Origin of the sequence: Paenarthrobacter aurescens (assembly GCF_025421775.1) — a bacterium.
In the GTDB taxonomy this organism is placed as follows: Bacteria; Actinomycetota; Actinomycetes; order Actinomycetales; family Micrococcaceae; genus Arthrobacter; species Arthrobacter aurescens_B.
The window spans coordinates 576372-631019 of the sequence record NZ_JAOEFX010000003.1 but is presented as its reverse complement, the minus strand read 5'-3'; the positions used below and the strand labels follow the sequence as shown (position 1 = coordinate 631019).

Annotated in this window: 54 protein-coding genes and 1 tRNA gene (1 of these 55 cut by a window edge); 18 read left to right on the top strand and 37 right to left on the bottom strand. The window is 62.4% G+C overall.

Annotation, left to right across the window (positions count from 1 at the left end; all coding sequences use genetic code 11):
• Positions 1 to 120 precede the first annotated feature (120 nt).
• The 3 genes from N7568_RS09065 to fdxA form a co-directional block, all read right to left on the bottom strand.
• Entirely contained in the window at positions 121 to 1404 is a 1284-nt protein-coding gene (locus tag N7568_RS09065) for a citrate synthase (protein WP_090818059.1), read from the bottom strand.
• Positions 1405 to 1636: 232 nt separating this feature from the next.
• Positions 1637 to 2785: a succinyldiaminopimelate transaminase gene (gene dapC / locus N7568_RS09060; protein ID WP_261609501.1), complete on the bottom strand. Its 1149-nt coding sequence runs from the start codon at positions 2783 to 2785 to the stop codon at positions 1637 to 1639.
• 14 nt (positions 2786 to 2799) lie between these two features.
• Positions 2800 to 3126, bottom strand: a complete 327-nt coding sequence (fdxA, locus tag N7568_RS09055; RefSeq protein WP_024817464.1) for a ferredoxin — start codon at positions 3124 to 3126, stop codon at positions 2800 to 2802.
• A 134-nt stretch (positions 3127 to 3260) separates the two neighbouring features.
• Here fdxA and N7568_RS28660 point away from each other — a divergent pair, with 134 nt between their 5' ends.
• A complete protein-coding gene (locus N7568_RS28660; protein ID WP_439898970.1) occupies positions 3261 to 3527 on the top strand; it encodes a putative acetyltransferase in 267 nt (88 codons plus the stop codon).
• On the opposite strand, the gene N7568_RS09050 is transcribed toward N7568_RS28660, so the two are convergent.
• Positions 3445 to 3861, bottom strand: coding sequence for a hypothetical protein (locus N7568_RS09050; RefSeq protein ID WP_261609500.1), 417 nt, complete (start codon positions 3859 to 3861; stop codon positions 3445 to 3447). The genes N7568_RS28660 and N7568_RS09050 overlap by 83 nt on opposite strands.
• Before the next feature lie 33 nt (positions 3862 to 3894).
• Entirely contained in the window at positions 3895 to 5811 is a 1917-nt protein-coding gene (gene typA / locus N7568_RS09045) for a translational GTPase TypA (protein ID WP_089595701.1), read from the bottom strand.
• Positions 5812 to 6094: 283 nt separating this feature from the next.
• Here typA and N7568_RS09040 point away from each other — a divergent pair, with 283 nt between their 5' ends.
• Positions 6095 to 6952 carry an SGNH/GDSL hydrolase family protein gene (locus N7568_RS09040; protein ID WP_261609499.1) on the top strand — a complete coding sequence of 286 codons (858 nt, stop codon included), beginning with the start codon at positions 6095 to 6097 and terminating at the stop codon, positions 6950 to 6952.
• Positions 6953 to 7051: 99 nt separating this feature from the next.
• Here the strand turns inward: N7568_RS09040 and N7568_RS09035 are convergent, their stop codons facing one another.
• The 5 genes from N7568_RS09035 to N7568_RS09015 all read right to left on the bottom strand — a co-directional run bounded on the left by N7568_RS09035 (position 7052) and on the right by N7568_RS09015 (position 13232).
• The gene (locus N7568_RS09035) at positions 7052 to 8761 is read right to left on the bottom strand and encodes an ABC transporter ATP-binding protein (RefSeq protein ID WP_261609498.1); all 1710 of its coding nucleotides are present in this window, start codon (positions 8759 to 8761) and stop codon (positions 7052 to 7054) included.
• 10 nt (positions 8762 to 8771) lie between these two features.
• Positions 8772 to 9716 carry an ABC transporter permease gene (locus N7568_RS09030; RefSeq protein WP_090818045.1) on the bottom strand — a complete coding sequence of 315 codons (945 nt, stop codon included), beginning with the start codon at positions 9714 to 9716 and terminating at the stop codon, positions 8772 to 8774.
• A complete protein-coding gene (locus N7568_RS09025; RefSeq protein ID WP_026539948.1) occupies positions 9706 to 10635 on the bottom strand; it encodes an ABC transporter permease in 930 nt (309 codons plus the stop codon). Before N7568_RS09025 ends, N7568_RS09030 begins: the two co-directional genes overlap by 11 nt.
• Before the next feature lie 124 nt (positions 10636 to 10759).
• Complete coding sequence (locus N7568_RS09020) at positions 10760 to 12442, bottom strand: peptide ABC transporter substrate-binding protein (protein ID WP_261609497.1); 1683 nt, start codon at positions 12440 to 12442, stop codon at positions 10760 to 10762.
• Positions 12443 to 12764: 322 nt separating this feature from the next.
• Positions 12765 to 13232: an SRPBCC domain-containing protein gene (locus tag N7568_RS09015; protein WP_261609496.1), complete on the bottom strand. Its 468-nt coding sequence runs from the start codon at positions 13230 to 13232 to the stop codon at positions 12765 to 12767.
• 63 nt (positions 13233 to 13295) lie between these two features.
• Here N7568_RS09015 and N7568_RS09010 point away from each other — a divergent pair, with 63 nt between their 5' ends.
• Positions 13296 to 13421, top strand: a complete 126-nt coding sequence (locus tag N7568_RS09010; protein ID WP_261609495.1) for a hypothetical protein — start codon at positions 13296 to 13298, stop codon at positions 13419 to 13421.
• Between the two features lie 120 nt (positions 13422 to 13541).
• Here the strand turns inward: N7568_RS09010 and ychF are convergent, their stop codons facing one another.
• Positions 13542 to 14627, bottom strand: coding sequence for a redox-regulated ATPase YchF (gene ychF / locus N7568_RS09005; RefSeq protein WP_261609494.1), 1086 nt, complete (start codon positions 14625 to 14627; stop codon positions 13542 to 13544).
• Positions 14628 to 14738: 111 nt separating this feature from the next.
• Between ychF and N7568_RS09000 the strand changes: the two genes are divergently transcribed.
• Entirely contained in the window at positions 14739 to 16028 is a 1290-nt protein-coding gene (locus tag N7568_RS09000; RefSeq protein ID WP_261609493.1) for a DNA recombination protein RmuC, read from the top strand.
• 72 nt (positions 16029 to 16100) lie between these two features.
• Here the strand turns inward: N7568_RS09000 and N7568_RS08995 are convergent, their stop codons facing one another.
• Positions 16101 to 17186, bottom strand: coding sequence for a 4-hydroxy-3-methylbut-2-enyl diphosphate reductase (locus N7568_RS08995; protein ID WP_261609492.1), 1086 nt, complete (start codon positions 17184 to 17186; stop codon positions 16101 to 16103).
• A gap of 24 nt (positions 17187 to 17210) precedes the next feature.
• Positions 17211 to 18074 carry a hypothetical protein gene (locus N7568_RS08990; protein WP_261609491.1) on the bottom strand — a complete coding sequence of 288 codons (864 nt, stop codon included), beginning with the start codon at positions 18072 to 18074 and terminating at the stop codon, positions 17211 to 17213.
• A 183-nt stretch (positions 18075 to 18257) separates the two neighbouring features.
• Here N7568_RS08990 and xseA point away from each other — a divergent pair, with 183 nt between their 5' ends.
• Together xseA and N7568_RS08980 are read left to right on the top strand one after the other, a co-directional pair.
• A complete protein-coding gene (gene xseA, locus N7568_RS08985) occupies positions 18258 to 19535 on the top strand; it encodes an exodeoxyribonuclease VII large subunit (RefSeq protein WP_261609490.1) in 1278 nt (425 codons plus the stop codon).
• A 40-nt stretch (positions 19536 to 19575) separates the two neighbouring features.
• Positions 19576 to 19833: an exodeoxyribonuclease VII small subunit gene (locus tag N7568_RS08980; protein WP_261609489.1), complete on the top strand. Its 258-nt coding sequence runs from the start codon at positions 19576 to 19578 to the stop codon at positions 19831 to 19833.
• A gap of 20 nt (positions 19834 to 19853) precedes the next feature.
• On the opposite strand, the gene N7568_RS08975 is transcribed toward N7568_RS08980, so the two are convergent.
• The 9 genes from N7568_RS08975 to N7568_RS08935 form a co-directional block, all read right to left on the bottom strand.
• A complete protein-coding gene (locus N7568_RS08975; protein ID WP_261609488.1) occupies positions 19854 to 20708 on the bottom strand; it encodes a polyphosphate kinase 2 family protein in 855 nt (284 codons plus the stop codon).
• A 54-nt stretch (positions 20709 to 20762) separates the two neighbouring features.
• Positions 20763 to 21983, bottom strand: coding sequence for a pyridoxal phosphate-dependent aminotransferase (locus tag N7568_RS08970; RefSeq protein ID WP_026546228.1), 1221 nt, complete (start codon positions 21981 to 21983; stop codon positions 20763 to 20765).
• Positions 21984 to 22103: 120 nt separating this feature from the next.
• Entirely contained in the window at positions 22104 to 23060 is a 957-nt protein-coding gene (locus N7568_RS08965; protein ID WP_261609487.1) for an ABC transporter substrate-binding protein, read from the bottom strand.
• A complete protein-coding gene (locus tag N7568_RS08960; RefSeq protein WP_261609486.1) occupies positions 23057 to 23800 on the bottom strand; it encodes an ABC transporter permease in 744 nt (247 codons plus the stop codon). Before N7568_RS08960 ends, N7568_RS08965 begins: the two co-directional genes overlap by 4 nt.
• Entirely contained in the window at positions 23797 to 24552 is a 756-nt protein-coding gene (locus N7568_RS08955) for an ABC transporter permease (protein WP_261609485.1), read from the bottom strand. Before N7568_RS08955 ends, N7568_RS08960 begins: the two co-directional genes overlap by 4 nt.
• Positions 24552 to 25646, bottom strand: coding sequence for an ABC transporter ATP-binding protein (locus tag N7568_RS08950; protein ID WP_306422703.1), 1095 nt, complete (start codon positions 25644 to 25646; stop codon positions 24552 to 24554). Before N7568_RS08950 ends, N7568_RS08955 begins: the two co-directional genes overlap by 1 nt.
• Positions 25647 to 25800: 154 nt before the next feature.
• Positions 25801 to 26970 (bottom strand): ribosome small subunit-dependent GTPase A, encoded by a 1170-nt coding sequence (gene rsgA / locus N7568_RS08945; RefSeq protein ID WP_261609483.1) that lies wholly within the window; start codon positions 26968 to 26970, stop codon positions 25801 to 25803.
• A gap of 224 nt (positions 26971 to 27194) precedes the next feature.
• The gene (locus N7568_RS08940) at positions 27195 to 27647 is read right to left on the bottom strand and encodes an NUDIX hydrolase (protein ID WP_261609482.1); all 453 of its coding nucleotides are present in this window, start codon (positions 27645 to 27647) and stop codon (positions 27195 to 27197) included.
• A 30-nt stretch (positions 27648 to 27677) separates the two neighbouring features.
• The gene (locus N7568_RS08935; protein ID WP_261609481.1) at positions 27678 to 29474 is read right to left on the bottom strand and encodes a glycoside hydrolase family 35 protein; all 1797 of its coding nucleotides are present in this window, start codon (positions 29472 to 29474) and stop codon (positions 27678 to 27680) included.
• Positions 29475 to 29524: 50 nt separating this feature from the next.
• Between N7568_RS08935 and N7568_RS08930 the strand changes: the two genes are divergently transcribed.
• Positions 29525 to 30556, top strand: coding sequence for a pirin family protein (locus tag N7568_RS08930; RefSeq protein WP_261609480.1), 1032 nt, complete (start codon positions 29525 to 29527; stop codon positions 30554 to 30556).
• Positions 30557 to 30569: 13 nt separating this feature from the next.
• Here N7568_RS08930 and N7568_RS08925 read toward each other — a convergent pair whose 3' ends face one another.
• On the bottom strand, positions 30570 to 31505 hold the full coding sequence (locus N7568_RS08925; protein ID WP_261609479.1) for an N-acetylglucosamine kinase: 936 nt from the start codon (positions 31503 to 31505) through the stop codon (positions 30570 to 30572).
• Between the two features lie 41 nt (positions 31506 to 31546).
• Here N7568_RS08925 and N7568_RS08920 point away from each other — a divergent pair, with 41 nt between their 5' ends.
• On the top strand, positions 31547 to 32590 hold the full coding sequence (locus N7568_RS08920; protein ID WP_261609478.1) for a nitronate monooxygenase: 1044 nt from the start codon (positions 31547 to 31549) through the stop codon (positions 32588 to 32590).
• On the opposite strand, the gene N7568_RS08915 is transcribed toward N7568_RS08920, so the two are convergent.
• On the bottom strand, positions 32565 to 33539 hold the full coding sequence (locus N7568_RS08915; protein WP_261609477.1) for a LysR family transcriptional regulator: 975 nt from the start codon (positions 33537 to 33539) through the stop codon (positions 32565 to 32567). The two genes, N7568_RS08920 and N7568_RS08915, sit on opposite strands and share 26 nt — an antisense overlap.
• A 173-nt stretch (positions 33540 to 33712) precedes the next feature.
• On the opposite strand from N7568_RS08915, the gene N7568_RS08910 reads away from it, so the two are divergent.
• The 3 genes from N7568_RS08910 to N7568_RS08900 are packed head-to-tail and all read left to right on the top strand — an operon-like array spanning position 33713 to position 36157.
• Positions 33713 to 34924, top strand: coding sequence for an MFS transporter (locus N7568_RS08910; RefSeq protein ID WP_261609521.1), 1212 nt, complete (start codon positions 33713 to 33715; stop codon positions 34922 to 34924).
• 30 nt (positions 34925 to 34954) lie between these two features.
• The gene (locus N7568_RS08905; RefSeq protein ID WP_261609476.1) at positions 34955 to 35596 is read left to right on the top strand and encodes a TMEM175 family protein; all 642 of its coding nucleotides are present in this window, start codon (positions 34955 to 34957) and stop codon (positions 35594 to 35596) included.
• Between the two features lie 54 nt (positions 35597 to 35650).
• Complete coding sequence (locus N7568_RS08900) at positions 35651 to 36157, top strand: Lrp/AsnC family transcriptional regulator (protein ID WP_011775479.1); 507 nt, start codon at positions 35651 to 35653, stop codon at positions 36155 to 36157.
• Positions 36158 to 36165: 8 nt separating this feature from the next.
• Here the strand turns inward: N7568_RS08900 and N7568_RS08895 are convergent, their stop codons facing one another.
• A complete protein-coding gene (locus N7568_RS08895) occupies positions 36166 to 37401 on the bottom strand; it encodes an MFS transporter (RefSeq protein WP_261609475.1) in 1236 nt (411 codons plus the stop codon).
• A gap of 172 nt (positions 37402 to 37573) precedes the next feature.
• Between N7568_RS08895 and N7568_RS08890 the strand changes: the two genes are divergently transcribed.
• From N7568_RS08890 to zapE, 4 genes are read left to right on the top strand one after another with little or no spacing between them, the layout of a single operon-like run.
• On the top strand, positions 37574 to 38089 hold the full coding sequence (locus N7568_RS08890) for an Lrp/AsnC family transcriptional regulator (protein ID WP_261609474.1): 516 nt from the start codon (positions 37574 to 37576) through the stop codon (positions 38087 to 38089).
• 19 nt (positions 38090 to 38108) lie between these two features.
• On the top strand, positions 38109 to 38534 hold the full coding sequence (locus N7568_RS08885; protein ID WP_261609473.1) for a DUF1761 domain-containing protein: 426 nt from the start codon (positions 38109 to 38111) through the stop codon (positions 38532 to 38534).
• A gap of 10 nt (positions 38535 to 38544) precedes the next feature.
• Entirely contained in the window at positions 38545 to 39540 is a 996-nt protein-coding gene (gene corA, locus N7568_RS08880; protein ID WP_261609472.1) for a magnesium/cobalt transporter CorA, read from the top strand.
• Complete coding sequence (gene zapE, locus N7568_RS08875) at positions 39537 to 40688, top strand: cell division protein ZapE (RefSeq protein ID WP_261609471.1); 1152 nt, start codon at positions 39537 to 39539, stop codon at positions 40686 to 40688. Before corA ends, zapE begins: the two co-directional genes overlap by 4 nt.
• A 58-nt stretch (positions 40689 to 40746) precedes the next feature.
• Here zapE and N7568_RS08870 read toward each other — a convergent pair whose 3' ends face one another.
• The 11 genes from N7568_RS08870 to galU all read right to left on the bottom strand — a co-directional run bounded on the left by N7568_RS08870 (position 40747) and on the right by galU (position 48798).
• Entirely contained in the window at positions 40747 to 41277 is a 531-nt protein-coding gene (locus N7568_RS08870) for a ferritin (RefSeq protein ID WP_261609470.1), read from the bottom strand.
• 65 nt (positions 41278 to 41342) lie between these two features.
• Positions 41343 to 41714, bottom strand: coding sequence for a fluoride efflux transporter CrcB (gene crcB, locus N7568_RS08865; RefSeq protein ID WP_261609469.1), 372 nt, complete (start codon positions 41712 to 41714; stop codon positions 41343 to 41345).
• Entirely contained in the window at positions 41711 to 42142 is a 432-nt protein-coding gene (locus N7568_RS08860; protein WP_261609468.1) for a fluoride efflux transporter FluC, read from the bottom strand. Before N7568_RS08860 ends, crcB begins: the two co-directional genes overlap by 4 nt.
• Complete coding sequence (locus N7568_RS08855) at positions 42129 to 42653, bottom strand: universal stress protein (protein WP_261609467.1); 525 nt, start codon at positions 42651 to 42653, stop codon at positions 42129 to 42131. The genes N7568_RS08860 and N7568_RS08855 overlap by 14 nt, the downstream gene beginning before the upstream one ends.
• A gap of 41 nt (positions 42654 to 42694) precedes the next feature.
• Positions 42695 to 44404: an ABC1 kinase family protein gene (locus N7568_RS08850; protein WP_261609466.1), complete on the bottom strand. Its 1710-nt coding sequence runs from the start codon at positions 44402 to 44404 to the stop codon at positions 42695 to 42697.
• Positions 44405 to 44409: 5 nt separating this feature from the next.
• Positions 44410 to 44946, bottom strand: coding sequence for a PadR family transcriptional regulator (locus tag N7568_RS08845; RefSeq protein WP_261609465.1), 537 nt, complete (start codon positions 44944 to 44946; stop codon positions 44410 to 44412).
• Between the two features lie 350 nt (positions 44947 to 45296).
• A tRNA-Ala gene (locus tag N7568_RS08840) sits at positions 45297 to 45369 on the bottom strand.
• A 38-nt stretch (positions 45370 to 45407) separates the two neighbouring features.
• Positions 45408 to 46208 carry an SDR family oxidoreductase gene (locus N7568_RS08835; RefSeq protein WP_261609464.1) on the bottom strand — a complete coding sequence of 267 codons (801 nt, stop codon included), beginning with the start codon at positions 46206 to 46208 and terminating at the stop codon, positions 45408 to 45410.
• Between the two features lie 6 nt (positions 46209 to 46214).
• Positions 46215 to 47099 (bottom strand): hypothetical protein, encoded by an 885-nt coding sequence (locus N7568_RS08830; RefSeq protein WP_261609520.1) that lies wholly within the window; start codon positions 47097 to 47099, stop codon positions 46215 to 46217.
• Between the two features lie 145 nt (positions 47100 to 47244).
• A complete protein-coding gene (locus tag N7568_RS08825; protein ID WP_261609463.1) occupies positions 47245 to 47856 on the bottom strand; it encodes a GNAT family N-acetyltransferase in 612 nt (203 codons plus the stop codon).
• Positions 47857 to 47862: 6 nt separating this feature from the next.
• A complete protein-coding gene (gene galU / locus N7568_RS08820; RefSeq protein ID WP_306422702.1) occupies positions 47863 to 48798 on the bottom strand; it encodes a UTP--glucose-1-phosphate uridylyltransferase GalU in 936 nt (311 codons plus the stop codon).
• Between the two features lie 71 nt (positions 48799 to 48869).
• Between galU and N7568_RS08815 the strand changes: the two genes are divergently transcribed.
• From N7568_RS08815 to cpaB, 3 genes are all read left to right on the top strand, one after another.
• Positions 48870 to 49511: a 5-formyltetrahydrofolate cyclo-ligase gene (locus tag N7568_RS08815; RefSeq protein ID WP_368736511.1), complete on the top strand. Its 642-nt coding sequence runs from the start codon at positions 48870 to 48872 to the stop codon at positions 49509 to 49511.
• A gap of 154 nt (positions 49512 to 49665) precedes the next feature.
• Positions 49666 to 49944, top strand: a complete 279-nt coding sequence (locus N7568_RS08810) for an FmdB family zinc ribbon protein (RefSeq protein ID WP_261609460.1) — start codon at positions 49666 to 49668, stop codon at positions 49942 to 49944.
• 68 nt (positions 49945 to 50012) lie between these two features.
• Positions 50013 to 50819: a Flp pilus assembly protein CpaB gene (cpaB, locus tag N7568_RS08805; RefSeq protein WP_261609459.1), complete on the top strand. Its 807-nt coding sequence runs from the start codon at positions 50013 to 50015 to the stop codon at positions 50817 to 50819.
• A gap of 26 nt (positions 50820 to 50845) precedes the next feature.
• On the opposite strand, the gene N7568_RS08800 is transcribed toward cpaB, so the two are convergent.
• A protein-coding gene (locus N7568_RS08800; protein WP_261609519.1) for a DUF4011 domain-containing protein crosses the window boundary here: on the bottom strand, positions 50846 to 54648 show its 3' portion. It continues 361 nt past the right edge of the window; the window shows 3803 of its 4164 coding nt (coding positions 362-4164); the start codon falls outside the window, past its right edge; its stop codon occupies positions 50846 to 50848.

Below are 54648 nucleotides of genomic sequence, written 5' to 3'. Positions count from 1 at the left end.
GGCTCCCCCTCTGCCTTCGCCACTCCCATCCTGTCCCGCTCCCCCCGCACATCTCGGGGCGCCCCCCCCCTCCGCGGAGCTCGGGCGGGCCCCGCCGTCGTTATTGACGCTTTTCCCGTATCAGTTGGCCGGGTAGTTCCGTTCCGGCTCCCCTGTGTAGAGCTGCCGCGGGCGGCCGATCTTGGTCTGGGGATCGTTGATCATCTCGCGCCACTGGGCAATCCATCCCGGGAGGCGTCCGATGGCGAAGAGCACGGTGAACATCTTCTCCGGGAAGCCCATGGCCTTGTAGATGAGGCCGGTGTAGAAGTCGACGTTCGGGTACAGCTTGCGCTGGATGAAGTAATCGTCAGCCAGGGCCTTCTCTTCGAGGCGCATGGCGATGTCCAGCAGTTCGTCGTTGCCGCCGAGCTTGCCGAGAACTTCGTGGGCCGTTGCCTTGATGATCTTGGCGCGGGGATCGTAGTTCTTGTAGACGCGGTGTCCGAAGCCCATGAGGCGGACGCCGTCTTCCTTGTTCTTGACCTTCTCCATGTAATCCTCGGGCTTGATGCCGTCGGCCTGGATCTGGCGGAGCATCTTCAGCACGGCCTCGTTGGCGCCACCGTGGGCGGGTCCGAAGAGTGCGTTGATGCCGGCGGACACCGACGCGAAGAGGTTCGCGTTGGAAGAACCGACCAGGCGCACGGTGGACGTGGAACAGTTCTGCTCGTGGTCAGCATGCAGGATGAGAAGGAGGTCCAGTGCCTTGACGACAACGGGATCCATTTCGTACTGCTCAGCGGGCAGGCCGAAGCTCAGGCGCAGGAAGTTCTCTACCAGGTTCATGGAGTTGTCCGGGTAGAGCATCGGCTGTCCGATGGACTTCTTGTGGGCGTAGGCCGCAATAACGGGCAGCTTGGCCATGAGGCGAATGGTGGAAACTTCAACGTGCTCCGCGTTGAAGGGATCCAGCGAGTCCTGATAGAACGTGGACAGCGCCGATACAGCCGAGGAGAGCACCGGCATGGGGTGGGCGTCACGCGGGAACCCACCGAAGAACCCCTTGAGCTCTTCGTGCAGGAGCGTGTGGCGCCGGATCTTCTGATCAAACTCTTCCAACTCCGTGGGGGTGGGAAGGTTGCCGTAGATCAGCAGGTAGGAAACTTCGAGGAAGCTCGAGTGCTGCGCGAGCTGCTCAATCGGGTAGCCGCGGTAACGCAGAATGCCTGCGTCGCCATCGATGTAGGTAATGGCCGAGGTAGTGGCCGCTGTGTTCATGAAGCCGGGGTCATAGGCAACGGCGCCCGTCTGCTTCAGCAGCTTGGAAACGTCGTAGCCTTCGTTTCCTTCTACAACCTGGATGCGCGGCAGTTCGAGTTCGCCGCCGGCATGGCGCAGTGTTGCGCTGGTGGTCTCAGTCATGGAGTCCCCTTCATGAGGCCTTTGGGCCTCTATCGAACGCTTGTCCAACCAACTTCTGGTGCCGCCGCCTTCGGCCCTACTGTTGCAGGGCTCCAACGGCCGAAGTGCTTTCTTAGTGAAGGCCACCATTGATAGTCAGTTAAAAAGCTACCGCCAGTAACCCTACGGAACTAATCCGTGCCGTCCGGTTACTGGCGGAATGACGCTAAGAGTGGCGCAAGTCACAGCATTGTTATGCGTTGGCCCCAAGTCGGTCCACAGCGGCGTCAATTCGTTCATCGCTGCCCGTGAGCGCTACACGGATGAAGCCATTACCGGCATCTCCGTAGAAAACCCCCGGGCCTACCACGATGCCCAGTTCCGCGAACCGCGCCACCGTATCCCAGGTGGCTTCGCCTGCCGTGGACCACAGGTAAAGGCCGGCCTTGGACTCGTGGATCTGCAAGCCGAACTTCTCCAGCGCTGGAACGATCCTCTCGCGGCGCCCACGGTACAGATCCTTTTGGGCCAGAACATGGCTCGCGTCACCCAAGGCCACACGCATCGCTTCCTGCACGGGGAAGGGAACAATCATGCCGGCATGCTTGCGGCTGTTGACCAGATTGGCCATGATCGCTGAGTCGCCGGCCACGAAGGCGGCACGGTATCCGGCCAGGTTGGACTGTTTGCTCAAGGAGTACACGCACAACAGGCCGTCAGTGGAGCCGCCGCTGACGCGGGGATCCAGGATGCTGGGGACAGCTTCTCCCCCTCGTTGGACGTCCCATTCGCCCCAGCCCAGCTCGGCATAGCATTCGTCCGAGGCCACCACTGCACCAAGTTCGCGGGCCTGGCCCACGATCCTGCGGAGCGATTCCACGTCCCGGACACTGCCGGTGGGATTGCCCGGCGAGTTGATCCAGACCAAGCGGACCTTCGCACGGGTGGCGGCATCCAGTTCGTCCAGGTCGTCGGCAGCAACGGCCGTAGCGCCCGCCAACGATGCGCCAATGTCATAGGTGGGGTAGGCAACGGTGGGCCTCACCACCACGTCGCCTGCACTCAAGCCGAGCAGGAACGGCAGCCAGGCCACCAGCTCCTTTGACCCCACGGTGGGCATGACATCCTTGGGGTCCAGCCCCGGGACGCCGCGGCGGCTGGCGAACCAGTCCACCACTGCCTGCCGCAGGGCCTCGGTGCCGTGAACCGTGGGATACCCATGAGCGTCGGCCGCAGCGGCGAGGGCATCACGGATCAATCCGGGCGTGGGGTCCACGGGCGTGCCGATGGAGAGATTTACTGCCCCACCGGGGTGCTTGGCGGCCGTGGCGACATAGGGTGCCATAGCCTCCCAGGGGTAGTCAGGCAGGTTCAGGCCGAAAGCCGGCGCCGCGGAAATCAACGAAGCTACCGCCCTTAGTGGTCTTGGTTCTGCGGGGGCAGTGCTGAGATGAACGGGTGATCCTTGCCCGTATTGCCGATCTTTGCGGCTCCACCCGGGGAACCGAGGTCGTCGAAGAACTCGACGTTGGCCTTGTAGTAGTCGGCCCATTCCTCCGGGGTGTCATCCTCGTAGTAAATGGCCTCAACCGGGCACACCGGTTCGCAGGCACCACAGTCGACACATTCATCGGGGTGGATATAGAGGGAACGCTCACCTTCGTAAATGCAATCGACAGGGCACTCTTCAATACATGCCTTGTCCTTGACATCCACACACGGCTGCGCGATTACGTACGTCACGTCCCAGACCTCTCCACGGTTTGTCCCGGCAATGGCCGGGTAATACTGCCGGCATCATGCCGGACACTCAACTTCCGAGCCTATTATCCAACAGTCCGCTAACGCCAACCTAGCCCGCGTCTTAGTATGAAACGGTGACTCCCCCGCATTTGCCGCCCAGACAATTCCTCCTCACTGCAGAGCCAGGCATCCGGGTGGTGGTCCGATACAGGGTCGACGACGGCCTGACGGACGCGTTGGGCTACCTGCTGGGCGCCAGCGAAAACAGCTGCACAGTACGAACCCGAAGGTCCGACGTCGAAATTCCCTTAGCCATGGTCATCGCGGCGAAAGAGGTTCCGCCGCCACCACCCCGGCGGCAGGCGGTCCGGCGCGAAGGCGGCTCGCTGCCACCAGCATGACCAGTGTCACTGCTGCGATGCCAAAGACCCACACATTGCCCACGGCGTCGCCCAGGACCAGCTGCTTGGCGGGTCCTGCACCTGACAGGACCCCGACGGCGGCGTAGCTCACCACGCCGGCTACCGCCGTCGGCAGTATCGAGCGTGACCAGGCGGCCAACCACAACTGCACGGAGGCCAACAGCAACAGTGCCGCCACAACGCCCCACGGAACCTCGACGCCGGCCATCGACAATGCTTGGCGGTGCAAGGCTGTACCTGCCGTGGCAACGAAAAGAGCCGCCAGTACGGCCGCAGCAATGCCACGAACCGTACCGGCGGCTCCTCTCTTCATTCAGCTGTTCCTGACTGTTTCAGTCAGTGCAGGCTAGGACTTGGCGCGGGCGCGGTTGGCCTTGGCGCGCTCGTTGGAGTCCAGGATGACCTTACGGATACGGATGGCATCCGGAGTTACCTCGACGCACTCGTCTTCGCGGGCGAATTCGAGGGACTCTTCGAGGGTGAGATCGCGCGGCGGCGTCAGGTTCTCGAAGGTGTCGGAGGAAGCGGCACGCATGTTGGTGAGCTTCTTTTCCTTGGTGATGTTGACGTCCATGTCGTCAGCGCGGGAGTTCTCGCCAACAATCATGCCTTCGTAAACCTCGGAGGTGGGCTTCACGAAGAAGGAACCGCGCTCCTGCAGGTTGATCATGGCGAAGGGCGTCACAACGCCGGCGCGGTCGGCAATCATCGAACCGTTGGTACGGTATTCGATCGGTCCGGCCCACGGCTCGTAGCCTTCGGAAATGGAGGCAGCGATACCGGCGCCACGGGTGTCCGTCAGGAACCGGGTACGGAAACCAATCAGGCCACGCGCAGGGACGATGAACTCCATGCGGCACCAGCCGGTGCCGTGGTTGGCCATGTTGGTCATGCGGCCCTTGCGGGCAGCCATGAGCTGCGTGACGGCGCCAAGGTATTCCTCAGGAACATCGATGGTCATGTGTTCCATCGGCTCGTGCAGCTTGCCGTCGATGGTCTTGGTGACAACCTGCGGCTTGCCCACGGTCAGCTCAAAGCCTTCGCGACGCATCTGCTCAACCAGGATGGCCAGCGCGAGCTCGCCACGGCCCTGGACTTCCCAGGCGTCGGGACGCTCGGTGGGGAGGACCTTGATGGAGACGTTACCGATCAGTTCCTTGTCCAGGCGATCCTTCACCTGGCGGGCCGTGACCTTGGCGCCCTTGACCTTGCCGGCCAGCGGCGAGGTGTTGATACCGATCGTCATGGAGATCGCGGGATCGTCCACGGTGATCAGCGGCAGCGGCTGCGGGTTCTCGGCGTCGGTCAAGGTTTCACCAATGGTGATTTCCTCGATGCCGGCCACAGCGACGATTTCGCCCGGGCCTGCGGATTCGGCAGGAACACGGGTCAGGGCCTTGGTGGCGAGCAGTTCGGTGATCTTGACGTTCTTGAGCTCACCGTTGGCGCGGGCCCAGGCAACGGTCTGGCCCTTGCGGAGGGTTCCGTTGTAGATGCGGAGCAGGGCGAGGCGGCCAAGGAACGGCGAAGCGTCCAGGTTGGTCACGTGTGCCTGCAGCACGCCGTCCGGGTTGTAGGTCGGAGCCGGGATGTGCTCAATGATGGTCTTGAAGAGGGGCTCGAGGTCCTCGTTCTCCGGAGCCGAGCCGTTGGCCGGCTGGTCCAGGGACGCGCGGCCAACCTTGGCGGCGGCGTAGACGACGGGAACTTCGAGGACCTTGTCCAGGTCCAGGTCCGGAACTTCGTCGGCGAGGTCCGAAGCGAGGCCGAGGAGGAGGTCCATGGACTCGTGGACAACCTCATCGATGCGGGCGTCGGGACGGTCGGTCTTGTTGACCAGGAGGATGACCGGCAAGTGCGCAGCAAGGGCCTTGCGGAGCACGAAGCGGGTCTGGGGCAGCGGGCCCTCGGAGGAGTCGACCAGCAGGACAACACCGTCAACCATGGACAGACCGCGCTCTACCTCGCCACCGAAGTCGGCGTGGCCAGGGGTGTCGATGACGTTGATGGTGATGGTCTCGCCGTTGGACGACGGGCCGTTGTAGGCAACCGTGGTGTTCTTCGCGAGGATGGTGATGCCCTTTTCGCGTTCCAGGTCACCGGAGTCCATGACACGGTCCTCAACCTCACCATGGGAAGCGAAGGAGTTGGTCTGCTTGAGCATGGCGTCGACCAGGGTGGTCTTGCCGTGGTCAACGTGTGCGACGATCGCGACGTTGCGCAGATCGCTCCGCGACGCAGTGTTGGTGATGGTTTCAGACATGCGTTAATGACTCGTTTCAGTGGTGAAGTCAGCTGTTTGTATCCGCGCGCATACCTGATCGACTTGATCGGAACACACAGCGAAAAGACCCCGGGACACAGGGCACCTGCATCCAGTCTAAACGCAGTTGCATTTCCCAGCCTAAAAAGCAAGCCATTCGGCATCCGAATGTGGCGCTGCTCACATGGCATCACGCTTTAGTAACCGCTACTCCAGATGCTGGATTTTCCCGGCTCCGTGCCCCATGATGGCAGCAGAACCAGTGCCACACGGAGACCAATCGATGCGACAATCTTCGGCCGCGTTCCGCCTGCTCGCACCCTTGATCGCCGTTGGCGTTCTGGCGGTAGGCTGCGGAACCAGCCCAGTAACCCCCGTTTCTGCGCCCACGCGCCCTTCCGCCCCTGTACCTGCCCAGACGGCGGCCGCTGCTACACCGCTGAGAGCTGCTCCGGCGCCCAGCACCCTGGACCTGCCCGTCGGCTCGCTCTACAAGAATCCGGCGAACAACCGCAACGAACTGGTACTCGCCGACGTCCGGCACACGGCGGTCCTGATCGGCGACTCCCAGGCGATGCCCAAGGATTCCTGGCCGCAGCAAGGCATCGCATCGTTGGGGTACAAGCTGCACGTTGTGGGCATGGGTGGCACCGGCTTCGTGGCCACCAATGGCAAGACTGGAAATTACATCGACGCGTTGCAGCGCGGAGACTGGGTCCTCCCCTACGGAGACCCGCCCCTGATCGTGGTGCAGGGTGGTGGCAACGATGCCTCGCAGAAGGCTACCGATGCGCAGATCACCAGCAACGCAGATCGCCTGCTCGCGGCCCTGAAGAAGCGTTACCCCGGCGCCTCCGTAGCCATGATTGGAACCTTGGCACGCGGTGCAAGCAACGGAGGCGGCCGCCGCACGGAGGTTGACTCGCTGCTGGCCCGGATAGCCGCCAAGCACGGAATCCCGTTCGTCAGTACGGGTGACTGGCTCACCCGTTACGACGCAATTGGGGATCTCCAGGATGGCGTGCACATGAAGCCCTCCGGGCACGCCAAGCTCGGCGCAGTGTTGGCCCGTGAGCTCATTGCCTTGGGCCTCACTGCCCGCCCGGACAGCGTGGCCCCGGTGCAGACTCCCGCTCCGTAGCGGGCCTCGCAACGGGCAGATTAAACAGCAAGAGCCGGTGGTTTCCTTTCGGGAACCACCGGCTCTTCTGCTATCCAGCGATCAAACGTTCAACGCCGGTCAGGCTACCGCGGGTGGCAGCAGCAGCGAACCGCCGGGGATAGCATCCAGGAGAGCCTGGGTGTAAGCCTCACGGGGGTTGTCGAAGACATCGTCCGTGCTGCCCGTCTCCACAAGCTTGCCCTTTTCCATGACGCAAACGTGGTCCGCGATCTGGCGGACCACCGCGAGGTCGTGCGTAATGAACAAGTACGTCAAGCCCAGGTTGTCCTGGAGGTCAGCCAGCAGGTTCAGGACCTGTGCCTGCACCAGAACATCCAGCGCTGAGACGGCCTCATCGCAAATGATGACCTCGGGGTCCAGTGCCAGAGCACGCGCGATGGCAATGCGCTGGCGTTGGCCACCCGAGAGCTCGTTGGGGTACCGCTGCATCATGGACTGCGGCAGAGCTACCTGGTCCAACAGTTCCCGGACCTTCTTTTCACGGCTGGCCGCGTTGCCGATCTTGTGCACGCGCAGCGGTTCTTCGATGGTCCTGAAGATGTTGTACATCGGGTCCAAGGAACCATAAGGATCCTGGAAGATGGGCTGAACGCGTCGACGGAACTTGAAAAGTTCCTTGCCCTTCAACCCCGCAGTATCCACGCCGTCGAAGATGATCTGGCCCTCAGTGGGCTTCTCAAGCTGGAGAACCATCTTGGCAACAGTGGACTTGCCCGAGCCGGACTCGCCCACGATCGCCGTCGTGGTCCCGCGTTTGACGCTGAAGCTGACATCGTCAACAGCAGCGAAATCGGACGTCTGCCCCAGCCCCTGACGCAGTTTGTAGATCTTGCGCAGGTTCTTGATCTGGAGGACCTCGTCCTGGGCGCGGTCCTTCGCAGCCGCCACAGGTGCCAGGAGATCTTCAGCTTCGACACCCTGCTCCTTGGCCACCTGGATACGGCGCGAAGCCAAGGAAGGTGCCGACTCAACCAGGCGACGGGTGTACGGGTGCTGGGGGTTGCGCAGCAGATCCAAGGAAGGACCTGCCTCAACAACATTGCCCTGGTACATGACGATCACTTTGTCAGCGCGTTCGGCGGCAAGGCCGAGGTCGTGGGTAATGAGCAGCACGGACGTACCGAGCTCAGTGGTCATCTTGTCCAAGTGGTCCAGGATCCTGCGCTGCACCGTGACGTCCAGTGCCGACGTTGGTTCATCGGCAATAAGGAGCTTGGGCTGGCAACTCAGGCCGATGGCGATGAGTGCACGCTGGCGCATACCACCGGAGAACTCATGCGGATACTGCTTCGCGCGCCGTGCAGCATCAGGAAGGCCGGCTTCCGCAAGGACGCGGGCAACGTCCTCCGGGCCGTCCGGTCGACCGTTGGCCTTCAGGGTTTCGCGAACTTGGTAGCCAATCTTCCACACCGGGTTCAGGTTGGACATCGGGTCTTGGGGAACCATGCCGATGTGGCTGCCACGGAGTTCGATCATGCGCTTTTCCGAGGCGTGGGCAATGTCTTCGCCGTCGAGCAGGATCTGTCCGCCCGAGACGCGACCGTTGTTGGGCAAGAGGCCGATGGCGGCCAGCGCCGTCGTCGACTTTCCTGAACCCGACTCCCCCACAATGGCGACCGTTTCGCCCGGCATGATGGACAAGTGCGCGTTCTTAACCGCTTTGACCTCACCGGATCCGGTCTTGAAGGTAATGGCCAGGTCCTTGATCTCCAGGATGGGCCGTACGGGTGCAGTGGCTTCATCAATTCTGATGTTGGCAGAAGTCATGGTCGCCTCCTTAGCGCTGACGGCTCTTGGGATCAAGAGCATCGCGGACGGCGTCGCCAAGCATGATGAAGCTCAGGACGGTGATGGACAGGGCGGCTGCCGGATAGAGCAGGATTCCGGGGTTGGTGCGGATGGACGCGTTCGCCGCGGAAATGTCGTTACCCCACGACATCACGCTGCCAGGCAGCCCGACACCGAGGAATGACAACGTCGCCTCAAGGACAATGAAGACGCCCAATTCCAAGGTGGCCAGCACAATCACGGGCGCCAGGGCGTTCGGCAAAGCGTGCTTCACCAGGGCACCGAACTTGGAAACACCCAAGGAGCGGGCCGCGGTGACGAAGTCCGCGTTGCGCACCTCAATGACGGCACCTCTGGTGATACGCGCCATTTGGGGCCAGGCGAGCAAGGATATGGTCAGGACCACGGTCCAAACGCTCCTGTTCTCGCGGAACAACGGCAACTGGGTGATAACAAGGGCGCCGAGGATGATCGGCAGCGCGAAGAAAATGTCGCCGAGACGTGCAAGGACAGAGTCCAGCCAGCCACCGTAGTAACCTGCCAGCGCACCCAGTGTGACACCAATGAGGACGACGGCCAGCACGGACAGGACACCGACAGACAAGGAAGCCTGCGTACCGTGAATCACGCGGGAATAGACGTCGCAGCCTTGCAGGGTGAAACCGAGCGGGTGGCCGGCAGTGGGCGCGCCCTCAGAGTTGGCCAACTGGCAGTCGTTATTGGGTTCCACGCTGGTGAACAGTCCCGGGAAGACTGCAACGATCACCAGGAGCAGGATCAGCAGCGAGGAGACGATGAACATGGGGCGGCGGCGAAGCTTCCGCCAAGCGTCGGCCCAAAGGCTCAGTGGCGCCTGATCTGTCTTGACAGCGTCAGTGGCCAGAAGCGGCGTTTCCTCGACGGGAGCCACAAAGTGTTCAGTATTACTGGTCATAGCGGATCCTCGGGTCAAGCCAGGCGTACAGGAGGTCAACCAAGAGGTTGGTGATGACGAAAACAAGGACCAGGACGCTCACGATCGCAACGATGGTGGGGCCCTCGCTTCGCTGGATGGCCTGGAAGAGTTTGTTGCCCACTCCGGGGACGTTGAAGATGCCCTCAGTAACGATGGCACCGCCCATAAGGCCGCCAAGGTTGGCGCCCAGGTAGGTCACCACCGGGATCAACGAGTTCCTGAGAATGTGGGCCATCACGACGCGGGGCCGGGAGAGTCCCTTTGCCGTAGCTGTACGCACATAGTCGGCGTTCATGTTCTCGCTGACAGACGCGCGGGTCAGTCGGAGGACGTAGGCGAACGAGACCAGTCCGAGTACGACGGCTGGAAGAATCAGGTTGCCCCAGTCGGCATTGGCACCAACTGTAGGTTTGGCCCATCCGAGCTGGACACCGAAGACGAGCTGGAAAACGAAGCCCAACACGAAGGTCGGGACTGCGATCACCAGGAGCGAAACAACCAGGACGGTGGAGTCGAAAAGCTTGCCCTTTTTAAGGCCAGCGAAGACACCGAAAGCGATGCCGAACACGGCCTGGATGATGAGTGCTTCGATAGCCAGCATTGCCGTGACGGGGAAAGCCCTGGCCAGGGAGTCGGCGATGGGCTGCTGGGTGAAGTCAACACCAAGGTTGAAGGTAAACAAGTTCTTGATGAAGAGGCCATATTGAACCCAGAATGGCTGGTCCAGGTTGTACTGGGCCCGCAGGGCGTCGATGACGCTCTGCGGGGGCTGGCGATCTCCGAAGAGGGCGGCAATCGGGTCGCCGGGTAGTGCGAAGACCATGTAGTAGACGAGGAGCGTGGTCCCCAGGAATACCGGGATGACCTGCAGGAGTCTACGGAAAATGAAGCGAACCACGGGTCACCCCTCTCCGGTGGTGGGGCATTGGTGTGTCATGTGTGCCTTCCTGCCAAGCAAGCAAGGGGGGCCCGGCACTTTGGCCGGACCCCCTTTGCCCTAAGGCAAGTTCAGATCCTGGAGACTACTTGGCCTCGATGTCGAAGTAGCGGACGCCGCCGTTCCAGCCGGTTTCAGCTGACACAACGTTGTTGCTCCATACGATCGGGGTCGCCCGGTACCACAGGGGCAAGCCCGGGAGTTCCTTGAACAGGATCTCCTGTGCCTCGTTGAACTTCTTGTTGGCATCTTCAGGCGTCTTGGCAGCCAGGCCTTCCTTGAGGAGCTTGTCGAACTCGGCGTTCGAGTACTTCTCGTAGTTGGACGAGGCGTTGGTAGCCCATACCGGTCCGAGGAAGTTGTAGAGCGACGGGTAGTCACCCTGCCAGCCTGCGCGGGTCAGGCCCGGGAGGGACTGCGACTTACGGAGGTCCAGAACTTCAGCGAACTTGGCGAACGGCTGGATTTCAGCCTCGATGCCGAGGTTGTTCTTGAAACCGTTGGCTACGGCGTCGATCCATTCCTTGTTACCACCGTCAGTGTTGGAGGCGATCAGGAGCGGCTTGGAACCGTCGTACGGCTTGATCTTCTCGGCCTGGGCCCAGAGATCCTTGGCCTTCTGAGCGTCGAACTTCAGGACGTCGCTGCCGGGGATGGCGTCGTTGTAGCCGTCAAGCACGGGAGCCGTGAACTCGGTGGCCGGGGTACGCGTGCCGTTGAAGATGACCTTGGTGATCTCTTCGCGGTTGATGGCGTGGGACAGTGCCTGGCGACGCAGGATACCGGCTTCACCCTGGAAGTTCGGGTTGTAGCCCGGGATGTTCAGGGTGGCGTTGTTGGCGTTCGGGCGCGTGGAGTTACGGTCCGGGAAGTCCGTGGTGTAGGTCTTCAGCGCGTTCGACGGAACAACGTCCGTGATGTCGAGGTTGTCTGCCTGAAGATCCGTGTATGCGGGGCCCGGATCAGTGTAGAACTTGAAGGTCACGCCACCGTTCTTGGCAGCACGCGGGCCGGTGTAGTCGGCGTTCTTGACCAAGGAGATGGACTGGTCGTGTACCCAGGCACCTTCCTTCTCGAACTTGTACGGGCCGTTGCCGATCGGGTTCTCGCCGAACTTCTTCGGGTCCTTCAGAGCCTCGGAAGGCAACGGGTAGAAGGCGGAGTAACCGAGGCGCAGCGACCAGTCAGCCTCAGGCTGGCCGAGCTTGACCGTGATGGTCTGGTCGTCAGTCGCAGCCAGGCCGGACATGGTCTGGGCCGTAGGTGCCGGAGTGGAGGTCTTCTTGCCGTCGGCGCCGGTGGTCTCAGTGACTGCACTGACATCGGCGTAGCCCTCGATGGATTCAAAGAAGAAGCCATTGTTCTGGAGGTTGGTGCTCAGCGCGGCGAAGTTCCAGGAATCAACGAACGTCTTGGCCGTGATGGCTTCGCCGTTGGTGAACTTTGCGCCGGACTTGACCTTGATGGTCCAGTTCTGCGAGTCGGTTGTCTCAATCGACTCCGCCAGGGCGTTGACGGGCTTGCCGTCCGAGTCGTAGGCGCGAAGGCCTTCGAACAGCAGCTCGACGACGCGGCCACCATACACCTCGTTGGTGTTGGCCGGAAGCAGCGGGTTCTGCGGTTCGTTGCTGTATGCGGAAATGACCTTGTTCGGGTCAGCTGCGGCAGAGCTGTTTGTGCTGGTGCCGCCACCGCCGCCGCAACCGGTCACTGCGAGGGCGATGATTGCCGCTACGCCTAGAGCTTTGGAAGTGCGCGAGAAACGCATTCCGCCTCCTATGAGTCGTGGAGTTGAGCAGGGAAAATTCGTGATTTCCCCCAGGCACAGGCACAGTTTCCTACTGTGACGTTGCCTACATGTGTGTGTAAGCCTACCCACATTGTGTCCGGATGATGGGACATGCTGGCCAAACTGTAACCGTTCCGCAACCTACACATGCCTAAATTGACGCGGATTTCAAGTCAAACGCTACTCGGTGGTAATATTCGCTGTCTGACAGCAGGACAGGACGATTTTTGGGCAAAAAAGAGCCCCGGTTCAGTTAAACCGAGGCCCTGTCCCACACCTGGGAAAATCTTTGCAGTAGCGGTTAATGACGCTCGGCCAAAGCTGCCAATTGTCCTGTGACCATGCTCCAGCCCTCCTGCAAGCCAAGCTGCTCATGCTGCGCACGCGACTCCGGACTCCCGTGACGCGCCACGATTCTGTACAGCGTTCCGTCTGTGTGATCAGTGAAAGTGACCTCTCCCGTCACCGCAACGGGCTTGGGATGGGCGGGCCGAAGACTGCTATCCACAGCGTTGCTGAACACCAGACGCTCGCCATGATCAACAACGAGGAACGCGGCGTCCATGTGAGGAGTGAACGCAGAACCGTCCTCGCTCATGGAGGTTACGAACCCGCCCCCGGCATGCGGTGCGAATGATTCCACCCTGCACGTATAAGGCTCGGGGATCCACCATTGCTCAAAGAGTTCCGGTGTTGTCCAGGCGCTCCAAACGGTGGCACGTGGTGCACGTATGACCCGCTCGATCACCAGGTCCAGATCACGGTTCATGGTTCTCCTTTGAAGTAGCTGTATCTCGGGGCTTGCTACATCCTGACCCATTATGCTGGGCGAATGTCTACTGATGAAGAAAAGGATCCACCTGTCCCGGCTGATGTTGAGGGCAAGATCCCCAAAAAGACGCACGACAATCGCCACACCGAACAAGAACGAGCTGATAACGAACCCGGCGACTCCTAACGGACTCTATGCCGGACACAGCCATGGGCCCTCAAACGGCGAAGGCCGCAGGCAATGAAGTCTTGAACTTCATCGCCTGCGGCCTTCTGCGCTACAGGTCTCTTTGCTCGCTGAACCAGGTCACACGTTAAAGCGGAACTCCACCACGTCGCCGTCGGCCATCACGTACTCTTTGCCTTCGATGCGGACCTTGCCACGGGACTTCGCCTCAGCCATGGAACCGGCGTCGATGAGGTCGTCGAAGGAGACAACTTCGGCCTTGATGAATCCACGCTGGAAGTCGGAGTGGATCACACCGGCTGCCTGCGGCGCAGTATCACCCTGACGGATGGTCCACGCACGGGTTTCCTTGGGACCGGCCGTGAGGTAGGTCTGCAAGCCGAGAGTGTGGAACCCAACGCGGGCCAACTGGTCCAGGCCGGATTCGGTCTGGCCGTTCATCTCCAGCATCTCCCGGGCCTCTTCCTCGTCCAGTTCAACGAGGTCCGATTCCAGCTTTGCGTCGAGGAAAATGGCGTCAGCAGGAGCAACCAGGGCACGCAGTTCATCCTGCTTCGCCGGGTCTCCAAGAATGCCTTCATCCGCGTTGAACACGTAGATGAAGGGTTTGGCGGTCAGAAGGCCGAGCTCCTTGAGGTGCCCCATCTCCAGCTTGTCGCTCTTGATCGACGAGAAGATCGTGTCGCCACGTTCCAGCACAGCCTGGGCGGCCTTGATGGCTGCGAGCTCTGCAGCTTCGCGCTTCTTGATCTTGACTTCTTTTTCGATACGCGGGATGGCATTTTCGATGGTCTGAAGATCGGCCAGAATGAGCTCGGTGTTAATGGTCTCCATATCGGAGCCCGGGTCAACCTTGCCGTCCACGTGGATGACATCGGGGTCGTCAAAAACCCGGACAACCTGTGCGATGGCCTCGGCTTCGCGGATATTGGCGAGGAACTTGTTGCCCAGACCTTCGCCCTCGGACGCGCCCTTGACGATGCCGGCGATGTCCACGAAGGACACCGGAGCGGGCAGCAACTTCTGGGAACCGAAGATCTCAGCCAGCTTCGCCAGACGGGGATCCGGAAGGTTCACGACTCCGACGTTGGGCTCGATCGTCGCGAACGGATAGTTCGCTGCGAGCACCTGATTGCGGGTCAGTGCGTTGAAAAGAGTTGATTTGCCGACGTTGGGCAGTCCGACGATGCCAATAGTAAGAGCCACGAGCATTGATTCTACCTGCTGAGACCTTGCCAGTGCTTGTTCGTGCCCGCGGCGGGCGCCCCGCAGGGTCCCTTCACTAAAACTGTCGTACCCCTGTGACAGGGTTGCCTCATGGATGGATTTGGATTGGTTTTGGCCCTGCTCATGCTGCTGATCGGCGCCGCCGTCGGCTTGGCGGGGGGCTACGTCGTCTTTCGACGCCGGGGCGCCGGCTTGGAGGAAGACTTCGACGCCGTTTCGTCGCGGCTTTCAGAGGTGACTGCACAACTGGCAGCTGCCGACGCCGAACGGCGGCTTTTGTTCACGCAGAACCGCGAGTTGACGGCGTCCAGGAACTCGGATGGCAGCGTGCTGCGCGCCCTCGCTCCGGTAGCCGAGAAGCTGACGGCTGTGCAGCAACAGGTTTCACTTCTGGAACGGGACCGGGTGGAGCAATACGGACAACTTGCCCAACAACTGCAAGATGCCCGCACGTCCGACGAACAGCTCCTGCGATCCACGCATGCCTTGGCTTCGGCCCTCCGTTCCAACAGCGCACGCGGGCAGTGGGGCGAGGTCCAGCTCCGCCGGGTAGTTGAAGCCTCAGGAATGCTCCGGCACGTGGATTTCCATGAGCAGGTACATTCCGGCCGCACTGAGAACACGTTGCGGCCTGACCTCGTGGTCCAGCTGCCCGGTGGCAAGCAACTGGTGGTGGATGCGAAGGTCCCGCTGTCCGCATACCTCTCCGCTCAGGAACAACTGCACGGAGACGGTTCCTTTGGGGAATCTGTTACGCCCACGGGTAACCACGACTCCAAGACACTCCTGGCACACCATGCCAAGGCGCTCAAGGCCCATATCGACGCTTTGGCGGCCAAGAAGTACTGGGACATTCCGGGGAACTCCCCTGAGCTGGTGATCTGCTTCCTTCCGGCTGAGTCCATCCTGGCGTCAGCACTCGAGGCAGACCCGGCGCTGCTGGAACACGCCCTGTCACGGAACGTGGTCCTGGCCTCGCCCGGGACTCTCCTCGCAGTACTCAAGTCGGTGGCCTTCACGTGGCGGCAGGATGTGCTGACGGACAGCGCACACGAACTGTTCGAGCTCGCAAAGCAGCTCTACGAGCGGATGGGGACGCTGGGCGAAAATGTCGGCAAGCTCGGCAGCTCACTGAAGACATCCGTGGATCGCTACAACGCGATGGTGGGCACACTTGAGGCCCGTGTCCTCCCGACCGCGCGCAAGCTCAACACCATGGATGACGCTGGCCTCGCCGCGCCCATGTCCGTGGAGGCTGTCCCCCGCGCCTTGGCAGCCCCGGAGCTGCTGGCCGTGGACTCCCAGGAACAGCGCCCGACATTGGGTCATCACGATGGCAAGGATCAAGAAGACGCGGAAGACCGCGAGTCAGCCGCTTAAACGAACCGACCCGTAGTGGATGCCATCCTTGGGAGGGCAACCACTACGGGTCGGCTCAAAAAATCAATACTGCTAGGACGTGGGGCGGTTTCCACGTCCTCCGAGTGCGCGTGTCACATCGCCTGCTTTCTTCAACGTGGCCCGCAGCTCTTTGGGCAACGAGAAGAGCAAGTCTTCCTCTGCTGTCACGACTTCCTGTACCTCGCCGTAACCGTAGTCAGCCAAAAGTCGCAGCACATCCTTGACAAGCACTTCCGGAACGGAGGCTCCGGACGTCACACCAACGGTTGCCACTCCTTCGAACCAGGCTTCGTCCACTTCATTGGCAAAGTCGACTCGATATGAGCTCTTGGCGCCATACTCGAGGGCGACTTCAACCAGACGGACAGAGTTTGAAGAGTTCGCTGAACCAACAACGATGACCAAGTCCGCCTGAGGTGCGATCTTCTTGATGGCGACCTGACGGTTGGTGGTGGCGTAGCAAATATCGTCGCTGGGTGGATCCTGCAGCGTGGGGAACCGGTCCTTGAGAAGGCGAACGGTTTCCATGGTTTCGTCCACGCTCAGCGTCGTCTGTGACAGCCAAATGGTCTTCTCCGGGTCGCGGACAGTGACCTTGTCTACCTCGTGGGGACCGTTGATGATCTGGATGTGGTCTGGTGCTTCACCGGCGGTTCCCTCGACTTCCTCGTGGCCTTCGTGACCGATCAAAAGGATGTCGTAATCGTCCTTGGCGAAGCGGACAGCTTCTTTATGAACTTTGGTCACCAGCGGGCAGGTGGCATCTATGGTGCGGAGACCCCGGTCCTCTGCGGACTGGACCACGGCAGGGGAAACGCCGTGGGCTGAGAAAATCACCAAGGCACCCTCAGGGACCTCATCTGTCTCCTCGACAAAGATGGCCCCTTGTTCCTCCAGGGAGCTGACCACATGCACGTTGTGGACAATCTGCTTCCGGACGTAGACGGGCGCACCATAGTGTTCCAGAGCCTTCTCTACGGCAATCACGGCGCGGTCAACACCGGCGCAATACCCGCGCGGAGCGGCCAGCAGAACCTTCTTGGGACCCGTGACGGGAGCCGCTGCCTGGACCTCTTCCGGAGATCGCCGTCTGCGGGGCACCGTGGGCATAGGAATGGAAACTGCTGTGCTGGTCATCCCTCCATGTTACCGGCCAGGACTTTAGCTGCGGGCAGAACGTGACCGTTGTCGCCCTGACAGCACAGAACCAATGACGCCGATCACCAAGACAACCCCGGACGCCACCGCAGCGATCACCACCCACTCCCTAAAGCCCGTCCTGGCTGCCGTGAGGAACTCCTGCTTGAACAGCTCAGCCACGTCGTTGGCGCTGGCGAGGTTCCCGATCACTCCCCCGGCGAGGTCGGCTCCTGCCGTCCACAGTGCCGCAAGCGCCAAGCCACCCAGTCCCAGGAACACCAACACCAGCGAGCGTCGTCGAGCAGCCGCTAGAGCCAGGAGTGCTGATACCAGCGCGCCAGCGGCGGCGATCCACCACAACGGCGCAAAGGCAGCCACACGCTCCACCAGTTGCCGGTGGGAGGGCTCTCCCAAGGACACGAGGCTTTCCGCGGGAACCTCAAGCCTGATCCGTGTTGCCTCAGCGAAATGGTCGCGAATCAGCCTGACAAGGGGCCCTATATCCAAGACCAGTGCCGTGGAGGTTGCAGATTCTTCCGCCGGGTTTGCCGCTCCGAAGTTCAGCCTGTGGCTGTTCCGTACCGTCTCCTCCCAAGCCGCGGGGTAGTCGCTCCACGATTGCATGCCCGTGGCCGCATTCCGGAGCGCATCGGCTGCCAAGGACTGGATCGGCCCCGGGAGATCCACCGATGACTCGAAAGTTCCGACGGCGGCGGCGGCCAACCGGCTTTGGAAGTCGGGGTCGTTTCCCAACCCTCCCGCGATGCGGACGAATCCCTCTTCCTTCACGATGTTTTGGTCCACCCACGCGGCCGGAACGGCAACGGCTGTGAGCAGGATGGCGAGGATTACTCCCAATGCTGAAACGAAAGTACGCAAGGTCATCCTCAGGGCTCGGGGGCTGTGCCACCATCCTAGGTCTGTCCACATGATAGGGAAAATGTCGGTGCCCGGTACTAATGCTATGGATAGAGTTGGAAGGCGGCAGGCACCCATCGCCGTACCCCTGAGCGAGGATACAAATGATGCAGCATCAAATACGGCGAGCGAAACGGACGCGGGTCAGCCATGTCCGCTGAAGCAACGCCTGAATCCACCCTGCCTGGGACAGCTGCCGAAACCAGCCCCGATAATCCCTGGCCGCTGCAACTCCTGTCCCGCAAGCTCAAGGCGCATATCGAGCGCGCACCTGCAGCGTGGATCGAGGGACAGGTCATAGAACTGAACCGCCGGGGTGGCAATGCGTTCCTGACGCTGCGTGACGTTGATGCAGAGATCTCCCTGCCGGCATCAGTGTGGTCCACGGTGCTGGACCGCCAGAAAATACCCCTGGAACGCGGATCGCGTGTGGTGGCCTTGGTCAAGGCTGACTTCTGGGTGAAAACGGGACGGCTGAACATGTCCGTGAAGGACATCCGTCCAGTTGGCCTGGGTGACCTGCTGGCGCGGATCGAACGGCTGAGGCAGGCGTTGGCTGCCGAGGGACTCTTCGCTGATTCCCGGAAGCGCAAGTTGCCTCTTCTCCCCCACCGTATTGGGCTTATTACTGGAAGGGATTCGGACGCAAAGAAGGACGTCCTGCGCAACGCGGCCTTGCGTTGGCCTGCCGTTGAGTTCGACGTCCGCGAAGTGGCGGTCCAAGGCAACACCGCCGTTTCCCAGATCATCGCCGCGCTGAAGAAACTGGACGCCGACCCCCATGTGGACGTCATTGTCCTCGCCCGAGGCGGCGGCGCACTCGAAGATCTCCTCCCCTTCAGCAACGAGGACCTGATCCGCGCTGTTTCAGCGGCAACAACTCCGATCGTCAGCGCAATTGGCCACGAGGCCGACCGTCCCATCCTGGATGACGTCGCGGACCTCCGCGCTTCCACCCCCACGGATGCCGCCAAACGGATCGTTCCTGACGTCGCGGAAGAACTGGCCATGGTCCGCCAGGCCCGCGATCACCTCCGCCGCAGCATCGGCCGGATGGTGGATCGGGAGACAGACCGGCTCCATGCGTTGAAGTCACGTCCCGTGCTGGCCACCCCTGACACCATGGTGGATGCCCGCGCGGATGACATCCACCGCCTGCAACGGCGCTCCCATTCGGCGGTCAGCACCGCCGTTGTCCGCGCTCTGGACCAGGTGCATCACCTGCGGGCACAAGTAAGGGCCTTGTCTCCACAGAAAACGCTGGACCGTGGCTACGCAGTGGTCCAGATCGTCGGCGAGGACCAAGCAGGGCACACTGTGGTCAGCAGTCCCGAAGAGACTCCAGAAGGCACCGCACTGGCCATTCGCGTAGCTGAGGGCCGCTTCAAGGCTGTCTCCACCGGCCAAGGACAACTCATGGAGCACTGATTTTCCCAGGCTCCCGTCACTACCAAAACCAAAGGACATCATGACCGAAAACAATCCACCGGCCCCGTCGCCTGCCTCCCTGGACGACTTGAGCTACGAAGAAGCCCGTGAGCAACTTGTCGGCGTAGTGGGCCGCTTGGAAGCGGGCGGAGCCAGCTTGGAAGAGTCCTTGGCGCTCTGGGAACGGGGCGAAGCCTTGGCCAAGCGGTGTGAGGACTGGCTGGAGGGTGCACGCAAACGTCTGGCGACCGCAAGAGACGCTGGCAACGACGCCGGGGCTGCCGCGGGCACTGACTAGCGGCTGCTTCAGCGAACGGTTCAGGACTCCGCGACGAGGGCGCGCTCAGCGGCGACATCGAAGTTAGCCTTGGGCCAATCCAGGTTCAACCCACCGAGGGCATCCAACAGCAACTGCTGCACTGCGATGCGCGCGTACCACTTCTTGTTGGCCGGTATCACGTGCCAGGGAGCAAGGTCGGTTGAGGTCTTCTCAAACGCGGAGCCATAGGCCTCCATGTAGTCATCCCAGTACGCACGTTCCGCGAGGTCGCCATGGCTGTATTTCCAGTGCTTGCTGGGATCGTCCAAACGGGCGATCAAACGCTTCTTCTGTTCGTCCTTGCTGATGTTGAGCATGACCTTGACAATGGTGGTTCCTTGCTCTGCAAGGCGGGCCTCGAAGTCGTTGATCGCGGCATACCGACGTTCCAACTCCGAGGCGTCAGCCCAACCGTGTACACGGTGGATCAAGACGTCCTCGTAGTGTGAGCGGTCGAAGACCCCCACCATCCCCGCCCCTGGAACCTGCTTTTCGATCCTCCACAAGAAGTCGTGCGACTTTTCCTCGTCCGTGGGAGCCTTGAACGCGGACACTTGAACGCCTTGCACGTCCATGGCGCCCACCACATGGCTGACAATGCCGCCCTTGCCGGCGGTATCCATGGCCTGCAAGATCAGCAGGAGCCTCTTGGAGCTGCCGAACCGGCCTTGGGCGAAGAGCTTCTCCTGCAGTTCTTCCAGCCGCGCGTCCTGGGCTTCCAGCAGTGCCTTGCCGTCAGCTTTTGCGCCCGTGTAGCCGGGCGTTGAGTCCGGATCCACGCCGGCCAGCGTGAACCCGGACCCGACCCTCAGTACCTCAGCAGGACTCTTGGCGAACTCAACTGCAACAGCCATCGGGTGTGCCTTTCCGCAGGGCCGCGCCCTCGTGGAACGGCCATGGACCTCAGGCTAGTTGCCCGGGTACCTCGACAGGAAGTCCGCCATGCGGCCAATGGCCTCTTCAATGTCCTTGACGTTGGGCAACGTGACCATTCGGAAGTGGTCAGGACGAACCCAGTTGAACGCCCGGCCATGGGAAACCAGGATTTTCTGTTCCTTCAGCAGGTCCAGCACAAACTTCTCGTCGTCCCGGATGTGATAAACCTCGGGGTCCAGTTTGGGGAACAGGTACAGGGCTCCCCTGGCCTGCTGGGTGCTGACTCCGGGGATGGCATTCAACAGATCGTAGGCCTTGTTGCGTTGTTCCAGGAGCCGGCCGCCGGGCAGGATGAGGTCGTTGATGCTCTGGTAGCCACCAAGCGCCGTTTGGATGGCGTGCTGGGCAGGAACATTGGCACACAAACGCATGTTGGCCAGCAGGTTGATGCCTTCAAGGTAATCGGCGGCATCCTTCTTGGGCCCTGAGATGGCCATCCAGCCGGCGCGGTAACCGCAAACACGGTAGGCCTTGGACAGGCCACTGAACGTCAGGCACAAGACGTCGTCACCGGTGAGCCCGGCGAGGTTGATGTGGACGGCGTCCTCGTAAAGGATTTTCTCGTAGATCTCATCGGCGAAAAGCACCAAGCCGTGTTTCTCGGCCAAAGCCACGATCTTCTTGAGGGTTTCTTCAGGGTAAACAGCGCCGGTGGGGTTGTTGGGGTTGATCACCACAATGCCCTTGGTCCGGGGCGTGATCTTGGCTTCCATGTCTTCAAGGTCAGGCTGCCAGCCGGAGTCCTCGTCGCAGAGGTAATGCACGGGGCGCCCGCCGGCCAAAGCAACGGAAGCGGTCCACAGCGGGTAGTCCGGTGTGGGAATCAGGACCTCGTCGCCGTCTTCAAGGAGGGCCATGAGGGACATGGTGATGAGCTCGCTGACGCCGTTGCCAAGGTAGATGTCATCAACGTGGATGTTCTGGATGCCACGGGTCTGGTAGTACTGCGATACAGCGGTCCGGGCCGAGAAGATCCCGCGCGAATCACTGTAACCCTGGGCGTTGGGCAGGTGGCGGATCATGTCCACCAAAATGGCGTCGGGCGCTTCAAAACCGAAGGGAGCCGGGTTTCCGATATTCAGTTTGAGGATCCTGTGACCCTCTGCCTCCATCTGCTGGGCGGCCTGAAGAATCGGTCCACGGATGTCGTAAAGGACATTATGAAGCTTGGTGGACTGCTTGAATTTCGCCATCCCTCAAATATGCCACACGGGTGATGGACTTCAGCTGAGACTTAACTCACAGAAACGACGACGGCGGTGACGGTCCCGCGCGGGTCCTTCACCGCCGTCGTACGCGGCTTTGATCAGGCGTTACTTGACGATGCCCTTGTCCTTCAGCCACGCAGCAGCTGCGTCCTTGGGTGCCTGCTTCTGGTCGCCGCTGACTGCACGGTTCAGGTTGATCAGGTCATCCGTGGTCAGGATCTTGGAGACGTTGTTGAGGGCCTCCTTGGCCTTGTCCGTCATCTTGGCCTCCTTGACCAGCGGGAGGACCTGCTGGGCCTTGAAGTTGTTCTTCGGGTCTTCGAGGACCACGAGGTCGTTGTCCGCGATGGACGGCGTGGTGGTGTAGATGTCCGCTACCTGCACCTTGTCCTCCAGCAAGGCCTGGAGCGTCAGGTTGCCGCCGCCGTCGCTGAAGGGCTGGAGGCCCTTGAGCTCGCATCCATAGTTGGCCTTCAGACCCGGGAAGCCGTAGGCCCGCGTCTCAAACGTTGCCGGCGCAGCCATGGTGAAGTCCTTGCAGACTTTGGCAAGGTCCTCGATGGACTTCAACTGGTACTTCTCCGCCGTGGCTTTGGTGACCACCATGGCGTCCTTGGACTCGGCCTTTGCCGGCTCCAGGACAGCAAGGCCTTCGGGAAGCTTGCCCGGGAGCGCTTTGTAAACGTCCTCCGCGGAAACTTCCTTGGCCTCGGTGTCCACGTAGGACAGGAGGTTGCCGGAGTAGTCCGGGACGAGGTCGATGGAGCCGTCCTGGACTGCTTTGAAGTAGATCTCGCGCGAACCGATGTTCGGCTTGGAGGTGGCGGTAAGACCCGCGGCGTTGAGGGCGCCAACGTAGATCTCGGCAATGACCTGGCTCTCTGGGAAGTCGGCCGAACCGACAACCAGCGAGCCACCGGCAGCGGATCCGCTGGGTGCCGACGTGGACGGCGTGGCCAAGGGGCTTCCGCCACACGCGCTCAACGCGAGGGCCACACCCACTCCAGCGGCGAGGCCGCCGAGACCACGGCGCGTAAGGGTCATGGGGACGGGGTTTTTCATGGTGTACCTCCTTGAACGGCAGCCCCGGCGGGAGCTGTGGCTGTGAGATCGTCGGACGCCTTCTGGCGGCCGTTTGAGTCGAGGGTCAGGCCGGGCGAGATGACGAGTCTCTGCACTCCGGCCAGGATCAGGTCTACGGCGATGGCGAGCCCGGCAATGAGCAAGGAACCACCCAGCATCCGGGGAAAGTCTTGCAGGACAAGACCATCAAACAGGTAGCGCCCCAGCCCGCCCAGCGGCAGGTAGGCCACGACGGACACCGTGGCGATGACCTGCAAAACCGCGGTGCGCACGCCACCGAACATGACTTGGAGCCCATTGGGCAATTCCACCCGGAAGAGAATTTGGAGCTCAGTCATGCCCATGGCCCGGGCCGCGTCCACCACGGTGGCATCGACGCTGGAAATGCCCGCGTACGTGCCGGCCAGCAGTGGCGGCACCGTAAGAATGACCAGCGCCCACACGGGTGGCATCAGCCCGCTGCCGGCAAGCAAGGCGAACAGGACCAGTAAACCGAGTGTCGGGAGGGCACGCAGCGCACCGGCGACGGCGACTGCAACCACACGTCCACGGCCTGTATGCCCGATGTAGAGACCGATGGGCACGGCGATGGCAGCAGCGATCAGGAGAACAAGTGCACTGTACTGCAGGTGCTCAAGCAAGCGGGTGGGGATCCCGCCGCTTCCGGTCCAGTTTTTGGGACTCGTCAGCCAGGCAACGGTCTCGGCAAAAATGTTCATGCGGACGCCCCAGGATCCGGGCGAACGGCAGAGCTTGAAACCACGCCGTGCGGCGTGGCCGGTCCGGACTTGGGTTCGGTGAGAAGAGCGCTGCCGTCCTGTCGCGGGGCTTTCCCGCCTGCAGCCCGCGTCCATGGAGTCAGAAGCCGCTCAAGAACCACCAGGACTGCATCCATCAGGAGGGCGAGCACCAGAATCGCGATAATGCCCACCACCACTTCGGTGATAAACGTACGCTGCAGCCCGTCGGTAAACAGGAACCCGAGGTTGCCCACCCCCAGAAGCGCTGCGACGCTGACCAGCGAGATGTTGCTGACGGAGACGACCCGAAGGCCCGCAAACATCACGGGCAACGACAACGGGAGGTCAACCTGGAAGAAACGGGCCAGGGGTTTGAAGCCCATGGCAACGGCTGCGTTGCGGAGATCGTCGTCCACGGAATCAAAGGCATCCATGGCAGCGCGGACCAGCAACGCGACCGCATAAATGGTCAGCGCCACCACGACGTTCAGCGGATCCAGGATCCTGGTGCCCAGGACGGTGGGAAGAATGATGAACAATGCCAAGGAGGGAATGGTGTACAGCAGCGATGTGGCCGTGGCCACGACGGACCTGAGTGTGCTGTTGCGCCTGGCCACCTGGGCCAAAGGGATGGAAATCAGCAAGCCAAGGATCATGGGAATGAGGGCAAGCACCATGTGCTGGCCCGCCAGCCCCAGGACCATTCCACTGTTGTTGAGGAACCACTCCATCAGGTGGCGTCCTCCCTGTGGTGGCGGACTTCTTCAATGAGTGCCAGGACTTCCGGTGCCTTCAAGACTCCGGCGACCCGGCCGTCGTCGTCCACTGCAACTCCAAGTCCCGACGGCGACGACAACGCCGCATCCAAGGCGCGACGCAACGTGTCCCCCTTGCGGAACAGCGAACCTCCGGGGATCAACCCGGCGCCGTCACGCGGCGAGGACCACCCGAGCGGCCGGGAGTCGGCGTCGACAACCAAGGCCCACTCCCCCGTTGCGCGGCCTGCGTGATGGCCATCGGAAGCACTGACCATGGTCACAGGGTGCAACGTCACGGCGTCAGCAGGATTGAAAGCAAGATGACGGAACCCGCGGTCCCGTCCCACGAAGGAGGCAACGAAGTCATTGGCCGGCGCCCGGAGAATTTCCTCCGGCGCGGCATATTGGGCCAGCTTTCCCCCCACGGCAAAGACCGCCACCTTGTCGCCGAGGACTGTGGCTTCGTCGATGTCGTGCGTGACGAACACGATGGTTTTGGCCAGTTCCCGCTGCAGGCGCAGGAGTTCCTGCTGCAGTTCGTCGCGGACCACGGGGTCCACGGCGCTGAAGGGTTCATCCATCAACAAGACCGGCGGATCAGCAGCGAGCGCCCGGGCCACCCCTACGCGCTGCTGCTGACCGCCTGATAGTTGCGACGGGTACCGTTTGCCGAGGGCCGAAGCCAGCCCGACGACGTCGAGCAGTTCCGCTGCGCGCTTCCGCGCCGCAGCTTTGGGAACGCCGTTGAGCCGGGGAACGGTGGCAATGTTGTCCAAGACCGAACGGTGTGGCAGCAGGCCGGACGACTGCATGACGTACCCCATGGAACGGCGCAGTTGTGCCGCGGGAACCTGCGAGACGTCTTCACCAGCGACGGTGATGGTACCGCTGGTGGGCTCCACCATTCGGTTGATCATGCGCAGCGAAGTCGTTTTACCGCAGCCCGAAGGGCCAACGAACACAGTGATGGAGCCTTTGTCGATGGACATGCTGAGGGCGTCCACCGCCGGCTGCCCGCCCTGGTATTGCTTGGTGACGCTCTGGAACTCAATCATGGCTTCGGCCATACCCGGGCTTACCTATCTGTGGTCGAGAACATCGGTAGAGCCACACGATCATATGCACTCTTATTACTTGGCTGCAAAGCAATCTTCACCCAGCGTAGCCAGCACCACCGACGATGTCAGCGCCGCCACGTGTTCCGTAATGAATCGGCAATGTTCAACGGTTGCGTCGCTTGCCCCTTTTCCCTCCCCGTTCCTCGGCCTGATCGTGCCTGTACCGCTCCGCAGCACGTTGGCCCCTGTCAGCCGACATCACCTTTTGGTGCCAATCACGCTGGTAGGCGCGGCGGGCAGCTGCGTCATGTTTCCTGGCCAGGGCGGCCAGCTCACGTTGCAGTTTCAGGTAGCTGGCCCAGCGCCGTGGATCAAGCGATTCATCCGCGAGCGCCTCCTGGACAGCGCACCCCGGCTCTGCTTGATGGGCACAATCGGTGAAGCGGCACCGGGTGAAGAGTTCTTCAAGGTCACCGAACATCTCCTCCATGCCGTCCTCGGCGTCGAACAAGCCAAAACCCCGGACTCCCGGCGTGTCCATCAACACAGCACCGCCGGGCAGGGGCACCAGCTCCCGCGAGGTGGTGGTGTGCTTGCCCTTGCCATCCCCGGCCCGTACTGCGCCTGTCTGCTGGACCTCGCGACCCGCCAGGGCATTGATGAGCGTTGATTTCCCGGCGCCGGATGGACCCAGCAGGACCAACGTGGCGCCTGGGGGGATGTGTTGCACCAGTTCATCGAGCCCGTCACCCTGCTCCGCCGAGGTGGTTACGACGTCCACGGCCGCGGCCTGCAGGATGACTTCCCCCACCACATCATCCGCAAGGTGGGACAGGTCCGCTTTGGTGATGACCACAAGGGGTGTGGCCCCCGAATCCCATGCAGCCACGAGCGTCCGTTCGAGGCGGTTATGGGTCAGGGGACGGTCCACAGGCACCACCACGGCGACGATATCGATGTTGCTGCCCAGAATTTGCTCCTCGGAGGACGCTTCAAAGGCGCGTTTACGGCTGAGTGCCGAGTGCCGGGGCAGGACCTCGACGACGGTAGGCTCACCTGCGGCATTGTGTCCGAGCCATACCCAGTCTCCAGTGGCAGGCACCATCCCACGGGAAGGATACGGCAGGTGTTGGAGACCGTTGAACGACGCAACGAGCACACGGTTCCGGTCAAGCCGGACTACGCGGCCAGGCGTGGCATTGCCGTGAATCCCGGACAGTTCGTTGGCGCGGAAAAGCTCTGCGGTTTTGTCGGTGAAGCCGTACTCTACGGGTCCTTGGAATTGCTTGGCGGAGTTAATTCGGGGGTTGCTTGAAGAAGCGAAATTGATCAAGGTTAAGCCTCTGCTGAGGCCCGGCCGCCTAGCTTTGGCAGGCGGATGCCGGGACAGGAATGATGGGCTGATGACGGCGCGCCGCAACTGAGTGCGGGGCGCGCAAGATCGTTGCAATCATCAAATCCACCTCCTTGGCATCCAGGCCGGCAACTGTTTGGGCCGGCGACGAGGTTCAGCTTAACCAATACTCTGCGACTTTGGCTAGGCCTCCAGCAGCAGGACTAGCTTGGCTTTCCGTCCGCAGGCCGTTCCCGGTGCAGGCGCAAGGCGGTGTCCACCAAGGACACGCGGTTGAGTTTCTCAATGTCCTGCAAGGGAATCCATGCGGCGTGGGTGGTGCTGCCATCCACTTCGTGGGTCAGTTCGCCGCCAACCACTGTGGCTTCGTACACCAGGCGAAGTGCTTGGAAGTCCTTGACCGAACCGTCTGGCCGCGTCTCGCCTGGCCAGTGCCCAACGTCGATCCCCAACATGCGTTCGATCTTGGCTTCGTAGCCGGTTTCTTCGAATACCTCACGCCTGCACCCGTCCACTGGGTGTTCAGCCAGGTCCAGGCCGCCGCCTGGAAGCGTCCACCCTTCTTTACCGTCCTGCTTCCAATAGGCCAGGAGGATCTTCCCGTCGTGGACGATCACGGCGTAAGCGGCTGGGCGGGTGTCGAACTGCAGGCTCATGGAGCCAGCATAGATCCTGGTCCCCGAACCTTACGGAAGTTCCGCAGCAACGATCGGTCCCGCCTCCTCCGGCCCGAGGTCTGGCTCTTGGCGAAGTTCGACGACGGTTCCCGGCTTCCCGAGTTCCAGCACCTTAATGCTGTTGCGGCCGGCGTTCAGCAGGGGCGCCGGCGCGTACAGGGTTACCTGCGGACCTTTCTCCCAGTACCTGCCCAGGAGGAATCCGTTGAGCCAGACGAAGCCCTTCCCGGAATCGGGCAGGGCAATGTAGGTGTCGGCCGGTGCCCCGACCTCGAAATCGGCGCCGGCCAGACCTTCGAGGTCTTCCGGCTTCCATTCCGACAGGGCCACAGGAGTCTGCGTCCAGTGGAAGGTGTAGCGCTGGTTGATGAGGACGCCGCCCAGGATGCCCTTGCCGTGGCCGGTCAGTGGGCCATAGTTGATGCGCCCCAGGTTCTCTACGAGGATCTCAAGCTTGGCGGGAATGCCTGTGCCGGTTACTGACAATCCTTCTGCGCCGGAGACATCATCCAGGACACCGGCAAATTCACCGTCCACCCATACATAGGCGCGGTCATTCAGGCCCGTGATTTTCAGCCGGCTCTCCGTGGGAGCATCGGAGCGGCCAGGCAGGATGGCTTCGGCTGCATACAGGACCATGCCGGCGTCGAGTCCCAACTGCTCAAAACTGAGTGGTTTGACGCTGCTGACGGGCTCACCGGCATTCCGGGTGAGCTCCAGGAGGTCAGGCCCGTCCGTCAAGGGCAGCGACTGCGCCGGCAGCACTGGTGCGTCAGCCAGCAACTCAACAGGCAGTTCGGGCAAGTGTTCAATGCCTTGGGCCCGGAAGAACTCCCTGCGGAGGGCGTGGAACTTGGGGGTCAGGGCGCCGTTCTCCGCAATCGGAGCGTCGGAGTCATAGCTGGTGACTGTCGGCTGCAGCATGCTGCCATCGTGGTTGCTTCCGGAGCTGAGGCCAAAGTTGGTCCCGCCGTGAGCCATGTAGGCGCAGAGGGAGCCACCAAGATCGAGCATCTTACGTGCTTCCAGCGCGGCGTCATCAGCGTCCCGGCGGTGGTGAAGTTCGCCCCAGTGGTCAAACCAACCGCCCCAGAATTCGACGTTGAAGAACGGTTCCCCAGGTCGACGTCGCTGCCAGACGGCCACAGCTTCGTCGCCACGGCTTCCCAGCGTCGCCGTTGCCCAGGTGCCCTCAATGGAACCACCGTCGAGGAAGTAGTCTGTGCCGCCGTCGGCCGTGAAGAGCAGCTCCGTGATGCCGCGCTCTTCAAGGACGCGCCGGTTCCAGCGGATGTAGTCGTGGTCGTCGCCGTAGCTGCCGTACTCGTTCTCGATTTGAACGGCAACCACAGGACCGCCCGCGGACGTCTGGCGCGAAGCCACAATGGGGAGGAGATGATCGAACCACTGCTCGATTGCCGCGGTAAATTCAGGGTCCATGCAACGCAGTCCGATGCCCGGAATGCCAGTCAGCCAGGCAGGGAAGCCGCCGTTGTCCCACTCGGCACAAATGTAGGGGCCGGGGCGGACGATGACATCCAGCCCTTCCTGGGCTGCGATGTCGATGAACCGTCCAAGGTCCCGCCAGCCGCTGAAGTCCGGGGCCTCATCGCGCTTAGGCTGGTGGAAGTTCCAAGCAACGTAGGTGTCAACTGTGTTGGCACCCATCGCTTTGAGCCGACGCAGGCGGTCCTGCCACAGGTCCGGATGAACCCGGAAGTAGTGGATGGCTCCGGCGAGGATGCGGTACGGTTCACCCGAACGGTAAAGGACGGCGTCGTGGTAGCTCAAGAGGGCGTTGGTCACACGGAACAGATTAGCTCAATTTCCAACATTTATGCACAGGTGATGAACACATGACCAATCTTGATACTTCCCCGGCCCAAGAGGTGTGCCCGGCCGCACACGAAGGTCAAGGTCCTTGCGTTCAACTGTGGCCAGAACGTGAGGTGCCTCTGGGCGGGGTCCGCGCAATGAACGTCATGAGGACGCTCCCCCAGCGGGGTTTGCCGACCGTGGGTGCGTGGTGCTTCCTGGACAGCTTCGGTCCCGACCGGGTGGCAATGAGCGTCCTCCCCCATCCGCACTGCGGACTCCAAACAGTCACGTGGCCTTTGGAAGGCGCTGTACGACACCGCGACAGTGTGGGCAGCGATGTGGTGGTGCGCCCGGGCGAATTGAACATCATGACGGCAGGCCACGGTATCTCGCACTCCGAGTTCTCCGTCCTTCCCGCCACCACCGAGGCAGGGACCAGCCCGCTGGTGGAAGAAATCCCCATCTCCCGGGGACTCCAATTGTGGGTTGCCCTGCCTGAGGAGCACCGGCACCGTGCTCCGTCATTTGAGCAGGTGAGGGACTTGCCGGTGGCAGTAGGCGACGGCTTTAGGGCCACAGTGATGGTGGGCGAATTCGCCGGCCAACGCTCCCCCGCCACTATGTTCAGCCCCATTGTCGGAGCTGACATCACGGGCACCGGATCCCTTGAACTGCCATTGCGGCCGGACTTCGAGCACGCCGTATTGGTCCTGGATGGCCATGTGGTCATCGATGGCCAGGACATTGAGGCCGGCCCATTGGCCTACCTGGGCGCCGGCAGGTCCAGCCTCCGGGTAGCCGCCCAACCCGACACCCGTTTCATGCTTCTCGGCGGCGAACCGTTCGGCGAAGACCTGCTCATGTGGTGGAACTTTGTAGGCAGGACGCACGAGGAAGTGGAAAAGGCGCGCGAGGAATGGGAGGCCGAGGGACTGCTCGACGACGACGCTGCCGCCGCCTCACGCTTCGGATTCGTCCCCGGCCATGGTCCTGGGGCAGGACCGGAAGCGGGCCGCATTCCTGCCCCGCCCCTGCCGGGAGTCAAACTGCGGCCCCGAACCCGCGGCTAGGCATTCCGTACCGCTACGCCCGCTGCTCTGCCACGAGGCGGGGGACACCGAACACGGGATCCTGCTGAAGAATACGCACGTCAACGATGCCGTCTTCGGCCAGCTTGGCCTTGAAGGCCTCCTGCAGGCGAGGCACGTTCATGCCGAGACCACTGCCGAGGATGACCGGTCCGTCGATTCCCAACTGGCGGACGGCTTGTTCGGCGAGGTCAGCGAGGTCGCGGCCTGCCTGTTCCACCAAAGCCATGCTGGTCTGGTCACCTGCGTCAGCGGCTTCCACCACCAGCCGGGCCTGCTGGGCCCAGTAGCGGCGGCCCGTGTCCGGGGAATGGAACAGGGCGATCAGCTTTCCCGGTTCATCCACACCGACGGAGTCCAACAGTGCACGGCTGAGCAGATCCGGCTGCAGCCCTTGGTTCATCCGGCGCAGGCTATGGCGCACTGCTTCGCGCCCCAGCCAGTAACCGCTGCCTTCGTCCCCCAGGAGGTAGCCCCAACCGCCTGCGCGGGCTTCCTCACCGGCGTCGTTCTTGCCCCACGCGGCTGAACCGGTTCCCGCAATCACGGCCACGCCCGTGCTTGCTCCCCCGGCTGCCAACAACAGGCGTGAATCGTGGACCACCGTGATCCGGGCACCGGGCGCGTGCGGGGCGATCAGATCGGCGAGCGCCTGGGCGTCTTCGTCTGTGTCGATCCCGCCAGCGCCCGCGTAAACCTCATCGATGCGGCCGCCGCCGATCTTGCCGAACAGCTCAGCGAGGTTTGCTGCGGCTTGCTCCCGGCTGACGTTCTGGACGTTGGAGCTGCCTGCGCTCTCGTCACGGACCGGCGCCCCGTTTTCGAACCGAACACCGCGGGTCTTCGTGCCGCCGATGTCGAGCCCGATGACGGTGCCACTCAAGGCCCGTGGATCGGAGTGGGAATGCTGGGCAGAGTCAGGATTGTTCACCGTGAAAGACTAGCTTGGAGCGTCCGGAGGAGAAACCGCATATGCCCGAATACCTGCTCGGTACACCGTTCATTGCAGCGCCCATGGCCGGGGGAACGTCCACGCCCGCGCTGGTACAGGCAGTAGACGCCGGAGGCGGTTTGGGTTTCCTCGCCGCCGGTTACAAGACCCCTGAGGCCATGAGCGCCGAGATTGCGGCAACGAGGACCCTCAACATCCGGTTCGGCATGAACCTCTTTGTGCCCGACCCACGCCAGCCCACGCCGGACCCGGAGACGAGGGCGCGTCTCGAGGCCTACCGGGCGGAGCTGGAACCCGAGGCTGCCCGGTACGGAGTGGCCCTGCCTCCCCTCCGACTCGATGACGACGACGCGTGGCAGGACAAGATCGATGCCCTGCTGGATGACCCAGTGGAGTTCGTGAGCTTCGCTTTTGGCCTTCCGGGGAAGCAGGTAGTAGCAGCGCTCCGGAAGGCAGGCACAATCGTCATCTCCAGCGTCACGAGCGTCCAGGAGGCTCTTGCCGCTGCGGATGAGGGTCCCGACGCCATCGCTGTCCAGCACAGCTCCGCGGGTGGACACACGGCAGCGTTCCTGCAGGGCAGCGCTGAATCAACCCCAACCCCGGCAGCCCGAACGACGGCGGAACTGGTCGCCCAGGTGCGTGCCGCCGTCGGACTTCCGCTGATAGCGGCAGGCTCGATCATGGACAACGCCGCGCTTCGTGAAGTGATGGCGGCCGGCGCAGCGGCCGCCCAGGTCGGCACGGCGCTGGTTCGCACCGACGAAAGCGGCGCCCGGAAGCCACACAAGGACGCTTTGGGTGATCCGGCATTCACGGAGACGGCCATGACCCGGGCTTTCACTGGTCGGTGGGCACGGTCGCTGGTCAACGACTTTGTCCGGGATCATCAGGATGCTCCGGAAGGTTACCCCGCCATCCACCACCTCACGGCACCGGTGAGGGCCGCCTCGTCCGCAGCCGGTGATCCGCACCACCTCAACCTCTGGGCGGGCACCGGTTGGCAGCAGTCGCGGGAGGGCTCCGCGAAGGATGTGGTCAGGGAGTTCCTGAACGGGCTCTGACAAGTTCGGCGAGCAATTCGCCACCCTCAGTGACCACGAGTTCCCGGAATAGCCGAACGGCGTCCGGCTCGAAGCTTCGCTCCCGCCATGCGATCCCGATCTGCCGGAACGCCAACTCCGATTCGATAGCTACTTCAACGAGGCCAAGTTCGGCCTTCGGAAGAAACTGCCCGGTCCCTGAGCCTGGACCCGCAGGCGGAAGGATGCTGAACCCCAAGCCTGCGGAAACCAGCCCGCGGGCTGAGGTGGACTCCTGGACTTCAAAGGCAATCCGCGGCCGGAATCCGGCTTCCCGCAGGAGTGCCTCGCCCAGGGCCCTCAAGCCGACCCCTTCCGGAAGCGTGATGTACGGGTCGTGCCGCAATTCCGATAGATGGACGCTGGACCGCCCGGCCAAGGGGTGTCGGTAGTGCAGCACCACCCTGAGCGGTTCACGGTAGAGCGGCAGCGAACGTATTCCCCTGCCCTCAGGGGCAATCGGCGCGATCAGCGCGAAGTCCATTTCGCCCCCGGCCAACTGCTTGAGGCAATCGTCCCGTGGACCCTGCCAGAGTTCGAACACCGTATGCGGGTAGCGGGCCCGGAAGGCACTGATGAGCAACGGCAGCGTCGCTTCACCAAACGTGTGCTGGAAGGAAACGCCGACACGCCCCCGGACCACGTCCGACTCATGCCGCACCCTGTCCAGCCCGGCCTGAAAATCCTCCAGCGCCGCATCGATGTAGGGCAGCAGGGTTTTGGCGGCGGGGGTAAGGCGGATGCCGCGGCCGTCGCGGACCAGCAAATCCATTCCCACAATTGCACTGGCACGGGCCACCGCCCGACTGACTGTCGACTGGGGAACACCGAGTAGTTCCGCAGTTTCCGTCATATGTTCTGTCCGACCAAGTTCAGCCAGGACGGGCAGCAGCGGAAGAAGCTGGATGAGCTGCTGGTGATCGGGTTCCACGGGACTCCTGCTGGCCTGGCTGGCTTGCCTGAATTGGCTGGCCCTAAGTTGGCTGGGCTTGAGTTGGCTGGCCTTGGCCACTCATGCATTACTGCATTGATGATACGCGACTTATGCATTGGAAAGCGGAGTCGGCTGCGTCCTAACCTTGCCGGGTGACTAAAGCAATCGCCATGAGCAGCGCCGAAACGTGGGACGGACACGCCAAAGGGTCCCGCGGCTACAGCCGGATACTCGCCGCCCTGGCACTCGCTGGAGTCGCCACTTTCGCACAGTTGTACTCGACGCAGGCCGTCCTGCCCCTGATGGCCAGCGACCTCAACATCACAGCCGCCGAAGCCGCTTTGAGCATCTCACTTGCCACTGTGGGCCTCGCTGTCACGGTGCTGCCGTGGTCCTTCGTGGCCGACAGGATCGGCCGGGTCCGTGCCATGGCCATAGGCATCGCCGCCGCAACAGTGCTGGGACTGCTGGTTCCCTTGGCGCCCACGGTGCCGCTGCTGCTGGGTATCCGAACACTTGAAGGCATGGCCTTGGGCGGAATACCAGCCATTGCCATCGCCTACCTCAACGAGGAGGTTACCAAGATCCACACTGCCTTGGCTGCCGGAACCTACGTTGCCGGAACCACCTTGGGCGGGCTGGCCGGACGCTTGGTGGCAGGCCCTGTGGGCGAGCTCTGGGGCTGGCGCGCCGCTGCCCTGGCCGTCTCCCTGCTGGCCGCCGTCTCTGCCGTCTTGTTCCTGGTGCTCGTACCCAAGCAACGACGGTTCAGCCCGGCCCCAGCAATGGGATTCCGCGGGGCCGTCCGGACTTTGAAAGGACACTCAAGCAATCCCAGGCTTGTGGCGCTATACCTCCAGGCATTCCTGCTCATGGGTGGCTTCGTGGCCGTCTACAACTACCTCGGCTTCCGGCTGCACGCGGAACCCTTCGGACTTCCCGCCACCGTTGTCAGCCTCATTTTCCTGGCGTACCTTTCCGGAACTGTCAGCTCACGCTGGGCTGCCGGACTGACCACGAGATTCGGCAGGCGGAACGTCCTGGTGGCCGGGATTGCCGTCATGTCAGCCGGCATGGCGCTGACCTTGGTGGAGAACCTGGCGGCAACCTTGGCTGGACTCGTGATTTTTACCGGCGGCTTTTTTGCCGCCCACAGCGTGGGTTCAGGGTGGACGGGAGTCATCGCCACCACAGGACGCGCACAGGCCGCTTCGTTGTACAACCTGTCCTATTACCTGGGTTCCAGCATCATCGGCTGGGCCGGCGGCCTCGCCTTTCAGGCCTTCGGCTGGCCGGCTTTGGCGTTGAGCGTCATCGCCCTTTCATGCACGACGGCGGCTGTCACCTTGATGGTCCACCGCCCTCCGCGGCACTCACGCTGATTCAGCCGGGCTGCCCCTACAATCGGAGGCATGACACAGGTCACGAAAAGTCGGGAACTGTCGTCGCCGGAGCGTTTGCAGGCGTTTACGGATGCCGTGGTGGCGATTGCTTTAACGTTGTTGATCCTGCCGCTCATGGAGAGCGTGGGTGAACTGTCGGACCATGATGGCACCACGGCTGAATGGTTGGCCGAGGAACAGTACGCCTTGCTCGGATTTGTCCTGAGCTTCGTCCTCATCGCAGTGTTCTGGGTGCACCACCACAAGCTCTTCCGCAGCGTCAAGCGTGTTGACTCGGGCTTGCTGTGGTTGACCGTGGCCTGGATGTTCACCATTGTGGTCATGCCAGTGGCGACATCGCTTTCCACCCAGATGCAGTCTGACTGGGCCCAGCCCCTTGTCTACATAGGAACCCTGTTCGCCACCAGCCTCATGCTCCTTCTGGCGCGTATTTATCTGCGCTCCCACCCCGACCTCCACACGCTGGATTCTGCCGCGACGAACTCCGGGATCCGTGCCGGCGCTATCGTTGCCGGGCTCTTCCTCACCGCCCTGGTTCTGGCGCTCGTCATTCCCGGCGCAGGAAACCTTCCCCTGCTGTTGATGTTGCTCAGTGAGCCACTCCAACGACTCGACCGACGGAGGGACCGCGTGACGCCTGCAAAACGATAGTCACCTGAAGAATTCACCACTTAGGATGGATGAAAGGCAATTTCAGGAGGATCCGTGAGCAACCCCACGAAGAATGTTCGGTCAAGCACGGGCAGCGCAGAGCCGCTGGACGCGATCGATGAACGAATCCTCGCAGCGTTGGTGGACGACGCCCGGATCTCCAACAAGCAGTTGGCGGAACTTGTGGGAATCGCACCCTCCACGGCTCTGATGCGCACCAGGGCGCTCTCCGAACGCGGCATCATCGAGGGTTTCGAAGCCGTCCTGAGCCTGCCGGCCATCGGCCGCTCAGTTCAAGCCCTCATCGCTGTTCGCCTTCGCGCCCACGACCGCGACCAGATCGACCGCTTCACTGCACGGGTCCCCAAGCTTCCGGCGGTCATTTCCACCTTCCATACCACCGGCTCCGTGGACTATTTGCTCCACATCGCCGTCGCCAATACTGATGACCTCCGCAACTGGCTCCTGGACAACCTGGCTACCGACCCCGTCGTCGGTCATACGGAAACCACCATGGTTTTCCAGCACATACCCGGCAACCGCGGACCGCTGCCGGAATAGGGGCGGAATCAAGAACGCACTGCGCTCCGAAGGGCGATGGCTGCAAGCGCCAGTGCTGCCACACCGCACAAAAGGGTGAACCCCACAACGGCGGTCTGCAGGCCGAGGGCCGAAACAGCCACTCCCAGCCCAATCACTGGAACAGCGCTTCCCAGATACGTGATCACATAGACGGTGCTGATGACCTGGGCATGTCGGGCAGCCTCAACCTTCCCGGCAACCTCATTGAAGACCTGGCGGAAGGCAATGCCCTGGCCCACGCCAGCAGTGATGCTCGCAGCCACCAGCAGCCAAGGGCTTGACCACGCGGCCGCGGCTCCGATGAGAACCACGGAGACCCCCAGGACTGCCAAGGCCATGGGGACAACGAAGCGTCCGCGCGCACCCAGCAACTGGCTCAGGGCCGAGGCACCCAGGGTAACGCCGGCCAGCAAACCTATGAGCGGCCTCGAATCGGCATGGACCACACTGGCGAAATACCCCGGTGCCAGGGAGAGGCAGAAGCCGAACACTGCGAAACTCAGGAACCCGGTGGCCGCAGCCATCCAAAAAGCTCCGCGAGCATCACTGGAGATGGACGGTTTCCGCGGGGCCAGGACTTTGAGGGGTTTCGGCCCTTCCGCCGGTGCGATGGCAGGCCTTGCTTTCAGCAGCCACAAGGGAATCAGCGCAGCAAGCAACACCGCCGCGTGAAGGTAGTAGGGAGTGCGCGTGGGATCCGGCAAAAGAGACAAGAGGCCACCGATTGCTGGACCTGCGGCCACGCCACCGGCAGAGGAAAGCAAGGTAAAGCGGGAGGCCCAGTCCGGCCGTTGGGGCAGCAGTTCACGCAAGGCCGCCGCGCTGGCGCCTGTGGCGAGACCAACCGCCACTCCTTGGAGTGCCCGGCCCAGGGACAACGAGAGCAGCGTGTCTGCATTCGCGAAGATCACACCGCCCACCAAGCCCACCAGGACGGCCAACACCAGTGCAGCCCGGCGCCCGATGTGGTCCGACCAGTGGCCAGCCACCATGAGGACAGCGACCAACGCAAGGACATAGCTTGAGAAGGCGACGGTCACGTCCAGCGAAGACATACCCAGCCTGGCCTGAAGCAAGGGATACAGGGGCGTTGCCAGGTTGGCTCCCACAAGGAGCGTAAAGATCACTACCCCGGTCAGGACAAGCCTTGCGGTGGTGGAGGCATCCCATCCCCAACGTTCAGCTGTGGCCGGACGCATGCGGAGTTCGCTCAAGACAGTCATTTCCATGCCTTCGGACTCGGTGGCCGGGCCCTGGTTCCTTGTGGGAACAGCAAACCCGGCGAATTGTTGATGGCAACAGAATGCAGCAGAGTTGATCTCAAAGAACCGGAAAGATGCAAGGATTGAGCAAAATAGGCAAAGTCATACGATCCAAGTGAGCTGGAGTGACCATTTGAACACCCTCGACCCGATGGACCTGAAGATCCTCCTGGAGTTGATCCGGGACCCCCGCATCCAGATCGCCGAGCTAAGTGACGCCTTGGGCATCGCCCGCAACACCGCCCAGAGCCGGGTGAAACGGCTTCTCAGGTCGGGAGTGCTGCAGGCTGCCGGGCGCGAAGTGGACCTCGAAAAGGTGGGGTACGACGTAGTGGCCTTCGTCACGATTGAAGTCACCCACAGGGAACTCGACGGCGTCATTGGCGCCCTGCGCCTGATCCCCCAGGTCCTGGAGGTCCACGAAATCTCCGGTCGCGGCGATCTGTGGTGCCGCGTGGTGGCAACGGACACCCACAACCTGCAGTCAGCCTTGCGCTCAGTCCTGCGCACCAAGGGCGTCATCCGGACCGAAACAGTGTTGGCCCTGCATACCCATATCCCATACCGGACGGAGCCCCTCATCGGGAGAATGGCAGCAACACCAACACGCAGCAAGCAAGAAGTCCAGAGCGCCGGGTCAGAGGCATGAACGGACTAGGATTTCAGGCATGGATTGGCTCTCACACATTTCCCAGATCAACTGGCTCGCCGTACTTCTCGCCTTCGTGTCAAGCATGGTGATCGGCTTTGTCTGGTACATGCCGGCTGTTCTCGGACGCAGATGGATGCAGGCGATCGGCAAGACCGAAGACGACCTCAAGAACATTGAAGGCGGAGCAGGCATTTGGGTTCCCATGATGCTGGCAGCAGCCCTGACCAGTATTCTCCTCGCCGTCCTCATCAGCGCACTGGAACTGAACACCTTCCTGGCCGGCGGCTTCTTTGCCCTGATCGTGGCCCTCATTTTTCGCTCCGGTGGCCACGTGATCCACAACGGCTTCGCCGGACGGCCCTCCGCGGTAACGGTGATCGATTCCGGCCACGACATCCTGGCCATGACCATCGCGGGCGCCATCATTGGAGCCATGCAGTAGCGTTCAACCAGTGACCATTATCGACAATGCCGTATACGTAGACGGCGTACGCACCGCCACTCCGCACACCCTCGAGCAGACGTTTGAAACACTTGCGGAGCATGGCGGCATGGCCTGGATTGGCCTCTACCGGCCCACCAAAGACGAGATGGCCGCCGTCGCCCACGAGTTCGGGCTCCACGAACTAGCCGTTGAGGACGCTGTCTCTGCGCACCAAAGGCCCAAACTCGAGCGCTACGACCACAACCTGTTCACAGTCCTCCGGCCTGCCCGGTACCTCGATGACACCGAGACGGTGGAGTTCGGCGAGCTGCACATATTCACCGGTCCCAACTTCGTGGTGACCATTCGGCACGCAGAGACAGGTGGAGTTGCCCGGGTCCGCCACCGCCTCGAGAAGCGCCCGGACCTCCTATGCCATGGCCCCGAGGCCGTTCTCTACGCACTCCTTGACCAAGTGGTGGATGACTACGCCCCCGTGGTGGCCGGCCTTGAAAACGACATCGACGAGATCGAAGACCAACTCTTCAGCGGCGACAGCGCCGTCTCGCGCCGTATTTACGAGCTTGCCCGTGAAGTGATCCAGTTCCAACGGGCCATCCAGCCCCTCCCGGACATGATGGCCCTCCTGGAAAAAGGCTTCGAAAAGTATGGCGTGGACATTGAATTGCAGCGTTCCCTCCGTGACGTCGAGGACCACGTTCAACGTGTCATCTCCCGGGTCAACTCGTTCAGGGACCTGCTGCAGAATGCGCTCACCCTGGATGGCACGTTGACTGCCAACCGCCAGAACGAGGCCAGCGCCGCCCAGAACGAACAGGTCAAGAAGATCTCTTCATGGGCCGCTATCCTTTTCGCCCCGTCCTTCGTGGCGGGCGTGTACGGAATGAACTTCGACCATATGCCCGAGCTGCACTGGGACTTCGGCTATCCCCTGGCCGTGGCGCTGATGTTCGGCGCGGCCCTGCTGATGTACCTCATCTTCAAGCGCAAGGGTTGGCTGTGACGCCTGCCTTGATTCGTGGCCCGCGCGCATCGCAGGACACCGTCAGGGCTTTGGTCGAGGGCCTGGCGCACGACGCCGGGCGGTCGGGTTTTGAGCTTGAGCCCAGTCAGCGGCAAGCAGCCCGGCGATTGGCAACCTTGGGCGCCCAGGTGACGGGCCGCCGTCGTACGCTTTCCCGGAAGACACCACGAAGCCTTTACCTCCACGGACCGGTGGGGCGCGGCAAAACCTGGCTGATGGACAGCTTCTACGGCCGACTGGACGCCCGGAAACGTCGTGTCCATTTCCATGATTTTTTCCGCAAGCTGCACTCCGGAACACACGGTTTCGACGCCGGCAATGGGACAGCCATCCAGCAATCGGTAGACGCGTTGCTGGCAGACATCGATGTGCTGTTCTTTGACGAGTTCCACGTCCACGACGTGGGCGACGGCATGTTCATGGCCCGCTTGTTGCGGTCCGCCGCGCAGCGTCGCATCCCTTTGGTGGTGACCTCCAATTACGCCCCGGACGACCTGCTGCCAAATCCCTTGTGGCATGAGCATTTTCTGCCCACCATCGAGGCCATCAAAGAGATGATGGACATCGTGGAAATCAATGGCCCCTCGGACTTCCGGCGCTTCCCAGCGGCCGGGACCAGCCCCTCAGCGGGGTTTGAGGCGTTCCGTTCGGGTCGCATCGTATCCCCCGGTACGGCGCGACAATTGGGACGCCTCGGCCTCTTCCGGCCGCAACCTGCCCAAAGCCGCGTGTTGAGCCCAACCACCCAACCGATCGTGGTCAAGAATTCCGACCCCGACCTCCTCTGGGTCGCTTTTGGGGAACTGTGCGGAGGTCTCACGTCGACTTCCGACTTTTTGGCTTTGGCTGAAACTTTCAAGACATGGATCATCGATGACGTCCCCTCACCGGCAGACGGTGACCCGGCTTCCGCACCGGCATGGCAGCGGTTCAGCAACGTGGTGGACGTGCTCTATGACCAGGACATCACGCTGTTCCTGATCGGAGCGGGACCCCTTGACTGGGACCTCGAGGCACCCGGCAGTGTCCTGCCCGTGGATCTCGCGAGAATCGCCAGCCGCTTGTCTTTGCTGGGCCGCTCGGACGCCGACGAAGCCCTGGCAAGAGAAGGGGCCGCCGGAAGCTGAGCTTCCTGCGGCCCCTGGACTGGATTCGCTTACCTGGCTTCTGTATCCGGGTTGGCTGCTAGATCACGCCGCCGGCTGCGGACGGCGCGCTTGCGTCATTTCCGCCGTCACCAACAGTCTCCCGTGCAACGTAGTTCTCGATGTCGAAGAGGTTCCCGGCACGCTCCGTGACGTTCAACAAGGTGGTCATGGAAGCCACTTCCTCAACCTGTTCCTTCAGGAACCACAGCATGAACTGTTCCCCCAGGGCGTCACCCTCGGCACGGGCTGCGCGGAACATTTCCTCGATATCGCGGGTGACCTGCTTCTCCTGCTCCAGCGCCAAGGCGATGGGTTCCTTGGCATTGGAAAAGTTGTTGCGTACCGGCCCGATAGCCGGGATCTCAACGTGCACGTCGCGGTCCAGCATGTACTGGACCATCATCATGGCGTGGTTCCGCTCCTCAAGGGACTGGCGGTAGAAGTGCCTGGCAAGTTGCGGCAAATCCTCGCCGTCAAAGTACACAGCCACCGCTATGTACTGCTGGGAGGCCGCAAACTCGTTGGCGACCTGGGCGGACAACAGCTCATTGAAAGTCTTCTTAGCCATGGCTCGATCCTACAGGCGGGCAGAGGCTCCTTTGGTGGTGAAGTTCGCCACAAACCAGGGCGATCTCAGCGCAGGAGAAGGCTCAGTCCGATACCTCCAGCCGCGGCCAGAACGCTGGCGGCCATGGAGCCTACGCCATTGACAAGTGCCAGTCCCGTCCTTCCGCTTTGGACCAACCGGATGGTCTCCAGGCTGGCCGTGCTGAACGTGGTGTACCCGCCAAGGAATCCTGTGCCGAGAATCAGAAGGAGGGATTCCGGTGCTTGGCCCCGCATGACAAGACCGGCCAGGAAGCCAAGCAGCAGGGATCCCGAGATGTTGATGACGACAGTCCCCCAAGGGAGGGCCGTCTTCAGGCGCGAGCGGACCAACCCGTCTACGACGAACCGGACCGCTGCGCCGGCCCCACCAGACAAAGCAAGCAGGATGACCGTCATTGTGCGCGCCTGTGCTGCCAGGCGCCAAGCCAGATTCCCGCTGTGGTGGCCGCCGCGCCACCAAGGAGGCTGGCGAGAAGATAGCCCGCGGCCGCAGGCGCCGCGCCCGCGGCGAATAGATGTACTGCGTCCAGTGCGAGTGTGCTGTAAGTGGTGTAAGCGCCCAGGAACCCCGTACCCAAGGCAAGACGCAGAACACGGCGACTGCCGACGTCGGGCCCCCTGCGGGAGAGCCCTTCCAGCAACGCGCCAAGCGCCAAAGCGCCAGTCAGGTTGATTATCAAGGTGGGAAGCGGCCAGGCTCCTGGCGCCGGGATCACCAATCCCAGACCGTACCGGGCGAGGGCTCCCAGCACACCACCGGCGGCAACAAGGCCGATAAATCTCCAGTGAAAGTGGACCGGACGCTTGGCGTCAGTCGTCGTCATCGTCATCCGGGACCCGGGGATTTACGGGAACAACGAGTACGGGCACGTCCTGGCGATGGAACAGGTGACGGGCCACCGAACCGGCTGTTACGTCTTTCAGAACAGCGGTCAGTGTGTGTTCCCGGGTGCCAACCACGATCATGGACGCACCTATGTCCTCAGCCTCCCGGGCCAACGCGCGCGCGGTCTCGCCCGCCAGCCGGACCATGGACCATCGGACACCGCTGCCGGCCAGTTGTGAGGCGATGGCAGTCTGTAGCGATTCCGGGAATTCCTGGGGGGCGTCATCAAAACCGTCGGGATCAATCGGGGCAGCTGGGCCTCCGGTGCTGCCGTCCACCGGATACACCGTGACGTCCACGAAGGCACATACCAATGGCAACCCGGCACCAGCCGCTACTTGGGCTGCTTGCTCGAGCACGACTGGTCGTTGCCCGGGCATGACACCTACCACGATGGGGCCAGTCATGGTGCGGGAGGCCTCGGGACGAGGTTCGGGGGTCTCAGTCACAGGGCAAGTCTACGACGCCGGCAGGTAGCGCAAGCTTGTTGTCACACGCGACGGCGGCCCGACCACAATGCGAAGAGCAGCGGCACCACGGAAACGATCATCAGCACGTTGCCGAGCACCACGTCATCGGCACGGACCACGGACCCGGAGATCAGCGTCGCTCCGAAGATCACTGCGCTTACTGCCCGCCGGACCAATCGGATGAGCCTGGCCATCTGCCGTTCGAGCCGGCGATTGGATACCTGCAGGGAGCCGTCCTCCAGTTGAGAGACCAATCCGTCCAGCCGTTTTGGCAGGCGCAAGGCGAGGGCCGCGGCGTCGAACGCCTGTGCTGCGACGTCGTTGATGAGGTTGCCACGCTCGTCGCGCAGCAGCTGGGCCGCGTAGGGTTCCACTGAGTTCCACAGGTTGAAGCGGGCATCCAGCGAACTGCACACACCCGATGTCAGCGACATGGCACGGATGATCAGCAGAAAATTTTCCGGCAACTGAAACGGAAGCGATCTGATCACGGTGCCGAACTCCGCCCCAAAGTCGCGGAACTCCCGCGGATCCACATCGCGAAGCTCGGCGAAACCCATGCCGCCAAAGCGTGCGAAGAGCTGGGTCATGGCGCGCTCCAGTTCAGCTGAATCGGCCGACGGCATCAGCACCCCGACATCGCTGATAGCGGATACCAAACCCTTTCCATCACGCGATGCTGCCGCGATCAGGAGCTTGCGCAGTCCGCTGCGAGTCTTTTCGGGAACCTCGCCCATCATGCCGAAGTCGATGAAGGTCAGCTTCCACGGATGACCTGCCGGGCCGGTACCGGGGGTGACAAAGATATTGCCAGGATGCGGGTCGGCATGGAAGAAGCCGTTGGTGAACAGCTGGTCAAACATCACGGCGGCAAACACCGGGGCAACCGTCGAGGGGTCTATCCCCGCAACCCGCAGCGACTCCGCATCAGTGATCTTGATGGCTGTGACATCTTCGAGGGTCAGCACGCGGCGGGTGGTCCGTTCCCAGACCACACCAGGAACCGTCACCCGGGCGTCCTCCGCGAAGTCAGCGGCAAAGCGCTCTGAATTTGCGGCCTCGTTCAGGTAGTCGATTTCCTCCAGGCTGGTCTGGGCAAACTCGTTGACCAGGGCAGGTACGTCGGCGCGGTTGGACACGATCCGGATGCGGCTCAGCCAGCCGCCAACTTTCCGCAGAGCGGCCAGATCGACGTCGACAATTTCAGCGATGCCAGGCCTCTGCACCTTGAAGACCACACTGCTGAGGCCGGTGTCCGCCGCATTGGCGGGATGAAGTTTCGCACGATGGGCTTGGCCGAGCGATGCTGCGGCGATAGGTATCTCATCGACCGAGGAAAACACCGCCTCCAGGGGCGCCCCCAGCTCTTCCTCAGCCAACGCACGGATCTCTTGGAACGGTACCGGTGGTACCTCGTCCTGGAGCCCTTCGAGTTCCTTGGTGATCTCCGGTGGCAGCACATCAAGGCGGGACGACATGAACTGGCCCACCTTGATCATCAGGCCACCAAGCTCCACAGCGAGATCATGGAATCGCTGCGCAAATCGCCTCATCCTCCGGGCCCGGTTGCGTTCCGTGACGCGTCGCAGGCCCAGCCGAGGCAGGAAGAGTTCAAACCACCACGTGACAGCGAGATTCCATGCGGCAAACCGCAGGATTCGACGATACCGGGCACGGGCGCCCCCGGCGCCGGCCATGGGAATTGCCCGGTCGCGCCGAACCGACGTCACCCCTTTCAGTCCTGGGCGAGGATCGAGTACAGCCGGCGTCGGGCTTCTTCGAGCACCGTCACAGCCTCCTGTACCTGCTTGGGTGTTCCCGTACGGCCAACCTGGGCAGCTGCCTGGGCCAGTTCCACGCCGGCCTTGGGCAGTGCCGCGAAACCTGATGTGTTGCCAGCGGACTCCCAAGGTGCTGCCGTTTCGGCGCTTGCAACGTCCTCCCGGCCAGCTTCCGTCAACGAGTAGATTTTGCGGCCACTGGATTCCTCTGAGCTGACGAAGCCCTCATCTGCCAGCAATTGAAGGGCTGGGTATACGGAACCGGCGCTGGGCTTCCAGTTGCCACCGCTGCGCTCCTCGATTTCACGGATGATCTGGTATCCGTGCATGGGACGTTCAGCGAGGAGAGCCAGAATGGCGGTCCTCAACTCACCGCGGCCGGCCCGCGTCCCTGAGCGCTTCTCGAACCGTGACCGGAACTCTTCGACGGCTTGCCACATGCCGTCCAGGTTGTTGCCCATGAATCCGTTTGCAGGAAAAGAATTGTGCATCAAGCTCACCTCTGGGGGTTGCGAACGATACTAAACGATAGTTAACGATATACCCGCAGAAATGTCGAGACAATGATGAGACCGGGCTGGCGGGAACACTTGTAGCGCAGGACCGGACGGCACTTCTGGGTGATGCCGTCCGGCCCCGGCCGCGGAACCTTGGGCCGCCCCGGCAAACGAGGGGGGTCATTGACCGTGGCGTGGAACCGCTGGATTCAGTAAAGACGAGCCAAAGGTGCAGGCGCACGAGTAGTTGGTACTCGTCTTTTCACAGCAACCGAAGCGCCTTCTACCTGCCTCGCCATCGTTAGCGGCGACCCGCGGCAGGGAGTTCATATGGGGAAAGTCCGTGGAGCTAAGGAGATTCGAACTCCTGACCTCTTCGATGCGAACGAAGCGCTCTACCAACTGAGCTATAGCCCCTGGGTCCGGCCGTTGGCGGCCAGGCCAGTGTCCCTAGGCTACAAACTTTCCTGCCGCTTTTCCAACCACGACACGAACGTCTCCGTGCCACCCGATTGGCCGGGGATAAGGTTTTTGCCGGCGCGGAGGAAGGCACCCATCGCACCGGGCAACCGCAGCTCCACGATCCTGCCGCGCGAGCCTGTAGCCGCCTTCCACAACTCCGCCATCTGCCTCATGGTGAGCACCTCCGGACCGCCTACCGTGCGCACACGGTGCCGCTCCACCCTCGGGGCTTCCAAGGCTGCGTCAAGCAACGCCCTTGCTACATCCGCGGGTGAGATGGACTGGAACCTGGTCTCCCTAAAGGCCGGTATTACAAGAACCTTGGCACCCGCGGAAAAAAGCATGGCCACAAGGCCATGGAACTGGGTGGCCCGGACCACCACGGTTTCCAGCGGAGACTCAGAGTACATTCGCTCCTTGTCCGCCTTGGAGACGTAGTACGGGAAGGTGCTCAAATCGCAGTTAACGATGGACAACGCCACGGCCTTCGGCACGTCAGCCAGGTGCGCTGTGGCCAGAAGCCTGGCGCCGCCGTCGGCGAATTTCTTTTGGGCCTTTCCGAACTGGCCTTCGAGGCAGTCGATAACGACGTCGGCACCTGCCAACGCGGCAGCCAGCCCCTCCCCTGTGGTGACGTCGCCCGCACAGTAAATAGCGCCGTCGTGATGCTTCTCCGAGCCGGCAGGCGGCACATGGCGGGACAGGACGGTCACCGCATGCCCCGCGGCAATGGCACGCCTGACAACTTCCCGGCCGACTTGGCCAGTGCCTCCCGCTACGCAGATGCCGGCCATTCGGAGTTACGCGCGGCGGCGCTGCAGGACGTCGTCCAGGTTGCTGAGCGCGCTTTGGCCCTTGACCGAAGCAGCGGCCGTTGCTTCGGCCTGTTCGGCGCCTTGCTTCAGGACGGGCTTGCCCACTGGCTTGGGAGCTTCAGGAAGATCCAAGGGTTCAGGAGCAGGCCTTGGTGCTTTGGCGGCTTCGACATACGTGGGCTTGGGAACTGCGACCGGTTCCCAGCTGGAGCCCTTGGAGGCTTCCGCAGCTTGGGCGGATTGATCCCCTGCGGCAACAGCAACCGCCAACGCGGCCTGGCGAAGTTCCACTGCGGACAGGCGCGCAGCTTCCCGGCTGCTGGCTTCGGCATCGAAAACCGTGGTTTCCTTCGCTTCGACCACCGGTTCCTTGGGCAAGTAGCGCGCTGGCGTAGGGATAGGCGCCGCCTGAGCAGCACGGCGTGCCCGGCGTTCGCGAAGATCCCGGAGGGCAAGCTTCCGCAACGTCACGACGGCGAGCACAGCGCCGATGAGCGACACCAGTGGCAACCAGCCTGATCCGGTGCCAAAAATCAGCAGAATGCCGGAAACCGCTGCTGTCACCAACAGGGCAAGGCCGGCCAATGCCAGCGTGAGCCGGGCATACCGAATGGTGAACGGAGTGGTGGGGGCTTTCCCGAGGGACGACTCGGCCACGCGGGATCCCTGGGGCGACGCCGGTGCTTTGCTGTGCATGGTCTCCATCGGTTTCTCCTGCTGAGGTGCCAAAGTCAGTACCACCCCTGCCTGCGGTTCGTCTGGTTCGTCGTCGAGTGCCTCTGCTGGAACAGTGGCCGTTTGGACTTGTTGGCGCCTGTTCCGCAAAACGTACGGCGCCACCCAGACCATCCACAGCGCGACAGTGACCACGAGTATCACTGAGCTGCTGAGAGGGAAGTCCACATTCAAAACCGTAGAAGCAAATCACCGGGCGCGGCGGCATTGCGGCCGGTGTGTCGTCGGCGAGTACACAAATGACTGGAGATACAGGCAAAAAGGGCTATGACCTGCCCGTTTATCCCCTGAGCCACCGGCGAAGCAGGCCCTCTGGAACTTCGTCGGACGTCAGCGCGAAGGACCGGTGGTCAGCCCACTCCCCGTTGATGTGCAGGTACCGTTCCCGGTAACCCTCATCACGGAAGCCCAGCTTCTCGACCACCCGCAGGCTGGGTGCGTTCTCAGGCCTGATATTGATTTCCATGCGATGAAGGCCCAACACCCTGAAACAATGATCCGTTGCCATCGCAACAGCCGTCGGAGCGATGCCGTGGCCGGCCCGTTCCTTATCGACCCAGTAACCCAAGGTGGCCATCATGGCCGATCCCCAGACCATGGACGAAACGGTAAGTTGCCCCACGATCCGCGGCTCGCGGAAACCAGGGGTCCGTTCAACAATAAGGAAGGGTAATGCCGTGGACTGGCGGGCTTGGTCATTAAGGGAGCCCACCATCTGGCGATAGCTGGGCAGGCGCCCACCCGGAGCCGGGTTGGACGCCTCCCACGGCGCAAGCCATTCACTGTTCCGCGAACGGACTTCGGACCACTCCCGCTTGTCGCGGTAACGGATGGGCCGAAGGAGCAGGTCTCCGCTTTCCAGCGTCACCGGCCAGATCGCAGAGCCGTACATCCGGTGTTACTTGGGAAGCGAGGCAGTGAACGTCGGAAGCCACTCACGCAGCTCAGGACCGAGGTCATCGCGTTCGCAGGCCAGCTCAATGCATGCCTTGAGGTAGCTGAGCTTGTCACCCGTGTCGTAACGGCGGCCACGGAAAACGACGCCGTACACGCCATAGCCTTCACCTTCGCCTGCGGCAAGGACTTCGAGTGCATCCGTCAGCTGGATCTCTCCGCCTCGGCCCGGAGCAGTATTCTCCAGGACATCGAAGACAGCCGGGTGCAGCACGTAGCGGCCGATGACTGCAAGGTTGGACGGAGCCTCTTCCGGAGACGGCTTTTCCACGAGCTGCTTGATGCGGACGTAGCCATCTTCGCCGATTTCCTCGACGTCCGCGCAACCGTAGGCGCTGATCTTGGAGGGCTCCACCTCGATCAGCGCAACCACGGAACCGCCGGTTTTCTGCTGGACGGCGATCATGTCGCTCAAGAGGTTATCGCGGGCATCGATCAGGTCATCGCCGAGGAGTACGGCGAACGGCTCGTGGCCAACGTGCTGCTTTGCACGAAGGACAGCGTGGCCCAGACCGTTGGGGTCGCCCTGGCGGACGTAGTGGATGTCACCGAGGTTGGTGGCGGATTGGATGGCCTCAAGCTTGGCGGTATCGCCCTTTTCGGCCAGCGTCGCTTCCAGCGCCGGCACGCGGTCAAAGTGATCTTCCAAGGCGCGCTTGCTGCGCCCGGTGATCATCAGGACGTCGTGCAGGCCAACCTTAACGGCTTCTTCGACGACGTACTGGATGGCTGGCTTGTCAACCACGGGCAGCATTTCCTTCGGCATCGCCTTTGTTGCAGGCAGGAACCGGGTACCAAGACCCGCTGCGGGGATGACGGCCTTACGGACAGCATTGTTATCGAGAGTCACCGGACTAATGTAACGGAAGGAATACATCATCGGCTAAACCCTCGCCGCGCCGGCTGCACATTTCGGTGTCCATTAAGGACAGCTTGTGTTGCTTCCCCGGCATCAGGCGGACCCACGATCGGAAACAGATGGCATCGAAGGAAGACATTCGCAGCAGCCGGCGCTTGCACAGGCGGACCCTCCGGCCAGACCAGATCGCGACTGCGGGCGCATCGATCGCACGGCATGGGACGGCTTGGGCCGGGACAGTGTCCCCTGGGACGGCTGCCACCTTTGCCGTCTATGTGGGCGTCGCTTTTGAACCGCCCACCATGCCGCTTATAGAGGCACTGCACGACGCCGGCCACCGGGTCCTGCTTCCTGTCTGCGAGCCGGGCCGGCAACTGAGCTGGGTGTATTGGACACCGTCCACGATTTTTGTCAGGTCCGCGTACGCCCCCATCGACGAACCCGAGGGTGAGCGATTGGAAAGCCGGGTAATAGCAGGGACGGCCGGCATCTTCATGCCCGCCACTGCCGTGGACAGGGATGGCAACCGGATTGGCCAGGGTGGCGGCTACTACGACCGGCTCCTCCATGGTCTCGACGCTGCCGGCCAGCGGCCGCCCACCATCGCGGTGGTGTACGACGACGACCTGTTGCCTTCGGGTTCGATTCCCGCCGAAGCATTTGACCGCCCGGTGCGCGAGGTACTGACCCCTTCCGGCGTGGTCCGGCTCGACGGCCCTGCGGATATGGACTGACGGCCCCGGCGACTGTGGTGAGTTCAAGCACATGCTCTGGCGCAGGCCGTGGAGTCGGATGATAGAATTGGCACTCAGGCCCTGCGACTGCTAAAGCGGACATTCTCTGCCACAGATGCACAGGACCTGAACTCTGTCCTGAAGGAGGAACTCAGTGCCCACATACGCATACGCCTGCAAAGACTGTGACCATGCCTTTGACATCGTCCAGTCCTTCTCTGACAACTCCCTGACGGAGTGCCCCGAATGCAAGGGCGCGCTTCGCAAGAAGTTCAACAGCGTCGGCGTTGTCTTCAAGGGCTCGGGGTTTTACCGGACTGATTCCCGCGACGCCAAGGGCAGCACGGTTTCGGCCGCGCCCTCAGCCCCGGCCGCTGCATCGTCCGCCCCTGCTGCCACGCCAGCACCAGCAGCCGCGGCTGCAGCCAACTAGAGCGAACTTTTCCACATAGAGCACCCGGCCGCTGTCACGCGGCCGGGTCAGCTGGCTAACGTGGCGGCATGCCACATCAGTCACGCAGTGCCCTCCTTACCCGCGCCGAACGCTCAGCCTCAAGCACCGGGACATGGCCTCCACTCCCCCGCGCCCGTACCCGGCTTTCACTCTCACGCAGCAACAACAAACCTCCAAGGCCCAACCGGTCACGGGACGGTGAACGCCACCGTGGGCATGCGCAACGATTCGCTGCGTGGGTGGCACGAAACCGCCGGTTGACAGTTGCCCTGCTCCTGTGCGTGGCCGCCGGTATCGCAGTGCACCAATTGACTCCACCACCCGAGCTGAGTGTCTCCGTCCTCGTTGCCGCACGGGACCTTCCAGCGGGCACGAGTCTCACGGAATCCGATTTCACCACTGTGGCCGTACCGCCCGGCCTTGCCGTCGACGGCGCCCTGCGAAGCGTCAGTGAACTTGTTGGCCGTCAGCTGGCTTCTCCCTTGGGCAAGAGGCAGATCCCCATGGAGTCGAACCTGCTGGGGCCCGGGCTGCTTACTGGGGCTCCCTTGGGCACAGCAGCCGTTCCCCTGCGTATGGCCGATCCTTCATCCATCCAGCTCCTTTCCCCGGGACAATTGGTCACGGTGGTGCTCACGTCAGCTGGCTCCAATGACGAGTCCGGGCAAAGCCAAGTGCTGGCCGGCCCTGTTCCGGTGCTCTGGACCTCAGCCCAAGGGGGCAAAGCCGGGGAATGGCTCGGCACCAGTGACACCGAAGGGCTGGTGGTGGTTGGCGCGGATCCCCAACAAGCAGAAAAGCTTGCCGGCGCGTCAACGCAAGGCAAGCTTTTCTTTGTTTTGGTCAGCCCGTGATGGGCTTTCCGGCCATTGCTGGCCGATCAGCCCCAGTGCGGAGGCTTTTGCTCTTTCAGCCACTGCTCATGGTCGTAGCCGGCCTCATCGCCCCAGCGGCGGGGATCATCTTCCGCGGCCTTGGTGGGAAGAATCCCGCCGGCGCCTGGCTTGGCAGCCGTCGACCTCGAGTCAGCTGCTTCCTCGGCAGGGCCGTCACCCGGTGCGCCGAATTCCGTTGCGGCGTCGTCTTCCATACCGGTTCCTTGTTCCATCCGTGGTGCTTCTTTCCCGTTTTCCGTGACGCCATGCGCTTCACCGGCGGCGGCATGAGGCTCGTCGCCCGCCGCGAGTGCAGAGCTAGGGGCGAACGTCGGCTGCCCCTTGTCCACATTCAATTGTTCAACATCCATGTCCAGGAAGCCATGCTGGGGCGACGTCGATCGCGGGATGTGATTTTCCAACCCAAGGTAGGATCCAATCCGATCCGCGCAGGACGAGGGGTCCGTGAAGACCTCGATGGTCCAAAGCGACATGTAACGCCAGCCCATGTGCTCAAGCAGTTGCGGCCGCAAGCGGCTGCGTTCGCGGACGCTCATTCGCCGGTAGCGTTCCGTGCCGTCGGATTCGATGGCAACAGGCGTGGGGATCTCGGCGCCCTCGCGGCCGATCGTGTGAACGGGGTCCGCTGCGGCTGCTATGTCCAGCACTCCGTCGTAGAGGTGCCAGACACGGGCTCCCCTGGCACGCAGGCGTTCTCCGAGGTCGGCCACCAGGGGATCTTCACCCAGCGCCTGCTCACTGGCCACAGCACGGGAAGCAGGCGTTCCAAGGTTGCTGTTGCCGGAGAGTTCCCGGTCCAGCAGTTCGTAGAAGTCCACAGCACCATGAGCCAGACGATCCAGATCGAGGTCCTCGGGCCGGAAGCAACTCAGGACGTGCATCGAACGCCGGGCTCGGGTCATCGCCAGCGCGAAGCGGTTCCTGCCACCCTCAGCGGACAGCGGGCCAAACGAGTGCAGCGCCCGGCCATGCGGCGTGCGGCCATAGCCGAGGGAGAAGATGACATGGTCCCTCACCAGCCCCTGGGCGCGCTCAAGATCCACCACGCGGAAGGATTCGGGCCCAGCGCCGAAGAAGGTGGCCAACAAGGGATGGTTAGGCAGTTGGAGCCTGATGGCCTCGCCAATCCGGGCAGCGTGACGCAGGCTGGCCGTCACCACCGCCAAGGACGTGCGGGGCCGGAGCCGGGCATGTTCGAAGACAAGGTCCACCACGCGGTTGACTTCCGCGGTGACGGACTCCACGCCTTCGTGGTCGGCGCCCGGGAGCCCTGTGCCGTCCGGAATGTACTCCACCAGGATGGAACGGTCGAGTCCGGTGACGGAGTTGCCATCAGGCAGCCGCCTCAGACCACCGTCGTAGTAGTTCTTGCTCAACTGGAGGATCAGGTCCTCGTCCACTGCGCGGTACACCCAGTTCAGCTGCCAGGTGGGAAGAACCCTGGCCAGTGCCTTGAATGCACTGTCCACATTCTCGTGGCTGGTAACACCGGCAACCGGCGGTTCCACTGCCACGCTGAAGGTGCGTGCGTTGGCAATCTTCGCGTCCCCGAATGCCACTACCTGCTTCGCCCGGGCAATCGCAGGAAGAACGGCCTGCAGCGACGTGGACTCCGCATCAATAACAACAACGGCGTCGAACTTCTGTTCCGCCGGCAGGACGCCAGTGAGGAGGTAGGGGCTGACGGACCATACGGGGACCAGCAGGGGCACAAGGTCCGGTGCTTGGGCGCTCAATGCCGGCAACGTCACCCGGCCATCCTTCAGCAGTGCGCGGAGCAACTCCGCCTGCCGCGGATGTGCAAGGAGGCCTTGCCGCCACTTTTGAGCCAGCTGCCAGCGGAGTCGGGCGGCGCCACTGGCAATGTGTGCTTGGTCCGCAAGACGATATTCGGCCTCGAGACGGCGCAACGAATCACCGTCGGACATAGCCAGGTAATCGTCGCCACTGATCATGGCTTCCAAAGCGGACTGCCACCAGGCAAGGTCCAGTTCTGCCGCCACGGAAGACGCCGGAACCTCGCGGGCAGCCAAGTCGGAAAGCAACTCACCAAGGCCGTGCTCGCGCATCTCCTCGATGAGGAGCGTGCGCTCGGGAAGGGTCTCCAGCGTGGCCGTGTCGGCAACAAGCCGTTCCAGCCGCTCCATCAGTTCCAGGTACGGCGTCCCGTGCAGCGAACCCCCGGCGCTGGTGTGCTTGAGGGCATCACCGAGGCGGCGAAGTTCGCCGTCGAGTTCCCGGTACAGAGAACCAAGATCGGCAAGCCCGGAAGGTACCGCGGGGTGTCGTTGGGTTGTGGCATAGCCAGCCCAGAGAGCACGCTGCTCCTGAACCAGGACCAGAGAGCTGTGGAGATCGGCGATATGCACGCCGGGCCGCACGTACTCTTTGGCGACCCGCCGCAAACGGGAGCGCTGCATGGAGGGCATCTCCAGGTTGCGCTCACGGCGCCAAGCCGAGCTGGCGGTAGCGGAAATAAGGTCGTGCACCGGCCGGTCGAAGATGTCAGGAGTGAACTTGTCCAGGCTCTCCCGCACCGCAATCAGCAATTCAAGCTGGGCACCCCACTCAGTGAAGGTATCGCCCAGCCGGATTTCGGCGTGATCGGAAAGCTGCTTCATCCGGTCCCGCAGGACAGGAAGCTTCTCTTCCGCCATGCGTGCCAACTGCTGGGCTTCCTCGGTTTCCTTGCGGGTGACCAACCGGGCTCCGTACCACGGGCTTGAGGTGGAAGCCTTGCTGAAGCTGCCCAGCTCGGCTGCGCGGAACAAACGGCCCGCGAGTTCTTCACGGTCCTTGATGTTGTCCAGGACGCTGCGCTTCAGGCGAACCGTAGTGGAAGGCGCGGGGTGGATGGACGTCAGCTCCGCAAGCGATTGCATTGCCTGGTACGGCGAGCAACCCCAGCGTTCGCGGACATTGTGCAGCGAGGCAACATGGTCCATCAGGGCGTGGCGGTGTCCGGTCAGTGTCTGGTGCAGGTTGCCCAGCTGTGGTTCAAGAGCTTTTTCATTGCGCATGATGGCCCGGACCAGCTGGCCCTTGAGCTGCTGTGGAGTGGTTCCGTTGCCCGGGCGGAAGAGCATCGAATCGAGGCCGAGCGATTCCAGGTGGGCGGAGAGTCCCGCGAGGCTGGACTGTCTGTCCCCTACTACCAGCACGGACTTGCCTTCGCTGACCAGCGCACCGATAGCATTGATGGCTGTCTGCGTCTGTCCGCTGCCCGGCGGCGTGCTGACAACCAGTGAGTCCCCGGCGCGCACAGCGTCCACCACGTACTGCTGGTCTGTGTCAGCGTCGAGGAGGAGGAGCTCATCTGCCGGATCACGAAGGTCCAGGCTGGGGAACCGGCCCGCTTTGATGGTCTCCGGCTCAATGTCACCACCGTTTGCGGCAAGTGAGAGCGCCGCAATCGTGGGGTTGTTCATGTTGATCCACGGATCATCGAGGTTGCCTGAGAGATCGGCCAGCGTAGTGACCAGCAGGTTGAACTCCACCTCGGCGCCATGAATGGGCTGGACGAGGGTGGACAGCCGGTCCAGCACAGGCTGGGGATCGAACCGCGCCGTGTTGTAGGCCATGCGCGCTACGGCGTTGACGTCAAAAACGATGCCATGGACAGACTTCAGATGACGCACCAAGGCAGGGTTCATGCGTGCCTGCTCCGTGAGCTGGAGTTCGAAGTCGTCTTCTCCCGGCCTGACCGTCAGGATGATGGAGGTGAGCATCACAGGCGCTGAAACGCGCTGAGGCTTACCGCCAACAGCAGAGGTCCACACAACAGTGC

Excerpts from the sequence above, each read along its gene's own strand:
- N7568_RS09065 (WP_090818059.1), bottom strand. The coding sequence starts at position 1,404 with ATGACTGAGACCACCAGCGCAACACTGCGCCATGCCGGCGGCGAACTC.
- N7568_RS09050 (WP_261609500.1), bottom strand. The coding sequence starts at position 3,861 with ATGAAGAGAGGAGCCGCCGGTACGGTTCGTGGCATTGCTGCGGCCGTA.
- typA (WP_089595701.1), bottom strand. The coding sequence starts at position 5,811 with ATGTCTGAAACCATCACCAACACTGCGTCGCGGAGCGATCTGCGCAAC.
- N7568_RS09040 (WP_261609499.1), top strand. The coding sequence starts at position 6,095 with ATGCGACAATCTTCGGCCGCGTTCCGCCTGCTCGCACCCTTGATCGCC.
- N7568_RS09035 (WP_261609498.1), bottom strand. The coding sequence starts at position 8,761 with ATGACTTCTGCCAACATCAGAATTGATGAAGCCACTGCACCCGTACGG.
- N7568_RS09030 (WP_090818045.1), bottom strand. The coding sequence starts at position 9,716 with ATGACCAGTAATACTGAACACTTTGTGGCTCCCGTCGAGGAAACGCCG.
- N7568_RS09020 (WP_261609497.1), bottom strand. The coding sequence starts at position 12,442 with ATGCGTTTCTCGCGCACTTCCAAAGCTCTAGGCGTAGCGGCAATCATC.
- N7568_RS09015 (WP_261609496.1), bottom strand. The coding sequence starts at position 13,232 with ATGAACCGTGATCTGGACCTGGTGATCGAGCGGGTCATACGTGCACCA.
- N7568_RS09010 (WP_261609495.1), top strand. The coding sequence starts at position 13,296 with ATGTCTACTGATGAAGAAAAGGATCCACCTGTCCCGGCTGATGTTGAG.
- N7568_RS09000 (WP_261609493.1), top strand. The coding sequence starts at position 14,739 with ATGGATGGATTTGGATTGGTTTTGGCCCTGCTCATGCTGCTGATCGGC.
- N7568_RS08995 (WP_261609492.1), bottom strand. The coding sequence starts at position 17,186 with ATGACCAGCACAGCAGTTTCCATTCCTATGCCCACGGTGCCCCGCAGA.
- N7568_RS08990 (WP_261609491.1), bottom strand. The coding sequence starts at position 18,074 with ATGACCTTGCGTACTTTCGTTTCAGCATTGGGAGTAATCCTCGCCATC.
- xseA (WP_261609490.1), top strand. The coding sequence starts at position 18,258 with ATGTCCGCTGAAGCAACGCCTGAATCCACCCTGCCTGGGACAGCTGCC.
- N7568_RS08980 (WP_261609489.1), top strand. The coding sequence starts at position 19,576 with ATGACCGAAAACAATCCACCGGCCCCGTCGCCTGCCTCCCTGGACGAC.
- N7568_RS08975 (WP_261609488.1), bottom strand. The coding sequence starts at position 20,708 with ATGGCTGTTGCAGTTGAGTTCGCCAAGAGTCCTGCTGAGGTACTGAGG.
- N7568_RS08970 (WP_026546228.1), bottom strand. The coding sequence starts at position 21,983 with ATGGCGAAATTCAAGCAGTCCACCAAGCTTCATAATGTCCTTTACGAC.
- N7568_RS08965 (WP_261609487.1), bottom strand. The coding sequence starts at position 23,060 with ATGAAAAACCCCGTCCCCATGACCCTTACGCGCCGTGGTCTCGGCGGC.
- N7568_RS08960 (WP_261609486.1), bottom strand. The coding sequence starts at position 23,800 with ATGAACATTTTTGCCGAGACCGTTGCCTGGCTGACGAGTCCCAAAAAC.
- N7568_RS08955 (WP_261609485.1), bottom strand. The coding sequence starts at position 24,552 with ATGGAGTGGTTCCTCAACAACAGTGGAATGGTCCTGGGGCTGGCGGGC.
- N7568_RS08950 (WP_306422703.1), bottom strand. The coding sequence starts at position 25,646 with ATGGCCGAAGCCATGATTGAGTTCCAGAGCGTCACCAAGCAATACCAG.
- N7568_RS08940 (WP_261609482.1), bottom strand. The coding sequence starts at position 27,647 with ATGAGCCTGCAGTTCGACACCCGCCCAGCCGCTTACGCCGTGATCGTC.
- N7568_RS08930 (WP_261609480.1), top strand. The coding sequence starts at position 29,525 with ATGACCAATCTTGATACTTCCCCGGCCCAAGAGGTGTGCCCGGCCGCA.
- N7568_RS08920 (WP_261609478.1), top strand. The coding sequence starts at position 31,547 with ATGCCCGAATACCTGCTCGGTACACCGTTCATTGCAGCGCCCATGGCC.
- N7568_RS08910 (WP_261609521.1), top strand. The coding sequence starts at position 33,713 with ATGAGCAGCGCCGAAACGTGGGACGGACACGCCAAAGGGTCCCGCGGC.
- N7568_RS08905 (WP_261609476.1), top strand. The coding sequence starts at position 34,955 with ATGACACAGGTCACGAAAAGTCGGGAACTGTCGTCGCCGGAGCGTTTG.
- N7568_RS08895 (WP_261609475.1), bottom strand. The coding sequence starts at position 37,401 with ATGACTGTCTTGAGCGAACTCCGCATGCGTCCGGCCACAGCTGAACGT.
- N7568_RS08885 (WP_261609473.1), top strand. The coding sequence starts at position 38,109 with ATGGATTGGCTCTCACACATTTCCCAGATCAACTGGCTCGCCGTACTT.
- N7568_RS08870 (WP_261609470.1), bottom strand. The coding sequence starts at position 41,277 with ATGGCTAAGAAGACTTTCAATGAGCTGTTGTCCGCCCAGGTCGCCAAC.
- crcB (WP_261609469.1), bottom strand. The coding sequence starts at position 41,714 with ATGACGGTCATCCTGCTTGCTTTGTCTGGTGGGGCCGGCGCAGCGGTC.
- N7568_RS08860 (WP_261609468.1), bottom strand. The coding sequence starts at position 42,142 with ATGACGACGACTGACGCCAAGCGTCCGGTCCACTTTCACTGGAGATTT.
- N7568_RS08845 (WP_261609465.1), bottom strand. The coding sequence starts at position 44,946 with ATGCACAATTCTTTTCCTGCAAACGGATTCATGGGCAACAACCTGGAC.
- N7568_RS08835 (WP_261609464.1), bottom strand. The coding sequence starts at position 46,208 with ATGGCCGGCATCTGCGTAGCGGGAGGCACTGGCCAAGTCGGCCGGGAA.
- N7568_RS08825 (WP_261609463.1), bottom strand. The coding sequence starts at position 47,856 with ATGTACGGCTCTGCGATCTGGCCGGTGACGCTGGAAAGCGGAGACCTG.
- galU (WP_306422702.1), bottom strand. The coding sequence starts at position 48,798 with ATGATGTATTCCTTCCGTTACATTAGTCCGGTGACTCTCGATAACAAT.
- cpaB (WP_261609459.1), top strand. The coding sequence starts at position 50,013 with ATGCCACATCAGTCACGCAGTGCCCTCCTTACCCGCGCCGAACGCTCA.